Source organism: Streptomyces sp. NEAU-174 (assembly GCF_052665095.1).
The window spans coordinates 171,024-225,959 of record NZ_JBQTCE010000014.1; the positions used below are offsets into that span (position 1 = coordinate 171,024).

General features: G+C 69.9%; 52 protein-coding genes and 8 pseudogenes (2 of these 60 running past the window's edge). 29 read left to right on the forward strand and 31 right to left on the reverse strand.

Annotated elements, in window-relative coordinates; all coding sequences use genetic code 11:
* From ACT2CW_RS34900 to ACT2CW_RS34910, 3 genes are all read left to right on the forward strand, one after another.
* A protein-coding gene (locus tag ACT2CW_RS34900) for a molybdopterin-dependent oxidoreductase (protein ID WP_445519421.1) crosses the window boundary here: on the forward strand, window positions 1–2,525 show its 3' portion. 862 nt of this gene lie to the left of the window's left edge; 2,525 of the gene's 3,387 nt are visible here — the last part of the coding sequence; the start codon falls outside the window, past its left edge; its stop codon occupies window positions 2,523–2,525.
* Window positions 2,526–2,586: 61 nt separating this feature from the next.
* Complete coding sequence (locus tag ACT2CW_RS34905) at window positions 2,587–3,555, forward strand: ornithine cyclodeaminase family protein (protein WP_445519422.1); 969 nt, start codon at window positions 2,587–2,589, stop codon at window positions 3,553–3,555.
* A complete protein-coding gene (locus tag ACT2CW_RS34910; RefSeq protein WP_445519423.1) occupies window positions 3,552–5,009 on the forward strand; it encodes a short-chain fatty acid transporter in 1,458 nt (485 codons plus the stop codon). The genes ACT2CW_RS34905 and ACT2CW_RS34910 overlap by 4 nt, the downstream gene beginning before the upstream one ends.
* Before the next feature lie 25 nt (window positions 5,010–5,034).
* On the opposite strand, the gene ACT2CW_RS34915 is transcribed toward ACT2CW_RS34910, so the two are convergent.
* The 3 genes from ACT2CW_RS34915 to ACT2CW_RS34925 form a co-directional block, all read right to left on the reverse strand.
* Window positions 5,035–5,724, reverse strand: a complete 690-nt coding sequence (locus tag ACT2CW_RS34915; protein WP_445519424.1) for a type 1 glutamine amidotransferase domain-containing protein — start codon at window positions 5,722–5,724, stop codon at window positions 5,035–5,037.
* Window positions 5,725–6,077: 353 nt separating this feature from the next.
* Complete coding sequence (locus ACT2CW_RS34920) at window positions 6,078–6,890, reverse strand: acyl carrier protein (protein ID WP_445519425.1); 813 nt, start codon at window positions 6,888–6,890, stop codon at window positions 6,078–6,080.
* 253 nt (window positions 6,891–7,143) lie between these two features.
* On the reverse strand, window positions 7,144–7,647 hold the full coding sequence (locus ACT2CW_RS34925; RefSeq protein ID WP_445519426.1) for an acyl-CoA thioesterase: 504 nt from the start codon (window positions 7,645–7,647) through the stop codon (window positions 7,144–7,146).
* Window positions 7,648–7,920: 273 nt separating this feature from the next.
* Here ACT2CW_RS34925 and ACT2CW_RS34930 point away from each other — a divergent pair.
* The 3 genes and pseudogenes from ACT2CW_RS34930 to ACT2CW_RS34940 all read left to right on the forward strand — a co-directional run.
* Window positions 7,921–8,727, forward strand: a pseudogene (locus tag ACT2CW_RS34930) (SWIM zinc finger family protein); the annotation flags it as partial.
* A 136-nt stretch (window positions 8,728–8,863) separates the two neighbouring features.
* A complete protein-coding gene (locus tag ACT2CW_RS34935; protein ID WP_445519427.1) occupies window positions 8,864–9,535 on the forward strand; it encodes a HEAT repeat domain-containing protein in 672 nt (223 codons plus the stop codon).
* 3 nt (window positions 9,536–9,538) lie between these two features.
* A complete protein-coding gene (locus tag ACT2CW_RS34940) occupies window positions 9,539–10,546 on the forward strand; it encodes a HEAT repeat domain-containing protein (protein WP_445519428.1) in 1,008 nt (335 codons plus the stop codon).
* A 149-nt stretch (window positions 10,547–10,695) separates the two neighbouring features.
* Here ACT2CW_RS34940 and ACT2CW_RS34945 read toward each other — a convergent pair whose 3' ends face one another.
* Together ACT2CW_RS34945 and ACT2CW_RS34950 are read right to left on the reverse strand one after the other, a co-directional pair.
* Complete coding sequence (locus tag ACT2CW_RS34945) at window positions 10,696–11,121, reverse strand: RidA family protein (protein ID WP_445519429.1); 426 nt, start codon at window positions 11,119–11,121, stop codon at window positions 10,696–10,698.
* A gap of 51 nt (window positions 11,122–11,172) precedes the next feature.
* Entirely contained in the window at window positions 11,173–11,847 is a 675-nt protein-coding gene (locus ACT2CW_RS34950) for an HD domain-containing protein (RefSeq protein WP_445519430.1), read from the reverse strand.
* A gap of 71 nt (window positions 11,848–11,918) precedes the next feature.
* On the opposite strand from ACT2CW_RS34950, the gene ACT2CW_RS34955 reads away from it, so the two are divergent.
* The 3 genes from ACT2CW_RS34955 (at window position 11,919) to ACT2CW_RS34965 (ending at window position 15,108) form a co-directional block, all read left to right on the forward strand.
* Window positions 11,919–12,851, forward strand: a complete 933-nt coding sequence (locus tag ACT2CW_RS34955) for a GlxA family transcriptional regulator (protein WP_445519431.1) — start codon at window positions 11,919–11,921, stop codon at window positions 12,849–12,851.
* 238 nt (window positions 12,852–13,089) lie between these two features.
* Window positions 13,090–13,992, forward strand: coding sequence for a phosphotransferase family protein (locus ACT2CW_RS34960; RefSeq protein ID WP_445519432.1), 903 nt, complete (start codon window positions 13,090–13,092; stop codon window positions 13,990–13,992).
* Window positions 13,993–14,232: 240 nt separating this feature from the next.
* The gene (locus ACT2CW_RS34965) at window positions 14,233–15,108 is read left to right on the forward strand and encodes an aminoglycoside phosphotransferase family protein (protein ID WP_445519552.1); all 876 of its coding nucleotides are present in this window, start codon (window positions 14,233–14,235) and stop codon (window positions 15,106–15,108) included.
* A gap of 337 nt (window positions 15,109–15,445) precedes the next feature.
* Here ACT2CW_RS34965 and ACT2CW_RS34970 read toward each other — a convergent pair whose 3' ends face one another.
* Window positions 15,446–16,273 carry a calcium-binding protein gene (locus ACT2CW_RS34970; RefSeq protein WP_445519433.1) on the reverse strand — a complete coding sequence of 276 codons (828 nt, stop codon included), beginning with the start codon at window positions 16,271–16,273 and terminating at the stop codon, window positions 15,446–15,448.
* 260 nt (window positions 16,274–16,533) lie between these two features.
* Between ACT2CW_RS34970 and ACT2CW_RS34975 the strand changes: the two genes are divergently transcribed.
* On the forward strand, window positions 16,534–17,064 hold the full coding sequence (locus ACT2CW_RS34975; RefSeq protein ID WP_445519434.1) for a hypothetical protein: 531 nt from the start codon (window positions 16,534–16,536) through the stop codon (window positions 17,062–17,064).
* A gap of 147 nt (window positions 17,065–17,211) precedes the next feature.
* Here ACT2CW_RS34975 and ACT2CW_RS34980 read toward each other — a convergent pair whose 3' ends face one another.
* From ACT2CW_RS34980 to ACT2CW_RS35000, 5 genes and pseudogenes are all read right to left on the reverse strand, one after another.
* On the reverse strand, window positions 17,212–17,595 hold the full coding sequence (locus ACT2CW_RS34980; protein WP_445519435.1) for a hypothetical protein: 384 nt from the start codon (window positions 17,593–17,595) through the stop codon (window positions 17,212–17,214).
* Window positions 17,596–17,785: 190 nt separating this feature from the next.
* Window positions 17,786–18,178 (reverse strand): YybH family protein, encoded by a 393-nt coding sequence (locus ACT2CW_RS34985; protein ID WP_445519553.1) that lies wholly within the window; start codon window positions 18,176–18,178, stop codon window positions 17,786–17,788.
* A gap of 36 nt (window positions 18,179–18,214) precedes the next feature.
* Window positions 18,215–18,607, reverse strand: a pseudogene (locus ACT2CW_RS34990) (YybH family protein); the annotation flags it as partial.
* A gap of 814 nt (window positions 18,608–19,421) precedes the next feature.
* Window positions 19,422–20,564: a PP2C family protein-serine/threonine phosphatase gene (locus tag ACT2CW_RS34995; protein WP_445519436.1), complete on the reverse strand. Its 1,143-nt coding sequence runs from the start codon at window positions 20,562–20,564 to the stop codon at window positions 19,422–19,424.
* Window positions 20,565–21,324: 760 nt separating this feature from the next.
* Window positions 21,325–21,903, reverse strand: coding sequence for a TetR/AcrR family transcriptional regulator (locus tag ACT2CW_RS35000; protein WP_445519437.1), 579 nt, complete (start codon window positions 21,901–21,903; stop codon window positions 21,325–21,327).
* A gap of 94 nt (window positions 21,904–21,997) precedes the next feature.
* Between ACT2CW_RS35000 and ACT2CW_RS35005 the strand changes: the two genes are divergently transcribed.
* Complete coding sequence (locus tag ACT2CW_RS35005) at window positions 21,998–22,885, forward strand: aldo/keto reductase (protein ID WP_445519438.1); 888 nt, start codon at window positions 21,998–22,000, stop codon at window positions 22,883–22,885.
* A gap of 132 nt (window positions 22,886–23,017) precedes the next feature.
* Here the strand turns inward: ACT2CW_RS35005 and ACT2CW_RS35010 are convergent, their stop codons facing one another.
* On the reverse strand, window positions 23,018–23,443 hold the full coding sequence (locus ACT2CW_RS35010) for a YjdF family protein (RefSeq protein ID WP_445519439.1): 426 nt from the start codon (window positions 23,441–23,443) through the stop codon (window positions 23,018–23,020).
* Window positions 23,444–24,206: 763 nt separating this feature from the next.
* On the opposite strand from ACT2CW_RS35010, the gene ACT2CW_RS35015 reads away from it, so the two are divergent.
* A complete protein-coding gene (locus ACT2CW_RS35015) occupies window positions 24,207–24,404 on the forward strand; it encodes a hypothetical protein (protein ID WP_445519440.1) in 198 nt (65 codons plus the stop codon).
* Window positions 24,405–25,134: 730 nt separating this feature from the next.
* Here the strand turns inward: ACT2CW_RS35015 and ACT2CW_RS35020 are convergent.
* On the reverse strand, window positions 25,135–25,695 hold the full coding sequence (locus ACT2CW_RS35020; protein WP_445519441.1) for a GNAT family N-acetyltransferase: 561 nt from the start codon (window positions 25,693–25,695) through the stop codon (window positions 25,135–25,137).
* 212 nt (window positions 25,696–25,907) lie between these two features.
* On the opposite strand from ACT2CW_RS35020, the gene ACT2CW_RS35025 reads away from it, so the two are divergent.
* From ACT2CW_RS35025 to ACT2CW_RS35035, 3 genes and pseudogenes are all read left to right on the forward strand, one after another.
* Complete coding sequence (locus ACT2CW_RS35025) at window positions 25,908–26,555, forward strand: 3-hydroxyacyl-CoA dehydrogenase family protein (protein ID WP_445519554.1); 648 nt, start codon at window positions 25,908–25,910, stop codon at window positions 26,553–26,555.
* Between the two features lie 4 nt (window positions 26,556–26,559).
* The gene (locus ACT2CW_RS35030) at window positions 26,560–26,823 is read left to right on the forward strand and encodes an acyl carrier protein (protein ID WP_182468079.1); all 264 of its coding nucleotides are present in this window, start codon (window positions 26,560–26,562) and stop codon (window positions 26,821–26,823) included.
* A gap of 267 nt (window positions 26,824–27,090) precedes the next feature.
* Window positions 27,091–27,360: pseudogene (locus tag ACT2CW_RS35035) on the forward strand (LOG family protein); the annotation flags it as partial.
* Window positions 27,361–27,391: 31 nt separating this feature from the next.
* On the opposite strand, the gene aguA reads toward ACT2CW_RS35035, so the two are convergent.
* Both aguA and ACT2CW_RS35045 read right to left on the reverse strand, forming a co-directional pair.
* Window positions 27,392–28,561, reverse strand: a complete 1,170-nt coding sequence (gene aguA, locus ACT2CW_RS35040) for an agmatine deiminase (protein ID WP_445519442.1) — start codon at window positions 28,559–28,561, stop codon at window positions 27,392–27,394.
* A 5-nt stretch (window positions 28,562–28,566) separates the two neighbouring features.
* Window positions 28,567–29,307: a VC0807 family protein gene (locus tag ACT2CW_RS35045; protein WP_445519443.1), complete on the reverse strand. Its 741-nt coding sequence runs from the start codon at window positions 29,305–29,307 to the stop codon at window positions 28,567–28,569.
* A 118-nt stretch (window positions 29,308–29,425) separates the two neighbouring features.
* On the opposite strand from ACT2CW_RS35045, the gene ACT2CW_RS35050 reads away from it, so the two are divergent.
* Window positions 29,426–30,025, forward strand: a complete 600-nt coding sequence (locus tag ACT2CW_RS35050) for a TetR/AcrR family transcriptional regulator (RefSeq protein ID WP_445519555.1) — start codon at window positions 29,426–29,428, stop codon at window positions 30,023–30,025.
* Window positions 30,026–30,459: 434 nt separating this feature from the next.
* On the opposite strand, the gene ACT2CW_RS35055 is transcribed toward ACT2CW_RS35050, so the two are convergent.
* Window positions 30,460–31,221 (reverse strand): DeoR/GlpR family DNA-binding transcription regulator, encoded by a 762-nt coding sequence (locus ACT2CW_RS35055; protein ID WP_445519444.1) that lies wholly within the window; start codon window positions 31,219–31,221, stop codon window positions 30,460–30,462.
* Window positions 31,222–31,409: 188 nt separating this feature from the next.
* Here ACT2CW_RS35055 and ACT2CW_RS35060 point away from each other — a divergent pair, with 188 nt between their 5' ends.
* The 3 genes from ACT2CW_RS35060 to ACT2CW_RS35070 all read left to right on the forward strand — a co-directional run bounded on the left by ACT2CW_RS35060 (window position 31,410) and on the right by ACT2CW_RS35070 (window position 33,416).
* Window positions 31,410–31,628, forward strand: coding sequence for a hypothetical protein (locus ACT2CW_RS35060; RefSeq protein ID WP_445519445.1), 219 nt, complete (start codon window positions 31,410–31,412; stop codon window positions 31,626–31,628).
* A gap of 115 nt (window positions 31,629–31,743) precedes the next feature.
* Window positions 31,744–32,736, forward strand: coding sequence for an LLM class flavin-dependent oxidoreductase (locus tag ACT2CW_RS35065; protein ID WP_445519446.1), 993 nt, complete (start codon window positions 31,744–31,746; stop codon window positions 32,734–32,736).
* 47 nt (window positions 32,737–32,783) lie between these two features.
* Entirely contained in the window at window positions 32,784–33,416 is a 633-nt protein-coding gene (locus ACT2CW_RS35070) for an HAD-IA family hydrolase (RefSeq protein WP_445519447.1), read from the forward strand.
* Window positions 33,417–33,575: 159 nt separating this feature from the next.
* Here ACT2CW_RS35070 and ACT2CW_RS35075 read toward each other — a convergent pair whose 3' ends face one another.
* The 6 genes and pseudogenes from ACT2CW_RS35075 to ACT2CW_RS35100 form a co-directional block, all read right to left on the reverse strand.
* Window positions 33,576–35,162 carry a GMC family oxidoreductase gene (locus ACT2CW_RS35075; protein WP_445519448.1) on the reverse strand — a complete coding sequence of 529 codons (1,587 nt, stop codon included), beginning with the start codon at window positions 35,160–35,162 and terminating at the stop codon, window positions 33,576–33,578.
* A 291-nt stretch (window positions 35,163–35,453) separates the two neighbouring features.
* Complete coding sequence (locus ACT2CW_RS35080; protein WP_445519449.1) at window positions 35,454–36,029, reverse strand: hypothetical protein; 576 nt, start codon at window positions 36,027–36,029, stop codon at window positions 35,454–35,456.
* A pseudogene (locus ACT2CW_RS35085) lies at window positions 36,026–37,434 on the reverse strand (hypothetical protein). Before ACT2CW_RS35085 ends, ACT2CW_RS35080 begins: the two are co-directional and overlap by 4 nt.
* Window positions 37,431–38,240 (reverse strand): ABC transporter ATP-binding protein, encoded by an 810-nt coding sequence (locus ACT2CW_RS35090; protein WP_445519450.1) that lies wholly within the window; start codon window positions 38,238–38,240, stop codon window positions 37,431–37,433. Before ACT2CW_RS35090 ends, ACT2CW_RS35085 begins: the two are co-directional and overlap by 4 nt.
* A 20-nt stretch (window positions 38,241–38,260) precedes the next feature.
* Window positions 38,261–39,079: a zf-HC2 domain-containing protein gene (locus ACT2CW_RS35095; RefSeq protein WP_445519451.1), complete on the reverse strand. Its 819-nt coding sequence runs from the start codon at window positions 39,077–39,079 to the stop codon at window positions 38,261–38,263.
* Window positions 39,076–39,636, reverse strand: coding sequence for an RNA polymerase sigma factor (locus ACT2CW_RS35100; protein ID WP_445519452.1), 561 nt, complete (start codon window positions 39,634–39,636; stop codon window positions 39,076–39,078). Before ACT2CW_RS35100 ends, ACT2CW_RS35095 begins: the two co-directional genes overlap by 4 nt.
* Window positions 39,637–40,466: 830 nt before the next feature.
* Here ACT2CW_RS35100 and ACT2CW_RS35105 point away from each other — a divergent pair.
* Window positions 40,467–40,709: a hypothetical protein gene (locus ACT2CW_RS35105; RefSeq protein ID WP_445519453.1), complete on the forward strand. Its 243-nt coding sequence runs from the start codon at window positions 40,467–40,469 to the stop codon at window positions 40,707–40,709.
* Between the two features lie 681 nt (window positions 40,710–41,390).
* Here ACT2CW_RS35105 and ACT2CW_RS35110 read toward each other — a convergent pair.
* Entirely contained in the window at window positions 41,391–42,869 is a 1,479-nt protein-coding gene (locus ACT2CW_RS35110; protein WP_445519454.1) for an AAA family ATPase, read from the reverse strand.
* 357 nt (window positions 42,870–43,226) lie between these two features.
* Between ACT2CW_RS35110 and ACT2CW_RS35115 the strand changes: the two are divergent.
* A pseudogene (locus ACT2CW_RS35115) lies at window positions 43,227–43,343 on the forward strand (group II intron reverse transcriptase/maturase); the annotation flags it as partial.
* Between the two features lie 139 nt (window positions 43,344–43,482).
* On the opposite strand, the gene ACT2CW_RS35120 reads toward ACT2CW_RS35115, so the two are convergent.
* Window positions 43,483–43,722, reverse strand: a complete 240-nt coding sequence (locus ACT2CW_RS35120; RefSeq protein WP_445519455.1) for an alpha/beta hydrolase — start codon at window positions 43,720–43,722, stop codon at window positions 43,483–43,485.
* Window positions 43,723–43,915: 193 nt separating this feature from the next.
* On the opposite strand from ACT2CW_RS35120, the pseudogene ACT2CW_RS35125 reads away from it, so the two are divergent.
* Window positions 43,916–44,032: pseudogene (locus ACT2CW_RS35125) on the forward strand (IS630 family transposase); the annotation flags it as partial.
* A gap of 79 nt (window positions 44,033–44,111) precedes the next feature.
* On the forward strand, window positions 44,112–44,837 hold the full coding sequence (locus ACT2CW_RS35130) for a DJ-1/PfpI family protein (RefSeq protein WP_445519456.1): 726 nt from the start codon (window positions 44,112–44,114) through the stop codon (window positions 44,835–44,837).
* A 276-nt stretch (window positions 44,838–45,113) separates the two neighbouring features.
* Here ACT2CW_RS35130 and ACT2CW_RS35135 read toward each other — a convergent pair.
* Window positions 45,114–45,662 (reverse strand): annotated as a pseudogene (locus tag ACT2CW_RS35135) (TetR/AcrR family transcriptional regulator); the annotation flags it as partial.
* 65 nt (window positions 45,663–45,727) lie between these two features.
* Here ACT2CW_RS35135 and ACT2CW_RS35140 point away from each other — a divergent pair.
* A complete protein-coding gene (locus ACT2CW_RS35140) occupies window positions 45,728–46,024 on the forward strand; it encodes a hypothetical protein (protein ID WP_445519457.1) in 297 nt (98 codons plus the stop codon).
* 147 nt (window positions 46,025–46,171) lie between these two features.
* Window positions 46,172–46,585: a DUF5980 family protein gene (locus tag ACT2CW_RS35145; protein WP_445519458.1), complete on the forward strand. Its 414-nt coding sequence runs from the start codon at window positions 46,172–46,174 to the stop codon at window positions 46,583–46,585.
* 577 nt (window positions 46,586–47,162) lie between these two features.
* Here ACT2CW_RS35145 and ACT2CW_RS35150 read toward each other — a convergent pair.
* Window positions 47,163–47,594: a MarR family winged helix-turn-helix transcriptional regulator gene (locus ACT2CW_RS35150; protein WP_445519459.1), complete on the reverse strand. Its 432-nt coding sequence runs from the start codon at window positions 47,592–47,594 to the stop codon at window positions 47,163–47,165.
* A gap of 146 nt (window positions 47,595–47,740) precedes the next feature.
* Here ACT2CW_RS35150 and ACT2CW_RS35155 point away from each other — a divergent pair, with 146 nt between their 5' ends.
* A complete protein-coding gene (locus ACT2CW_RS35155) occupies window positions 47,741–48,979 on the forward strand; it encodes an NADH:flavin oxidoreductase/NADH oxidase family protein (RefSeq protein WP_445519460.1) in 1,239 nt (412 codons plus the stop codon).
* A gap of 186 nt (window positions 48,980–49,165) precedes the next feature.
* Here ACT2CW_RS35155 and ACT2CW_RS35160 read toward each other — a convergent pair whose 3' ends face one another.
* From ACT2CW_RS35160 to ACT2CW_RS35175, 4 genes and pseudogenes are all read right to left on the reverse strand, one after another.
* Entirely contained in the window at window positions 49,166–49,333 is a 168-nt protein-coding gene (locus tag ACT2CW_RS35160) for a hypothetical protein (protein ID WP_445519461.1), read from the reverse strand.
* Window positions 49,326–49,640: an AMP-binding enzyme gene (locus ACT2CW_RS35165; RefSeq protein ID WP_445519556.1), complete on the reverse strand. Its 315-nt coding sequence runs from the start codon at window positions 49,638–49,640 to the stop codon at window positions 49,326–49,328. The genes ACT2CW_RS35160 and ACT2CW_RS35165 overlap by 8 nt, the downstream gene beginning before the upstream one ends.
* Window positions 49,641–49,652: 12 nt before the next feature.
* Window positions 49,653–50,713: pseudogene (locus ACT2CW_RS35170) on the reverse strand (IS701 family transposase); the annotation flags it as partial.
* 124 nt (window positions 50,714–50,837) lie between these two features.
* Window positions 50,838–51,743, reverse strand: a complete 906-nt coding sequence (locus ACT2CW_RS35175) for an oxidoreductase (protein ID WP_445519557.1) — start codon at window positions 51,741–51,743, stop codon at window positions 50,838–50,840.
* Window positions 51,744–51,877: 134 nt separating this feature from the next.
* Here ACT2CW_RS35175 and ACT2CW_RS35180 point away from each other — a divergent pair, with 134 nt between their 5' ends.
* On the forward strand, window positions 51,878–52,753 hold the full coding sequence (locus ACT2CW_RS35180) for a helix-turn-helix transcriptional regulator (RefSeq protein ID WP_037958547.1): 876 nt from the start codon (window positions 51,878–51,880) through the stop codon (window positions 52,751–52,753).
* Window positions 52,754–53,074: 321 nt separating this feature from the next.
* The gene (locus ACT2CW_RS35185; RefSeq protein ID WP_445519462.1) at window positions 53,075–53,554 is read left to right on the forward strand and encodes a hypothetical protein; all 480 of its coding nucleotides are present in this window, start codon (window positions 53,075–53,077) and stop codon (window positions 53,552–53,554) included.
* Window positions 53,555–53,800: 246 nt separating this feature from the next.
* Here the strand turns inward: ACT2CW_RS35185 and ACT2CW_RS35190 are convergent, their stop codons facing one another.
* On the reverse strand, window positions 53,801–54,571 hold the full coding sequence (locus ACT2CW_RS35190; RefSeq protein WP_445519463.1) for an IS5 family transposase: 771 nt from the start codon (window positions 54,569–54,571) through the stop codon (window positions 53,801–53,803).
* A gap of 123 nt (window positions 54,572–54,694) precedes the next feature.
* Here ACT2CW_RS35190 and ACT2CW_RS35195 point away from each other — a divergent pair, with 123 nt between their 5' ends.
* On the forward strand, window positions 54,695–54,936 hold the 5' portion of the coding sequence (locus ACT2CW_RS35195) for a transposase (RefSeq protein WP_445519464.1). 115 nt of this gene lie beyond the right edge of the window; the window shows 242 of its 357 coding nt (coding positions 1–242); its start codon is at window positions 54,695–54,697; its stop codon lies off the right edge, out of view.

The window sequence follows — 54,936 nt, forward strand, 5'->3', positions numbered from 1 at the left end:
CGCTCCGCGCCGCGCGCAACCCCGGCCGCTTCGCCCTGCACGGCACCCGTCGAGTGCGCCTACGCAACGGCACGGTCGACTGCGAGCCCGCCTTCGAACGGTACCGCGACGCCTGCCGGCCATGGACCGTGGAGAAAACCGCCCGCACCACCGGCATCGCACCAGGGGAGCTGACCGCCTTCGCCGACGCACTCATCCGGGCACGGTCCGTGTCCTACCACGCGTGGACCGGCGTCGGGCAACACGCCAATGCCACCCAGACCGAGCGGGCCATCGCCACGCTGTACGCGCTGACCGGCAGCTACGACGCCCCCGGAGGCAACGTCATATGGCCGCGGCACGCCCTGAATCCGGTCACCGACCTGACCCAGCTCCCACCCGGCCAGCGGGCCAAGGCCCTCGGCATGGCGGAACACCCGCTCGGCCCTCCTGCCCAGGGCTGGATCAGCGGCCGGGATCTGTGCCGCGCGATCCTGTCGCAGGATCCCTACCCGGTACGGGCCCTGGTCGGATTCGGCAGCAACCTGGTGCTCTCACAGCCGGACCCGCGACGCACGGCCGCTGCCCTTCGCCACCTCGACTTCTACGTCCACCTCGACCTCTTCCCCAACCCCACCTCCCAGTTCGCCGACATCGTTCTTCCGGTCAACAGCCCCTGGGAACACGAGGCGATCAAGGCGGGATTCGAGATCAGCCGGCGGGCTCAGGAACACGTCCAGCTCCGGCCGCGCATGGTGGAGCCGGTGGGGCAGTCACGCTCCGACACCGAAGTCGTCTTCGACCTCGCCCAGCGTCTGGGCATGGGCGCCGACTTCTTCGACGGCGATGTCGCGGATGGCTGGAATCATCAGCTGAGGCCCCTGGGGCTGACCGTCGATGAGCTCCGCCGCCATCCCGGCGGCCTCCGGATCCCCCTCGAAACCGTCTATCGCAAGTACGCCCAGAGTACGGAAGACGGCCAGGTCACCGGGTTCGCCACCCCCACCCGACGGGTCGAGCTGTACTCGGAACGGCTCGCGCTGCACGGCTACTCCGCCGTCCCCGTCCATTCCGCGCCCGGTACCGGACCCGACTCCTGCTACCCGTTGTCGCTGACATGCGCGAAGAACGGCTACTTCTGCCACAGCCAGCACCACGGGTTGTCCTCTCTGCGCAAGCGCAGCCCGGAACCCACCGTCGACATCAGCCGGGCACTGGCACGGCGGCGCGACATCGGCGATGGCCAGTGGGTGGCGCTGTCCACGCGCAAGGGAACGATCCGCATGCGCGCACGTATCGACCACGATCTGCACGATGACGTCGTGTGCGCCGAATACGGCTGGTGGCAGCAGGCTCCGGACCTGGCACTGCCGAGCTTCGATCCCTATGCCGAGACCGGCAGCAACTACAACCTCCTCATCGGCGACGACGTACGCGACCCGATCAGTGGGTCGGTGCCGATGAGGTCCGGCAGTTGCGACATCCAGCCCATCGCGACGTCTCATTGGGAGGGAACCAAGGAGTTCGTCATCGCCTCCGCCGTACCGGAAGGAGCCGATGTCCTGGCCCTGAGCCTGGAACCTGCCGACGGTTCGGAGCTGCCCGACTTCAGGCCGGGCCAGCACATCACCCTCGGCTTCCCCACCACCGGCCCCGCGGGCGCGGAACGATCAGCGGCACGTTGCTACTCCCTGACCGGCCCCGCGGAGGACAAGGGCCGCACCTCGTACAGCATCGCCGTACGCCGCGTGCCGGGCGGAGAGGTCTCCGGCCGGATCCACGCGACCGCGCGTGAGGGGAAGCGCGTGCGACTGACGGCGCCCGCGGGACTCTTCGCCATCCCGCCCGACATCAGCCGGCCAGTCGTGCTCCTCGCCTCCGGAATCGGGATCACGCCGTTCATCGGCTACCTCGAGACACTGGCCCGCAGCGGCGGCAGCGTCCCCGAGGTCGTACTGCACCACGGCAGCCGGAATTCCACCTCACACGCCTTCCGGAACCGCACGAGCGAACTACGGGACCTCATCCGACAGCTACGCGTCCACACCCACTACAGCCGACCGGAACCCCACGACGTCCTCGGCCGCGATCACCACCACGTCGGACGCGTCAGCGCCGCCGACGTCGATGCCCGACTCATCGAACGCCGCGCCCGGTTCTACCTCTGCGGACCGGAGGACATGCTCTACGACATCACCAACGGCCTGGTCGACCGAGGCGTGCCGCGCTTCGACATCTTCGCCGAGAAGTTCCACGTCGCTCCACAGCGCGTCGACATCCCCGACAGCGCACAGGCCACCGTGCGTTTCACCCGCGCCAACCGCCAGGTCACCTGGCGCAGGGAAGACGGCACTCTGCTGCAACTGGCGGAGCGGGAAGGGATCCGCCTGCCCAGCGGCTGCCGCTTGGGCCAGTGCGAGAGCTGCGCCATCACCGTCCTGGACGGACAGGTCGCGCATCTGGTCACCCGCCCGGAGGACCTGGCCGACGACCAGTGCCTGACCTGCCAGGCCATGCCCATGACCGACGTCACGCTCGACGCGTGACCGCCTGACCGCGTGACGGCTCGACCGCCTGACCGCTCGACCGGCTGATCGAAAGACGACGATGCTGAATATCGACGCCCAACAGACCATCACCGCACTGCCGTTCCACGACCTCATCCCCGCGCTCCGGCAAGGCTTCGTTCACGGCGCCAGCACTCCCGCCCGCCACCACCACACCGTCGACGCCGAAACCGACGCCACCATCCTGCTCATGCCCGCCTGGTCCCAGCGCGAGTTCCTGGGCGTCAAGCTCGTCAACGTCTTTCCCGCCAATGCCCGCCACGGCAGGCCGGCCCTGTCCTCCGCGTTCGTTCTGGCCAGCGCCGCCACCGGGGAGCACCTGGCCATCATCGACGGCAATGAACTGACCCGGCGCCGCACCGTGGCGACCTCCGCCCTGGCCGCCACCTACCTCGCACGACCCGGGAGCACCACCCACCTGGTGGTCGGAGCGGGGCATGTGGGCAGTCTCGTCGCCGAGGCCTACCGCAGCGTCCTCGACATCCGGACAGTGCTCGTCTACGACCGGACCGCCGGCCGCGCCCACCGCCTGGCCGACACCCTGAGGCAACAGGGGCTCGACGCCCGTCCCGTCGCCGACCTGGCCCCCGCGGCCGGCGAAGCTGACATCATCAGCTGCGCCACCCTCGCCACCGAGCCCGTCATCAAGGGCGACTGGCTGCAACCCGGCACCCACCTCGACCTCATCGGCAGCTTCCGCCCCACCATGCGAGAGGCCGACGACCAGTGCGTACGCCGCGGCACCATCTTCATCGACACACCACAGGCCCTGCGCGAATCCGGTGATCTGACTCAGCCCGTCGATGCCGGCCTCCTCACCCCGGACGACATCGCCGGCACCCTGCCCGACCTGTGCGCCGGCACCATCCCCGGCCGCCGTACCCAGGAAGAGATCACCGTCTTCAAATCGGTCGGCAGCGCACTCGCCGACCTCACCGCCGCCTCGGTGGTCTACCGCTCACACGGTCCGTCCCCCCGGGCCCACACCACCTGCCAGGAGCCATCATGATCGAGCAGAGGACCGAAGGGGGCGACGACTCCGCACCTCGGCAACCACCGCGCGATGGGTTCCTCGCTCGTGCCGCCACCCGCAGTGCGGCCGTGGCCGAACGGTGGTTTCCCAACACCCTCGTCTTCGCGCTCCTGACCGTGGCCGTCGTGGCCATCGCGGCGGTGAGCATCGGATCGGGCCCGGCAAAGGTCGCCTCCGTCTTCGGCGACGGCTTCTGGGACCTGATCCCCTTCACCATGCAGATGGCCATGGTCGCCATCGGCGGTTACGTCGTGGCCACCGCCCGCCCCGTCCAGCGAGTCATCACCCGCCTGGCCCAGGTCCCCGCCACGGAGCGGGGTGCCGTCGCCATGGTCGCCGCCATCAGCCTCACCTCCGCCCTGCTGAACTGGGGCTTCAGCCTCATCTTCAGCGCCCTGCTGGTCAGGCGCCTGGCCGAGCGCGGCGATCTGCGCATCGACTACCGGGCCGCCTCGGCAGCCGCATACCTCGGCCTGGGCGGTAGCTGGGCCCTCGGCCTCAGCTCCTCAGCCGCTCAACTCCAGGCCAACGCGGAGAGCCTGCCGCCGTCCCTGCTGCCGATCACCGGCGTCATCCCCTTCCGGGAAACCATCTTCACCTGGCAGTCCCTCACCCTCGCGGCCGTCGTGATCGTCGTCTGCGTGTCCATCGCCTATCTCACCGCTCCACGTGGCGACAGCGCCCGCACCGCGGCCGACCTCGGCATCGACCCCAGCGACCCCGTCGAAGACGACCAGCCCCGCACCCGGCCGGGGGAGTGGCTGGAGTACAGCCCTCTGCTCACCTTCGTCGTCGTCGCCCTCGTCGCCGGATGGGCCGTGCAGGAGTTCGCCGACAAGGACCCCATCGTCGCGATCTCCGCACTCAACACCTACAACCTGCTCTTCCTGACGCTCGGCATGCTGCTGCACTGGCGCCCGCGCCGATTCCTCGCGGCGGTGACCAAGGCGGTTCCGGCCACGGCCGGCGTGCTCATTCAGTTCCCCTTCTACGCCGGTATCGCCGCCATCATGACCAAGGCCACCAACGGCTCGGGCGACAGCCTGTCCCACTACCTGGCCTCAGCCTTCACCGGCGTCGGATCCCCGGCCCTCTTCCCGCTGATGATGGGCGGCTACTCCATCATCCTGGGTTTCCTCATCCCCTCCGGCGGCGGGAAGTGGATCATCGAGGCGCCCTACGTCATGCAGGCCGCCAATGACCTCAACGTCAACCTCGGCTGGACCGTCCAGGTCTACAACGCGGCTGAGGCACTTCCCAACCTCATCAACCCGTTCTGGATGCTCCCGCTGCTGGGCGTCCTCGGCCTCAAGGCCCGCGATATCGTCGGCTACACCTTCCTCTACCTCGTCGCCCTGCTGCCGATCGTGCTCGGCCTGCTCACCCTGCTGTCCACCACGCTGCCCTACCATCCGCCCGTCCAGCCCTAGACGGAGTCTGCACGCGCGCGTACGTTCAGATGACCTTGAGCAGGCGTTCCGCCAGGGGGGATGCCGACGCGGGGTTCTGTCCGGTGTACAGGTTGCGGTCGACCACCGTGTAGGGCTTCCACTTCTCGCCCTTGGTGAAGTCGACGCCGAGTGCGATGAGCTCGGTCTCCAGTGTCCAGCGGGCCCTCTTGGCGAGGCCGACCTCCTCCTCTTCCTCGTTGGTGAAGCCGGTGACCCGGTAGCCGACGAAGGGGGATTTCCCGTGGATCCTGGTCGCCAGCATCGCTGCCGGGGCGTGGCAGACGATGGCGAGGGGTTTACCGGAGGGCAGGGCCTCCGTCAGCAGGCGGCCGGCGTCGGCGTCGACGCTCAAGTCCTCCATGGGACCGTGGCCGCCGGGGAGGTAGACGGCGTCGTAGTCGTCCAGCCGGGCGTTCGCGAGGTGGATCGGGCGCCGCATCACCTCCGCGGAGCGGATGATCGCCTCCAGATCGAGTGCGATCTGCGCGCTGCCCGCCATAGCGGGTCGCAGGCTCATCATGTCCACCACCGGAACGACCCCGCCGGGGGTGGCGACGGTGATCTCGTGGCCCGCCTCGGTGAGGGCCTTGTAGGGGGCGGCGAACTCTTCGGCCCAGTAGCCGGTCGCGTACCTGGTGCCGTCCTTGAGCGTCCAGTACGGCGTACCGGTCATCACGAAAAGTACCTTGGCCATTGCGCAACCGCCTTCTTGTCGGCATTCGATACGGTTAGCGCAGATACCTCCCTTAAAACATGGTATAGGCGGGCGGCGGTCCGCCACACCTGTGGTGGCTATGAGCACGCAAAGCGGGGTTGACCTGCACCTACGACCCCTACCGCGCGCTTCCTCCGGTACCGGGGTTCACGCTTCGCGGCACCGACATCGCCGACGGTGAGACCCTGGCCGTCGCCCAGCGCAGCACCCTGTTCGGCCGGCCGGGCCAGGACCGCTACCCGCCCGGCTCGGCTTCCGGTTCGTGGCCCACGCCCTGGCGCGGGCCACGCGGCCCACTCGCGCCCGGAGTCCGGTCGTCCGGAGGGCTACGGCTATGTGCGGGGGAGCGAGGTGTTGGTGATGGGGAGCGGCTGGTCCGCGCCCGCCACGTAGAGGTCCGTCGGAGCCGTGCGCAGCTCGAAGGCGTTGTCGTCGCGCGAGACGCGCACGGACAGCACGAAGAAGCCGTCGTCCTCCACGGTGGTCTTCACGTGGTACTCGCTCTCCCAGTAGGTCTGAAGGAAGACCTCGGTGCCCTGCGGCTCGACCCCTCGGGGGAGGCTGACCTTGCCCTGGACGGTGAGGATGTCGCCCGCCTTCACCTTCTTCTTGTTGACCTGGTAACTGACCGAGCTGGGCTTGGCCTTGGCGGCCACGGTGGTGTCCGCGTAGTAGCCGTCCTGCGGGGTGTTGGGGTCGCCGTCCTCGTCGTAGAGGGCCGTGATCTGCACCCGGTGCTGGACATTGAGCAGGCTGCTGCCGCCCACGTGGTCGATGTCGACGTCGGGGATGGTGAACTTCCCGTTGGCGTCGGTGACCGGCGTGCCCAGGTCGCGCGGCTCGTAGTAGTTGGGGTCGATCGGATCGCCCCACGGATTCCAGGTGGTGAAGAGGACGACCTCCTGGACGGTGACGGGGATGTTGGGCGCCGGGGTGCCGTCGGCCTTGGTGACGGTTCCGGTGACGTCGACGCGGCGGTTGTCGTAGTCGGTGCTGGTCGGGTTGGTGCTCACGTTCAGCACGTAGGCGTCGCCGGGGGAGGCGTCCGTGGGCTTGGCCGAGGCGGCGGGCGCGGACAGGGCGCCTGCGGCGAGCAGGAGCGCGGCGGTGGCGGCAAGCCGCGTCGGCAGGGACTTCCTGGGCACGGGTCAACTCCAACTTCTGTCGGGACTGCGGGACTGGAGGAGTCGCGCCGGGCGGCACCGGTTCCGCCGCAGCGCAGATGTGCGACGCACCAGGTTCGACCGGCGGGGTCGGGCGGGAGTTGTCCCCGTGCGGCCGCTGTTACGCGGCTGTGGCAGGAGGCCGGGTTTGTCCGGGTTGCGTATTCACCTGGACGTCATCCGCCGGCCGCCCCGCATTGTCCTCGGCGGGCCGGTGGATGGGTTGCTGCTGGTGTCAGTCGGCTCCGAGCAGTGCGGGGACGGTGGCCAGCCGGCGCCAGTGGGAGGCCGGGTCGGGTACGAGGCGGCGTGTCTCGAGGTCGAGCAGGCCGATGACGCTCTCCACCGTGGCGGCCAAGGTGCCGTCGGCGAGCAGGAACTCCTGGGTGGCGCGACCCGTCTTCTTGTCGGTGCCGTCGTAGGCGAACACGCAGGTCACATCGAACTCATCGCCGGCGCGCAGCTCCCGGTGGTAGCGAATGGTGGTCTCCAGGTTGACGGGCCCCAGCCCGGACCGTGTCATCTCCAACGGATCCACGCCGGCCTTCTGTACGCAGGCCCAACGGGCATGGTCGGCGAAGTCCACGTAGGCGGAGCCTCGTACGTGGCCGTTGGTGTCCAGGTCGCTGTGGCGTACGGCGAGTCGTACGCGGAACGGCCCCTCAGTAGCGGAGTCGGGTTCGGGCGCGGAGCCGGCGTCGGCCGTGGCCTGGGTTGTCAGGGCGTCTTTCGGAGTCATGGCGCACATGATTCCCTGCCAAGGCCAGGTACGTCTCGGGTGGCGTGCCGCAGGGCACCGACTTCGAGATGGAGGGCACCGGCCGCCCGGCCGCCCGTCTGTTCCCTGGTCCGGCCCGGACCGGAGGCGGTCCGGGCACGCGCGGGCGGCGACGGCGGACGCCGTGGCCGACCCCGCTCGCCCCGGGCCGGGGGCAGGCTGTCGAACAGGGCAGACCCGGGCGGTGCCCCCGGTGTCAGTGGGTGATCGTAGCGTGTGCGCGTGACCCAACTCATGCAGGGCTACTCCTACTTACGCCCCTCCGCCGTGCGCGATTCCACGGCCGGGCGGGCTCTCGCGCTGGATACCTCCGGCGGCGCCACCCCGGCCGGTGAGGCGGCCAACCCCCATTTCTTCAGCGGGTTCCTGACCGCGCCGGCCGCCGCCTCGACGGCGCTGCTCGCGGTCGCCGACGTGGCGGCCGCTCGCTACTACCGGCCGAACCACTGGCCGAGCGCCAGAGCCTCGCTGGACCCGGTGGTGACGGCCGACGGCGACCGGCTGCGGTGTGAGTCCTTCTCCGGCTGCTGCGGTGTGTACGCCCGGCTCGATGTCCTCGCGCCCGGCCTCGACGGCGACGATGTCGGGCACGGCACCACGAACGTGGACGTCAACCCGCCGCTGCGGCGGGCGCTGGCCGGGCTCGGCGGGCTCGACCCGCTCCATCTGACCGTCGGACCGGAGGAGTTGCCGGTCCGCACCTTCGACGGTGAGTTCGTGGAAGCAGGTCCCGCCGCCGGAGCGCTGGCTGCGCGGCTTCGCCGAGGCCCAGGTGCTCGCGGCGGGCTTCGCCCTTCGGGCCGAGGTGCCCGCCGCGGAGGCGGCCGCCATGCTGAGGGCGCTGCCCCCGCCACCCGCCGCTCCGAGGCCCGCACGACACGCTGGGTGGTCCCCGCGGGCCACACCCTGCGTCCCACGTCCAGGCCGGCACCGGATGCCGTGTGCCTGCCCGGGCCGGAGCGGCTGCTGACCGTGCGGACGGTACTGCGGCACGCGAAGATCCCCGCGGTCACGGCCGTCGCGGCGGGCTCCGCATCGGGCCAGGTGGTGAAGAACGCGAGACTGCTGCGCGACGTCCTGGGCTGAGCGGCCCAAGCCCTCGTCGCGGCCCTCCGCCTTGCCCGGCTTGACCTTGACACCGTGACAAGGACTTCACTGCCTCGAGGAGGTGGTCCCCATGACGGCGCCGAGCGAGGACACGAACACGATACGAGTTCTCCGGGGGCTGGAGAACAGCAGCTCATCGGTCCGGCTGCAAGCAGCGCTGGCGGTCGGCACGACCCCGGATCCGGCGTTCATCGGCAAGCTCATGGAGCGATGCGCGATCGAACCGGAGTTCCACGTACGCGAAATGCTGACGTGGGCACTCACCCGCCACGCGGCATCAATGACCCTCCCGGCGCTGCTCGACGAAGTCCGCTCGGAGGGTGCGCAGGCACGGAGCCAGGCGTTGCACACGCTGTCCAAGATCGGGGATCGGCGGGCGTGGCCCGCGATCACACCGGCGCTGTTGGCCGACGCCGACGACGAGGTGGCCCGGAGCGCCTGGCGGGCAGCGGTCGTGCTCGTGCCCGAGGGCGGGGAGCACGAGTTGGCCGTAGTGTTGGCGACACAGCTCGGGCGCGACGGACATGAGACGCAGCTGAGCCTCAGCCGGGCGCTGATCGCGCTCGGGGAGGCGATGTTGCCGGCACTGGGCGCCGCGACGAAGGATCCCGATCCTCGTGTGCGCACGCACGCACTCGCCACGGAACGGCTGTGGCGCGACCCGGATGCCGGATTCGAGTTCGCGATCGAGGAGGCGAAGCGCGTCGTAGCCCTCGGCGGGAGCGGCCGGGAGGGGCGGTAGGCAGTGTTGATCGGTGATGTCGCGCGACGGTCCGGGGTCAGCGCCCGCATGCTCAGGCATTACGAATCGCTCGGCCTGGTGCGGCCGACGGGCCGTACCGACTCGGGCTATCGGGAGTACTCCAGCGAGGACATCCGGCGAATCTTCCACATCGAGAGCCTGCGGACATTGGGGCTGTCGCTGCGCGACGTCAGGCGCGCGCTCGATGACCCCGGCTTCGCGCCCGCGGAACTCGTCGACGACCTCATCCGCCAGACGCGAGACCGCGTCGCGGCGGAGACGGAGCTGCTCACGCGACTCCGTCGGATCGGTGCCGCGCAACCCGCGGGCTGGGAGGAGGTCCTCCAGACCGTCGCGCTCCTCCAGGCGTTGGGGTCGAAGAGCGCGGGAACGCGGCAGCGCGCGGCCCTGTCCGCGGTGGAGGAGATTCCCGTGCCGGTGGAAGCCCTGGCCGAAGCCGTACTGAGCGAGTCCGACCCGAACGTCGCCGGGGCCCTTCGCTGGGCTCTGGCACGATCGGGCGAGGACGCGCTGGCACTGCTGGGGGAGGGCCTCGGCTCATCTGCGGCCGAGGTGCGGAAACGTGCCGTCCAGTCCATCGCCGAGATTCCGCATGATGAGGCGACCGCACTGCTGCGGGACGCCCTCACGCACTCCGACATCGCTGTCCGCAGGTACGCGGCTCTGGCGCTCGGGGCACGTGGCGTGGCCGAAGCGGTCCCGACGCTCATCGACATGATCGTCGAGGAGCGGAACGACGCCGACGCGGCCGACGCACTGAGCGCGCTGGCGAGCGATCCCGAGTTGGCGGACCAGATCGCCACCGGGCTCCTCGACCGCCTCTCCCGAGGCACCATGGGAGCCCCCGCACGTCGACGGCTGGCACAGGCGCTCGCGGACATCCCGGGGATCCGGACGTCACGTGCCCTCGCGGAGCTGTCACATGATGAAGACCGTGCCGTTGCGCTCACCGCGACATACATTCTCAAGCTGCGCGGCGCACGAGAGTGAATCTCTCCTGGGCCCCCGGGCCCCCGGGCCGCCCGGCTGGCACGGAGCCTGGCGTCGAGCAACAGGAGCGTGCCGGCCGGCGGCCTTGCCCAGCAGTGTGACGCATGGCGGCATCCTGCCGTGGACGAGGCGAGGCCGGGAGAAGCGGTCTATCGGGATGCGCCGTCGGGGTAGGCGGCGGTCGCGCGGATTTCGACGAGGAGTCCCGGGCTGGCGAGGCCGCTGACCCCGATGATCGTCCAGGTCGGGTAGGGGGCTTTGACGAGGCGCCGTTTGGCCTCGACGAAGCCGGGCAGGTGCTGGCGGATGTCGACGTGGTAGCTGGTGACGTCGACGAGGGCGGACAGGTCGAGGTTCTCCAGTCGAAGGATCTCTTCGATCTTCCGGATGGCGATCTCGGTCTGTTCCTCGATGGTGTCCGGGATGGTTCCGTCGGCGCGGCGGCCGATGGTTCCGGCGATGAACAGGAGGCCGTGGGCGCGGACCGCGGCGGAGTAGCCGAAGCTTGCGAAGGCGCTGGTGGTTTGCCCGAAGACGGCGTTGTCCTCGGGGACCTCGATGGGGTGGACGGTCATTGCGGTGCTTCCTTTTCCTTGTCGAGGGGGTGGTTGAGCCCGTGGGGTCAGTCAGTTGCCCCAGCGGGACGAACGGCAGGCGTGCTCCAGCCGGGTCCGGCCGAAGGTCTCGCGTTCGCGGAGGAATTCGCCGGGGATGGCGTACCGGGGTGCGTTCGTCGGATTCTTCGCGGCCTGTGCGACGATCGCGTCGGTGAGCGAGCGGACCATGTCCAGCCGTGGATAGGCGGTGTGTACGGCGTCGGCCTGCTCAGCGGTGACGGCGTCGACGTGGTCGGCGCCCAGTGGGCCGCCGAAGTCGAGGGCGACCCCTGCGCGGACGAGCACACACAGCGTGCCGCGGCGTTCCGCGATCCCCGGCGAGGTGTGCAGGGCGATGGCCTGCCAGACCTGGTCGGCGTCGGCCGCGGACACTCCGCGGTCGATGAGGAATGCCGCGGCCCGGTCGGCGCCTTCGACCTCGAACCGCTGGCTGTGCGGGCCGTCCGATGCCACGCCGAGGTCGTGCATCGCGCACGCGGCGAACAACAGGTCGTCGTGGTAGTCGTGGCCGACGGCGAGGCCGAGGCGGCCGGCCGCCAGCCGGGCGAACAGGTAGCTGCGGATGCTGTGGTTGAACACGGACGGCGTTTCCACCGGCCGGATGAGATCCATGACGGCGTCGGCAAGCGGTGTGCCGGGCAGCGTGATCAGGTCGGCGGTCGCCTCGCGGGTAGGTCCGGTCATGTCCTCAGCCTGGCCGCGACCGCCCTGACCTGGCGAGAGGCAAAATTTCCTCGCTTCGATAGAATCTTGCCATGGCAGTGCATCGAGTCGCGGTCCTGGCGCTGGACGGGGTCACCCCGCTCGACCTGGCGATCCCGACGCAGATCTTCACCACCCGGCCGGAAACCCCCTACGAGATGACCCTGTGCGCGCTGGACGCGAAGGTGGCCACCACGGCGGGCTTCGCCCTGGTCGCCGACGGGGACCTGGAACAGGTGCGCGCCGCCGACACCGTGATCGTGCCGGGGTACGAACCGCTTCTGCGGCCGCCGGAGACCGTGCTCGGCGTGCTGGCCGAGGCCCGCGACCGAGACCGGCGGGTGGTGTCGATCTGCACGGGCGCCTTCGCACTGGCCGCGGCGGGTGTGCTGGACGGGCTGCACGCCACGACCCACTGGAAGCACATCGACGAGCTCGAGCGGGACTTCCCGGCCGTCACGGTCGACCGCGACGTGCTCTACGTCGACGAGGGCGATGTGCTCACCTCGGCCGGGGCGTGCTGCGGCATCGACCTGTGTCTGCACCTCGTGCGCCGCGACCTGGGGGCGGTGGTGGCCAACGAGCTCGCCCGCGGTCTGGTGGCCGCCCCACACCGGGACGGTGGGCAGGCCCAGTACGTGCCGGCTCCCGTCGCGGTGGCGGGTGAGGCGTCGCTGTCCGGTACCCGGGAATGGGCCCTGCACCGGCTCGGCGAGCCGCTCACACTCCGCGTGCTTGCCCGGCACGCGGGGCTCTCGCAGCGCACCTTCATGCGCCGGTTCACCGAGGAGACGGGCACGACCCCGTTGCAGTGGTTGCTCAACGCCCGCCTCGGCAAGGCGCGGGAACTGCTGGAAACCACGGACCACTCGGTGGAACGGGTGGCGCGGGACTGCGGACTGGGCACGCCGGCCAACCTGCGGCTGCACTTCCGGCGCGCACTGGGCACCACCCCCACCGCCTACCGCCGCACCTTCACGCACTGACCTTCTGGTGAAGGTGAAGGGGTGACCTATCCGCCAGGAGCCGCCCTACGCCGTAGCGGCTCCGGCGGCATCTCCCGCCGTGCCCTGCCAACTGGCCGCGCTACGGCGGGTCGCAAGGGCCGCCAGGAAGGATCGCCTCCAATGAAAGCCTTTGTGCGCGCTGCCGTCCGGATGATGAGGTGGCACGGTGATCAACCACGATGGGGCAGCGGCTGTCCGACCGTTGACACTGGCTTGGGTGAGTCGGCACCTGGGGGTCGGCGAACAGGTCGTCGGCGCCGAGGCGTTGCACGGCGGCATCACCGCCGAAATGCGGAGGCTTTCCATCGGCACGCGGGACGGAGGCATCCGCCACCTGGTGCTGCGGACCTTCGTCGATGAGGAGCATGCCGAGGACTGGCTGAACCGCGAGGCCGGCGCCTTGACCCTGCTCGCGGGGACCGGCGTGGCGGCTCCTGGGCTGGTCGCGGTTGATGCGACCGCCGCGCATTGTGAGTATCCCTCGCTCCTGATGACACATCTGGCGGGCCGGACGGTCCTCGACAATGAGGGATTGGAGACGCGCGTTCCGCTGCTGGCCCGCCAACTCGTGGCGATCCACGCGTTGCGACCCGCCGTGCGGCCCCGGGAGTATGTGGCGTGGACGACCGCCGACACCGTCGTCGTTCCGAAGGGCGCCGACGCGGCGGTATGGGCCGCGGCGATCGACGTGATCCGCAGGCCCGCGCCGCCCTACGAGGGGCGGTTCCTGCACCGGGACTTCCAACCCGGCAATGTGCTGTTCGACGTCCTGCCCTCAAGGTCAGCCGGTGCCCGGATCACCGGCGTCGTCGACTGGGCGGCTGCCTCCTGGGGCCCGGCGGATCTCGATGTGGCGCACTGCTCCGCCAATCTCGCTCTGCTGCACGGCCCGGCGTGGGGTCTGCGGTTCGCCGAGGCGTATGCGGAGGTCGGCGGGGTGCTGGCCGCAGCCGCGAGCGAGCGGCTGTACTGGCGGGTGCGGGACGGGCTGGCGATCTCAGAAGACGTGGAGTTGCTGTCGCAGTCATGGCGGGAGGCGGGGAGGACAGAGCTGACGACGCGAGCCGTGGAGGAGCGGCTGGATGCCTATGTCACCGCCCTGATGGACGAGCTGGGCTGAACCAAGGCGTCCGGGACGCGGCCCCGGACTCATCGTTCACCCTCGCCCAAGTGGGGACCGCGCAGTTCACGGTCGACACTTGGGTGGTCGGGGCACCGCGTACGCAGGGAGCACACGGTCCCGTCCCACCGATTCCCCGGGGCGGGACCGCAATGGCCGGTAAGGGCTGGGCAGCGGCGGAGCCGTAGGAGGGGCAATAGGAGGGGCAGACTGGCCCGTGTGAAACGACTATTGGTGGATGTGGACAGCGTAACCACGCGACTGGTTCGTCGATTCGGTCCGCAGGTTGCCGAATGGTGCGCTGACACGCCGAACCTGATTGCGCGGTTGACGTCCCGCTGGGACCTTTCCCTCGGTGAATCCCTCCCGGATGGTGCCTCGTCGGTCGCGCTGCGGTGCCAATGGCCCGATGGCACGCCCGCGGTGCTGAAGCTCAGTCCGGATCGGGCCCTTTTGGCCGAGCAGGCCGGAATGTTGGGGTGGTTCGCTGCCTCGGGTCGGGTGCCCGCTGTGCTGGCCGTCGACGAGGACGCTGGCGCAATGGTGTTGGAAGAGGTCGTGCCCGGAACGCCGGCGGACGACATGCCCGCTGCTTCGCTTCCCGGGCAGTGGTCGGATCTGCTCGCCGCGTTGCACGGGGTCGCTCCGCCTCCGCGGCCGCCGCGTGTGCTGCGTGGCCGGTGCGAGGAGGCCTTCGCTCGTGTCGGCAGGCGGCTGTCCGAGCCCGCGATCGGTGCACGTATCGATGTCACTACGTGGAGCAGGGCCATGCAGCGGTGTGAGCGGCTGCTGGACACGGAAGCGGCAACCGTGTTGCTCCACGGTGACCTGCATCTGGGCAATGTGCTCGACGGTGGCGCGGAGCGCGGTCTGATGGCCATCGATCCGAAGGCATGCGTGGGTGATCCGTGCTTCGACGCGGTGGACTACGTCGTGGCAGGCGCCGGGCTGGAGGGCGTCGAGACCCGCTGCGCGCGCGTGGCGGCGGCGTGCGGGCTCGATGGCGACCGGCTCCACGCCTGGAGCCAGGTGATCGCCCCGTTCGCGGCCATCGCCCACCTCGGTAACGGTGGTGAGGAGCCGGTGATCGATGAACTGCTCGCGTTGAGCCGGTGAGAACACCTGACAGCAGGCCGGCACGGCCCCGTGATCACGCCCCCCAACATTGCGAATGATCGCTCCGTAGCGAGTCGATAGCGCGTCGGTCCGTCAGGAGGCACCAGCAGGGCACCGTACGGAGGCACAACTCGGCCGCGATCTGGGCCCGCATCGACGCGGGCAAGACCCACCAGGGGGTGACGCCTTTCCGGGCCGGACGTCTGGCGGCGGCCGCGGTGTCGGCGCGGCTGATGCGGGCGGCCTCGGCGGCGGAACGGCCCGGGTCGTCGACCCGGGCCGTCTTGTTGTTCAGGTTCCTGAGGTCTCATCCCTCGCGGGTCTCCTGAGGTTCCCCTCAGAACCCCTCAGGGACGGATCCGTCCTGGTCGATAACGTTGTCGCCGGGGCCGCCGTCGATGTCGTCCTGGCCGGGGCCGCCGAAGAGGTAGTCGTTGCCCGGTCCGCCCTTGATGGTGTCGTCGCCCTCTTGGCCGTCGATCGTGTCATCGTTGCCGGCGCCGTCGAGGTGGTCGTCGCCGGGGCCGCCGTAGATCTCGTTGGCCACGTCATCGCCGGTGACGATGTCGTCGCCGTCCCCGGCCCACACCGCGAACGAGTCGGTGATGGTGTCGTTGCCGGCGTTGCCGTTCGCGTTGGTGGCGTGGCTGATGGTGTCGTCGCCGTCGCCGCCCACCGCGATGGAGGCGCCGGTGATGTGGTCATTGCCGGTCCCGCCGTCGACGTTCACATCGCCGCCGGAGACCTTGGCGCTGTCGTTGCCGTCGCCGAGTTCGACGTTGCCCTGGTCGCCACCGTGGTCCGGGTCGGGGACGGGCACGGTGCAGGTCACATACGTCAGGTCGGTTGCGGTGGGGTGGGCGCAGTCGGTGCCGGCGGTGATCTCGACAACGTCGTCGACGCCGTAGGTCAGCGTGGTGTCGGTCTCGCTGACCCGCTTGATGGTGAGCTTGTTGGTCTGGCCGTCGGCCGCCGTGTAGGCCATCGCTCCGCCGGTGACGGTCACGCTGGCCGGCGATGCGGCCGACGACACCGGCGACGACGCCGCGGGCGAGGTGGCGGCCTGGGCGTTCCAGGCGAAGAGTCCGGTGCTGGCCGCGGCGGCCAGTAAGGCGGCGACGCCGACCGGGCGGACGCGGCGGGAACGCGGGCCAAGGGTGGACACGAAAGACCTCCGTGGGGGAGTGGAACTGATTGCCGATCACCCGTTTCGACGAGGAAGATCCGCGCGGGGTTGTGCCACTCCCATGCCCTGTCACCGATCTTTTCGAAGTCCCATTTCGCGTTCAGCTCTACGACACCGGGAATCTTCTCCGCGTTGTCGGAACGTGCGTTCTACGAGCGGCGGGAACTCCGGTGAGTCCCGGCAACGGGCGGCGAAGGCCGGGCATAGTTTGAGGTGTCCACGACCTGGGAGGGGGCCCGATGAGGCGTACGGAAGCGGCCAAGCAGTTGGGGAGGTTCGTGCGGGAGCACCGTACGGACGGCGCGCGACGCCTGCGGCAGGCTGGTGTCTGGCTGCTGGTGGGCGCTGTTGGCACGGCCTTCGGGGTGCCGGTGGCGATCGCGTCGGTGGGCACCACTGACGGGGCACCGGGGCTGGCGGGATTGCTGCTGGGGGTCGGCCTGGTGGGGTGGGGTCTGGGGATCTGGCGCCTGGTGCAGGCGTTCCGTACCCGGGAGCAGTGCTTCGACATTCATGAACGGGGGTTCACCCACCGGGTGGCCGGCACCGCGACCGTGATCCCCTGGGGGGACGTCGCACAGGTGAGTACCTCTGGCGGTGACGGCCGACCGCTCGCCGACGCCCGGGGCATGGGCTCTACGTGCGAGATCCGGCTGCACAGCGGACGCCGGATCCGCGTCGACGCCTTCACCGAGGACATCCGGGGCCTGGCGGTGGTCGTCCATCGTGCGGTTCACCTCGGGCAGTTCCCCCAGGGCCGGGGACGCTGACCGGCCTTGCTTGATCGACGGGGTGCGGGTCGTCCCCTTTCAGGACATGACGCCGGGCACCTTCCATCGCCTCGCTGTGACCAAGGTCCGCCCGGGGCTGGGGGAGAGCGGGCGCTTCGGCTGGGGAGCGCCCGCTGTGCGGTCGTATCAGCACGTGTTGTCGGCGCGCCACGTGACCTTGTGCACGGTCGTCGGGTTGTAGAAGAACTGCCTGCTGAACTTGTCCCTCGTGACACACACCGTGCCGTCCACCGGGACGGTCCCGTTGTTCATGTAAGTGGTGTATTCCACGTCGATGGCGCGGGACCCGGTGTTCTGGAACACGAGCCCGTCGATGTGTCCTGACCAGTCATCACTGGTCACCAGGACCGGGGTTTCGACGGGTGTGGGGTAGGAGGCGAAGGTGGGCCACAGGCAGAAGTTGCCGTCCGGACAGGCACTGCTGCCGGCCGCCGACGCGCTGGGCGCGGTGGCGGCGATGCCTGCGAAGGCGGCGGATAAGACCGCGAGAGCGAGCGAGCGCTTGCGCATGATGCTTGCCTTTCGTCGCTGTATCAGGTCGTTGCTGGAGTCACGGAGAGGGGCTGACCGTCCTTGACGATCGCGCCGGCGAGTAGCACGGGGTCGCGCGGCGGGTGTCGTGGGGAAGGCCATGAACCCAGAAACGACGGTGACCCTATAGAGGCGCTCAGCCGCTGGTCCAGGGACATTTACGCCATGATCAGCCAGCAGGCGATGGCCGTGGCGGCAGCGGAAAGGAGAGGTGCTGGTGGATCATTTGCCAGTGGCCGCCGCGCCGCTGGAACACCCGAGTGCCCCGCGACCAGGTGTCCTCGGTGGTCCCGTCGCCCGTCTCGCTGGTCATGTGGTTCAGGCCCCAGACAACCGCCAGGTCGTCGCGGATCAGCACCTCCATCTCGGGAACGTCCCAGGTCACCTCGCCGGGCGCGGAGTCCAGGCCCGCGCGGCACACCTCGCGCACCTGGTCCCGGCCGAGGTACTGCAACGGCGTGTCGTGCTCGTAGGAGACGACGTCCTCGGCGATGTGGGCCATCAGCCCGTCCAGATCCTTTGCGGCGGTACGGTCGAACCAGTGCTGGTGCACCGCACGCACCTCGCGTTCGGCCTGAGCCTGTTCGTCCGGCCCATGGAGGTCGGGGAAGGAGTGGTGCTCGTGTGCCACCACCCAGACTCCCTCCTCCTTGCGCAGACCCAACGTGAGCCGCAGCCGGACCTCGGGCCGCTCGGCAAGCTCCTCCTCGGTGCCGCAGCGCAGCAGCGCGAAGGCGAAGGCGACGTCCTCGCCCGCCGTGACCTCGAGCTCCTCGATCTCGAAGCAGGCGCCCTGCGCCTGCCAGACGAAGAACGGCTGCCAGACCTCCCGATACGCGGCCAGGCCCCGCACGCCCTCGTACGGTGGTGGCACATCGAACATCACGATGTCGTCGGCGTGGCCGGCCGTGACCTCGGTGAGGTCGCCTCGGTGCACCGCCGCCGCCCATCCCTCGATCAGGGCACGGATCTGCTCAGAGTCGTCGGACATACCGATCCCGGTTCCTTTCCCTGCGACTGCCGCGCCGGAACGCGAGGGGCCGAGCCCGCGCTCGCCTCCGTACCTGTCGACCGGGGCCGGAGAGGAAACTCATCGCGAGCGCCCCGTCTCAGGAGGCGAAGAGATCGGTGACGGATGCTCGACCCGACCGAGGCTGTGCCGGGATGGGCCGCCTCGCGCATCTGCGGTCAACCAGGGACCGGCCGCGCGAGTTCGCCGCCGGCCTCTCTCGATGACGACACGGCCCGGGCGATGATCGCATGACCACGGAGCTGTGCGGTGTCGACCGCGCGCGTCAGGCCCTGGTCGCCGCCGCCCGCGAGCAGGCGAAGGAGGGCGCCACCGCAGGGAGAGGCCGAAGCGGCGTACCGGTCAGGTCGTACCGTGGGACGGCCGCGAGCCGCTCGGACTTGGCACCTCGATCGGCCCCGATGAGGACCGAGCGCGGCATGGTCGCCCCGGCAACCGGCGGCGGGCGTCCTCGCGCAGTGGACGACATCCCCGCCGGCGTGGAGAGTACAGCGCCGCGCCGCCGACCAGGTACATGAACCAGCCGCCGTAGCCGATCCGGTCGAGTGACTCGGCGGCGGCCGACGTCCCGGCCGGCTTCGGGGCGCCGCTGGCGACAGCGAAGAACAAACAGAGCGAGGGCGATCTGGGTGACCGCGGGGCGGAGCAGCGCCGCCGCGCCCACCGGCACGCTCGACACCTGTGCCTGATGCGACTCGGCTCCGAGCGCGCCGGCGTGTCCGGCGCGCCGGGAGCCGGGGGAGCTGACGCCGGGCGCCAGACGATGGCCTCCCCCTCAGCGAACCGTCGTGAGGGCCAGGATCGCCATGTCGTCATGTCGCCGGCCACCGGCCCAGTCGGTGACATCGGCAACGAGCGTGTTCACCACCTCCGACGCTGTGCGGAAGTCCCGGTCGGCCAGTCTTGTACGGGGTTCGTAGAAGGCCCCGTGCCGGTCGCGTGCCTCGGTGACACCGTCGGTCACCAGCAGCAGGTAGTCCCCCTGGTGGAAGGGGAAGGTGTCACAGCCGGACATGCCGACGCCTTCCGGCATCCCCAGGCCCAGGGGAAGCCCCGGAGCCGATGGCTCCAGCGACGTCACCCGGCCCCCGCGGATCAGATACGGCGGCGGATGACCGCGGTGGTGCAACCGCACCCGCCCCTCCGCTTCGCTGACCTCGACCAGTACGGCGGTGGCGAACTGCTCCAGTGCGTCCGGCTGGTCGCCGACGTCCGCCGAGAACCGGGCCAGGGCCCGCTCCAAGTACTCGGCGAGCTCCGGCAACGTCGCCGCCTGCTCCGCCGCCTCACGGAAGGCGCTGGTCGCCACGGCCATGGTGGACACGGCGGGCAGCCCCTTGCCCCGTACGTCCCCGATCAGCGCCCGCACCCCGGACGGCGAACTGCGCACCGCGTAGAAGTCCCCGCCGATCAGCGCTTCCGCGTGCGCACACTCGTAGCGGGTGGCCACCGACACCGCCCCCACCCGCGCGGGCGGCGGTGGCAGGACCGCCCGCTGCGCCACCTCGGCCACGGCTCGCACCGCCGCGAAGCGCTGCCCCTGACGCTGGACCACCCACTTCAGCCACAGCGCGATCGCGCTGATCACCGCCACGTCCAGCAGGTTCACCACGAGCGCCGTCAGCGGGCGGTTCACCAGCACATCCACACACACCGCCAGCACACACGCGGCGGCCGCCGTGAGGACCGCACCCCGGAACGTCAGCACCATGCAGGCCGCGAGCGGACCGGCGGACAGCAGCGGCAACCCGGCGTACGGCACCGGCCCGAAGACGTCCAACACCACACCGCCGATCAGCAGCAGCACCGGGACCATGACCAGCAGCCCGGCCCAGCCGCCACGCACCTCCACCGACCCGCCCACCACGCCCCGGCGCGCACCGGCTCCTCGGCCACCGGCCCTCACCTCGTCCGCCATCCGCTCTCTCCCGCTCCGTGTCCGGCCTGCGGCGGTGAGAGAGTGCTCTCCCGCCCATACCGCCATACCCGACGGCACGGACGGAGTGCGGCCCCACGCCGCATCACCCCCGATCGGTGGCGGGCGGAGGCGATCGACCTGCTGAAGCAGTGACCTGGACCATCATGTAGCTCGCTCGGGACCGGGGGAAACCGGGGACCGGGGGACTGGGGGAAACCGGGGGACCGGCGGGGCCGGGGGCGACCTCGGCGGTACGGAAGGGGCCGGCCGTCGCATTGGCCGCACGATGACCTGCCTTGCCGCGCAGGGGCGGGGGAGAAGCGTTACGCGTCCGGCGAAGCGGCCGATCAGGACACGGGCGACGGCGGGGGCCAGGAGAGACTCGCCCCGGGCCCGGGCGACGGTGCGCACCGCGCTGATCAGATCGGGCGGGTGGGGCGTCCTTCAGTTCATCCGCGCTCAGGATCGCCGCCCGGCCGCCCACAGCCGCCCACGGCCGCCCCCGGCATTCCCGCGCAGCGCGCACTACGCGCACCACCTGGCGAGCCGCCGCACGGACACCCGGACGCGCGCGCCTGCCCGATCCCGATCGGAGCAGCGCTCCTGGTCCTGGGGCCAGGAGCCGGAGGGCTGGCCCCGCGAGCTGCCCGAAGAAGTCGACGCGCTGTCGGCCGACTTATCCCTGCCTGGCGAGGTCTCGGGGTATTCATCGCGGCGATCGACGGCCCTCCTGCAACTAGGGAGACGCGCCCGGCCCCCGTCAGCCGCGCTTCGCCGACGTCCCGGCCCGCAAGCCGTCGACGAGCAGGTCGAGCATCCGCCCGGCCTGCTCGCGGTCGTCGGTCGCGAGGAAGATTCCCACCAGGGTGCTGACGACGTCGTCGGGGCGTACATCTGCCCGGAGCGTGCCCTCCCGCGCCCCGGCGGCGATCAGCGCGCCGACCGCGCCGTTGATGTTCGCTCGCGCGCGGGCGGAGGCAACCGTGCCCTCGGCGGTGATCGCCTTGAGCGTTTCGGCCATGCCGCGCTTGGTGGCGATGAAGTCGGCGTAGTGGTCCATCCACGTGCGCAGTGCGGTGATGGGCTCGTGCTCGGCGAGCAGCGGCTCCACACGGGCGCACAGCTGCGTGCGCTCGGCGCGGTAGACCGCCTCGATCAGCGCCTCGCGGGTCGGGAAGTGCCGGTAGAGCGTGCCGATTCCGACGCCGGCCTCGCGGGCGACGGCCTCCAGGGTCGGCGTCCGTCCGGCGGTGAAGGCGGCGCGGGCCACTTCGAGGAGGCGGTCCCGATTGCGCCGGGCGTCGGCCCGCAGGCGTGGTTCACGATCGACAGCGGCCATGAAGCGGAGGCACCTCCGATTGTGCTACGTTGCGGCTACGTTGCGGAGGACCCTCCGCTTAGCTGTGAGCCTACCGTTCCACGGGAGTCCCACCATGACCACCACCCGCACCACTTCGGGCGCACGCCCACACCCCGGCGGGCTCACGTCCCTCGCCGGGCGTCCCGTCGCCCGCATCGGCTACGGCGCGATGCAGCTCGAGCACGGTGACGACGAGCCCGCCCTCGCCCTGCTGCGCCGGGCCGTCGAGCTGGGCGTCGACCACATCGACACCGCCGAGTTCTACGGCGCGGGCCGCGTCAACGCGCGCATCCGAGCCGCCCTGCATCCCTACCCCGAGCACCTGGTGCTGGCCGGCAAGGTCGGTGCCACCAGCGACCCGGGCGGCCAGTACGGGCTGCGTCCGGCGCAAAAGCCCGCCGAACTGCGCTCCGAACTGGAGGCCAACCTGCGCACGCTGGGCGCCGAGCGCCTCGACGTGGTCAACATCTACCCGATGTACCGGACGCAGGGCATCCCCGCCGACCAGCGGGTCGACTTCGACGACCAGCTCGCCGAGCTGCTCGCCCTGCGCGACGCCGGGCTGCTCGGCGGAATCGGCCTCAGCCACGTCGACGCCGACCAGCTACGGCACGCCCTGCCGGCCGGCGTCGTCTGCGTGCAGAACGCCTACAGCCTCGTGGACCGTTCGTCCGAGCCCGTACTCGACCTCTGCCGCGAACACGGCATCGCCTGGGTGCCGTACTTCCCGCTCGGGTCGGGGTTCCCGGAGCTGCCGAAGGTCGCCGACCGGCCTGCCGTACGGGAGGCGGCGACCCGGCTGGGCGCAACCCCGTCCCAGGTCGGGCTGGCATGGGTGCTCACCCGGGGGCCGCGGACGCTTCTCATCCCCGGCACCCGCAGCATCGACCACCTCGAGGAGAACCTCGCGGCCGGCGACGTCGTGCTCGACGAGGAGGCGCTGGCCACGCTGGAGGGATAGCCCGCGCCTCCAGCGCTCCTCGACGGCATCGGCCGCGGCGGCACCCCGGTCAGAAGTCGGTTCGTGGCCCCGCGAACGCGCGTGATCAAGAACGCCGCCGATCAGGTCCGACCCAGCCCGCGACGTTCGGGATCAACGGCCGCGTTTGCGTTCTTTGCGCTTCGCGCGGGCGATGGCGTACTTGCGCTCGGACTCGGCTTGCTTTCGCTGCCTGGTCTCCTCGGCGCTATGTGATTTGCGCTGTTCCAGTTCCCGTCGGAGCGCTTCCTGCGAGGCGGTGCTGCGTGACCCCTGGGCGATCCGGGCCGCCTCCTTGGCGGCGAGCCTCATGGCACGTTTGGGGTTCGGGCGTGCCGCACGCCGGGTTTCCGCCGGGACCGGCGGATTGGCGTGCGCGCGCTCCAGCAGCGCCGTGCCGTGACGCAGGAGGAACTGGTACAGCTCAGCGTCGGTCGGTTCGCTGCCGAACACATGCCGGGTCGCACGCACCTGATCCGCCTCGGCGATTTCGAGGATGCCGACCCAGAACGGAGCATCAAAACATACGGTGAACGTCACGGAAGTACACATGACCTCTCCAGGACATACCAGCCGCCGGCCTGACGAGGCCGGATTCCGGCGCACCGGACATCCCTGGAGAGGGCGGATACAGACTGCTGTCGCTACAGCAGCGCCCGGGCTACCAACCGGGCCGCGATTCTGTGCGCCCGATCACGCTACTACAGCATGTGGATACCTGTCCCTCGCCTGCGCCTCGGACGAGCCTGCTCAGCATGAGGCGCACCCAACTGTCGGCTCGTCAGGCACGCTGCGCGAGCGGAGGCGGACGAAGCGGAATGCGGCAGCTGCGGTTCCTCGCGATGGGCACTGTGAGCTGTACGGCTGCATGGTGGCGGTCGCCCACATGGACGCCGCCGACCACGGCATCAACGCACCGTATGGCGGGTTGACCGACCTCGTGAGGGAGCTCACCGGTGGCAAGGCCACTGAGTTCGGCGCGACAGACCGCTTCCGCTCCTGGCACATCCGAGATTTCCCCGCCAATCCGGAGATCGTGTACGAACGAACTCGAGGTCCGGCAAACGCGGCAGGGTGTCCGTCATACCCAGCGGCTAGGGTCCCGGTCATGGACCCCGGTGTCCTGTGGACGCCTGGGTCCGCACCGGCCCCGGTCCGCTGTTGACGAGCAGGGCCGCGCCGGCCTCCGCCGGGCGGTGGAGGCTGGCGAGCCGGTCGACGAGATCTTCGACGCCTTCATCCTCCCGCTGGTCGAAAGGGCCTTCCGCGACGGACTCGTCGTGCACTCTCCGGCGGAGCCGGTGTGCAGCACGTCATCGGTGATGACCGGCGGCCGGCCGCCATGCTTGCCACTGCGGGCCGCGGTGTCGAGGCCTTCGAGCTTCGCCTGGGGGATGTTTCCCGGCATGGCCTGCGACCAGATGGTGTCGGCCGGGTCGTCCTTGCCGACGGCCACTTCGGCATCGTCACCCGCTTGGAGAGAACCCCCGTGATGATCTAACGGTTGGTCAACTTCACCCTCTCCTGGTCGTGGGAGCACGCCGCAGACGTCCTGGCGGGCTGGCAGGGCTGGGCCACCGAAGGGACCGCTCCCTCGACGGCCTCGTGGCCCGACGCCGCCCGACGTGCGGGCCACGGTCGGTCCGTACGGCGAGTTCGGCTGGACGGCGCCCGACGAGGAGGTCTTCCGCTACCGCGTGGCGGCGTAGCCGGGTCGCTCTGACAGAGCCGCCCGTCGAGACAGGCCCTCGCCCGGACACTGGGGCTCAGTGAGACCGTTTTCATCGACGATGCACATCGCGGGGCCGTTGACATCTACACACCTGGGACGCGGCTCCATGGGGCGGGCACTCGGCGCGCCGATCAGTGTGTCCGCCGGCTTCTGCACCAGAGCGGCGGCATCCGCCAGGCCCCCGCATCATCCGCCAGGCCCCGCACCAGCGGTCGAAGCGGCATCTGACTGGCGGCGACCGCGAGGAGATATATATCCCGCGGTATCGCGGGTCGACGGTCATGGAATTGGCGGCGCCCCCCCCCACCCAAGAGAGGGGGGGGGAAGGGAGGTCCCAGGGGGGAGAGGGGGGAAGGGAAGGGAATTCCCCCCCCCCCCCCCCCCGCCAAGTGGGTTCGGCATCAGGGAATTCCCCACTCTCGCGGTCACGTTTCCCCATGGGGATGACGGTCGCGCCGGGCGACGTACCAGCTCCCCCGTCACCCATCTGCTGGCGGCTTCAGGGACAGGGCATGCTCATGTAGAGAGCGTGTTCGCCCGATGAGGGCGTGCCGTCGTAGAGCGACGTGTCCAGTCCGCAGAAGGTGAATCCCATCCGCTGGTAGGCGTGGATCGCCGGGGCGTTGACGTTGGTGACTTCCAGCCAAATGTGCCCGGCACCGCGCTCACGGGCGAACTCGACAGCGTGTCCCACTAGGGCACGGCCAATGCCCTGACCACGATGGGCCGGGGCGACCTCGATGTCCTCGATGACCAGCCGCCGGTTCCACGGAACGTAGGAGACAGCAGCGAAGCCCGCCAGACGGTCAGGGCCGACGGCGACGAAAGTACGGCTGTTCGGATCCTCTTCGGGTGCAGGGTCGCCGTCGGCGTCTTTTGCTGGGAACACTTTGTGGATGGGCGGGTCCGCCGGGATCTCCTGGAAGGCGAACCCGTCATCGGTGATGGCTACGCGGAAGATGCTGCGGGTAGTGAAGGATCCGTCGAGCGCCTCGATGGCCTGGGTATCCTCAGGCCGGGCAGTGCGGAACTCGAAGTCCATGTCGTCAACGGTCGTCATGGCATGAATCTACGATCAGTTTGACCGGCATGGATCGGGTTTCGGGGCGGCCTGGCAACTGGGACAGGCCGCGGAGACCGCCTGGCGTCGGGTGACCGCCCGACCGACCGATCTGGGCGGGATCAGAGTCCTGGCCAACGCCCAACTGCTGCTGATGCTCACGGGCGCCGGATCCGACCCTGCTGGGCGGCCGGGGACCGCGGCCGCTGGACATCCGCCTCAGCACCGATCTGGCCGACGTGGCCGACGCCGGGTTCGTGGTGGAGAACACCACCGAATCGGAACCGGGCAAGCTCGAGCTGTACACGTTGCTGGACAAGGCGCTGGCGCCCGGTATGACCATCGCCGCCAACACCTCCGCCATCCCCATCGCCCGGCTGGCGGAGTGCCTTGCCGACCCCGGCCGCGTGGTCGCCGCGCACTTCATGAACCCGGTCGACCGCATCGACATGGTCGAGGTCGTCCGCGCCCCGTCCACTTCGGACACCGCGCCGGCCGCGGCCCGGGACCTGCTGGGCCGCATGGGCAAGCGCCCCGTCGTGGTCCACGACGCCCCCGGCTTCGTCATCAACCGCGTGCTGATGCCGGTGGCCAACCTCGCGGCCGCCGTCGTCGCGGACGGTGTCGCCACCCCGAACCAGGTCGACGAGCTGTTCAAGGGCTGCCTCGGCCACACCTCCGGGCCGCTGCGCACCGCCGACCTGATCGGCCTCGACACGGTCGTGCGCACGCTCGAGGTCCTGCACGAGCACTACGGGACCACCGAGTTCGCCACCCACCCGCACCTGCGCCGGATGGTCGACGAGGGCCGGACCGGGGCCGAGAGCGGCCGCGGTTTCTGCTCCTACGACGGGAGCTGACACGATGACTGCTCAGAACGCGCCCACGAACGAGGAAATCGTCGCCGTGGTGCGGGAATTCATCACCCGGCTCAGCGGCCACCCGGACATCGAGGACGACTGGCCGCTGATCTCCGGGGGCGTCCTGGACTCGATCGCCGCGGTCCAGATGGTCGACTTCGTCGAGCGCACCTTCCACGTCGAGGTGACCGACGAGGACCTGGAACTGCTCAACTTCGACTCCGTGCGGGGACTGGCCGCCCTGGTCACCCGCCGGGTGGCGGCGTGAGCACCACTGCGCCGGAAGCGGTCCTCGACGTGCTGAGGGGCGAGCAGTTCGCCGACCGGGCCACTGCCTGGGAACGGGCGGGCGCCGTCCCGCGCGAGGACGTCGAGCGCTTGGCCGGGCACGGACTGCTCGGCATGACCGTCGGCACCGCGCACCACGGCAGCGATCTCCCGCTGGTGGACGTGACCGAGGCGCACCGGCTGGTGGGCGCCGCCTCGCCCAGCCTGCTGCGCGCGGTGCCGCCGAGGGCGGTGCGCCGATCCGGGCGGCTACGGCACGCTCGACGAGGTGCTCGAAGTGGTGTCCATGGCCGCACTGGGGCAGGACGTCGGTCCCCTCGTGCTCTTGGACGTGGACGACGACTGGCTGCCCTTGCTCAACTACGTCGAGCGGCTGGAGAGAAGGGGTTTCGTACGCGGCGCCGGCATCCTGCGCGTGGCCCGGACACCGGAGCAGGCGCTCGACATGGTGGCACCGGCCTCAGCCGGTGCGCTTGCGCTCGCGGGCGCTCCGCAGGGCGAGCAGGCGGCTTCATGATTTCCGCGGTGTCCTGGTCACGACTGGCTGGTCACCGGACAGAGTGTTCGACGGGATTCCTGGCGTACGAATGGTTCGATCGTGGGTGCCGCCCGGCTCCACTGCCAGGCCCCGTCGCCACCGCACCGCTGCTCGGTATCTGCTGGGTGGCGCAGTGGATGTTGCCGCCGCCGAGGAGGAGTTCGCGGGTGGGGAGGCCGACGACTGTGTGGTGCGGGTGGATCCTGGCGAGGCGGGCGAGGGCTTCGTCGTCGTGTTCGGGGTCGAGCAGGGGGACGAAGAGGTGGTCCTGCGTTGCGTAGAAGTTGGTGTAAGAGGCGGCGAGACGGGGGCGTGGCACGGTGCCGGCGGTCGGGACGCCGTGACGGTCGATGCCTCGAAGCTCGGCCTCGGTGGCGTACAGCGGGCCGGGCAGCGGCAGTTTCTCCACCCGGAGGGTGCGGCCTCTGGCGTCCTGGACGTTTCTCAGGTCTTCCAGGGCACGTGCGCTGCGCTCGTACTGGGCGTCGCTCGTGTCGTCAGTCCAGGCCAGACAGACCACCCCGGGGGCGGCGAAGCACGCGATGTTGTCCACATGGCCGCGCGTGCCGTCGTCGGCGAGGCCCCACTCGATCCACACGGTGCGGGTCACTCCGAGGTAGGCGGCCATGAGGTGATGCATGGCGGTGCGTGAGGGGACGTCGTTGCGGGCGGGGTCGAGCAGGGTCTCGGCCGTGACGAGGGCGGTTCCCTGCCCGTCGACGTGGAAGGAGCCGCCCTCCAGCACGAGCGGGGCGCGGTAGCGGTCGGTGGCGGTGAGGTCGAGCACCCTTTGGGCGTACTGGTCGTCGGTGGCCCAGTACGGGTAGCGGTTGCCGTAGCCGTTGAAGGCGAAGTCCACGCCGCGGCGCCGCCCGGTGCCGTCGACCACGAAGGTGGGGGCGATGTCCCGGGCCCAGCCCAGCCAACTGGTCGTCTCCACCACGCGGACGCGGGAGTCGAGGCGGGAGCGGGCGTGTGCATACTGGTCGCCGGTGACCGTGACGGTGACTGCCTCCCCGGTGTCCGCGACGGCGTTGGCGAGGTCGGCGAGGGCGCGCTGCGCGGGGCGGGCTCCGTCGCGCCAGACGTAACCGTTCTGCGGCCACGCCATCCAGCATCCGTCGTGCGGCTCCCATTCCGCCGGCATGCGGAAGCCGTCCGCGGTGGGCGTGCTGTCCACGGTCCTCATCGCGCGCCCTCGCGGTGGCGTTCGAGGACGACGGCGACCGACGGCGGCGCGGGCTCGGGGTCCCGCGTCCGCGCAGGCACTCGGGCGGTGATACGGGTGCGCGCGTTCCTGCGGTGGTGGATCATCCACACGACGAGCGGGATGAGGACGGCGAATTCCAGCGGTGGCGTGAGCGAGGCGGCCGTGGACACCGGCAGGGTCAGCACGAGCAGCACACGTGCCACGGCCTCTGCCACGAGTCCGGCACCGCACACCAGCGTCTCGGTGCGGTGCGCGCGGAGCAGGATCGGCTCGTGCGGCGGTTGACCGTGCAGCCTGCCGGCCAGATAGGCGGTGGCGGGCGTGGCGGTGAGGCAGCTTGTGAGGAACACGAATCCGGCGAGGGCGCTGATCAGTGGGTCACGCAGGAGCAGCGGCTGGGGCTGGGAGGTCACGGCGGCGAAGGCGGCCGACAATCCGTACATGAGGAGCATGGCAAGGGCCAGGCCGTCGGCACGCCGGTCGTGCAGGACGGTGGCGGCGAGCCAGAGGGCCGCCACTCCGGTCGCGGTCAGGAGCGCGGGGAGTGTGGCCACACCCGCGACGAGGCAGCCGTAGTACGCGAGGGGCGAGATGCCCAGGTCGAGGGCCAAGCGGGCCAGGCGGGCCAGGCGGCCGAGGCGGCGCCGGCGCGCGGGCGCCGACGGCCGGGTCGGTTGCGGTACTGACGGCGAGGAGGTCGGCTCCGAGGGGTCCATGGCTTCTCCTTGATCCTGGTCACCGGGACGGCGGGCTGCGGCGTCCGCCCAATTTTTTTAGCACCTGCGTGCTAAATAAACCGTAGCACGGTCGTGCTATAAAAGCCGGGTGCCAAAGATGGTGGATCCCGAGGAGCGCCGCCGCGAGGTCGTGGACGCCGTCTTCCAGGTCGTGGCCCGCGGCGGCATCCAGCAGGCCACTCTCCGGAACGTCGCCGCCGAGGCCGGCCTCGCCGTCGGGTCCGTACGGCACTACTTCGCCAGCCACCGCGAGCTCCTGATGGCCGCGGCCCGCGAGATGGTGCGCCGGGTGGACGTCCGAGTGGCGGCCCAGCGGGAGCGGCGGCACCCCGGGGACGACCCGTGCCTGGTGGCGCAGGAGGTGGTGGGCCAGTTCCTGCCGCTCGACGCGGCGCGCGCCGAGGAGACCGCGGTCTGGCTGGACTTCATCGCGGCTGCCCGCACCGACCCCGCCCTGGGCGAGATCGCCGCCGAACTCCACGACGGGCTGCGGGACGTCGCCGGGCGCCTGCTGCACCGTCTGGGCGTGGACGATCCGGTGGCGGCGGAGCATCTCGCCGCAGTACTCGACGGACTCGCCCTCGGCGCGACACTCCACCCCGACCGCCTGAGTCCCGACACCATCCGGGCCGTCCTGCACCGGCACCTGACCCAACTGCCCGGCGCGGCTGACGAGTCCGAGCACCCGGACACATAGGTGTAGGCGCGGCAGGCTCCGGGGGCCTTCCACGCGGCCCAAGCGCGACGGCGCTCCCCTCCGCGCGCGGACAACGGCTATCGGCCCCACGGTGACTGAACGCGGGAGGGGACAGTGGGACCGGCGTGGTCCCGGTCAATTCGCATAGCTGCCGCTTGCGCGGCGCGGTCTTGATCGTGACCGCTTTCGCGTCGCGGTTGTGCCGTCGGGTGCGGGCAGGGCGGGTGCGGGCCAGGACGGCGGCTCATCCCATTCCGGTGAAAGAGCACATGCCGAGCCAGCCCACGCGCTCGGCACTTCCATCGACCATCTCCTGGGCACCCTCTGCGTCGGCCACGTACCCCCGGCCCCACCTGACCCGTCCGTTCGAACGCCGTCCCGCCCCGGGGCGCAGGCGGGGGAGGTCAGCGGCTGTAGCCCGCGTTGTGGACTTGTCAGGCGGTCTTGACGACGGTGCCGCCGCTTTCGAGCGCGGTCACCTCGTCGGCAGGTGCCGTGGTGTCGGTGACGAGGGTGTTGAGGAGCGTGGAGGGGCCGACGTGGGCGTAGGCGGTGCGGCCTAGTTTGCCGCCGTCCGCGGCGACGATGATACGGCGCGCGGAGGCGATGCCGGCCTTCTTCACCGCCGCGTCGTCGAGGTCGTAGGCGGTCAGGCCCTCGGCCGCGCTCAGGCCGCAGCAGCCGACGACCGCGGTGTCGAAGCGCAGTGCCGCGAGGGAGGCGAGTGTGAGGGGGCCGGTGAGGGCTCCCTCGGCGGCGCGGGGCCGTCCGCCCGGCACCATCAGGGTGGTCGGACCCTGGGCGTCGCTGAGTACGTGGATTGCCTGCAACGACAGGGGCATCACGGTGACCTGTCGGCCACGCAGCAGACGGGCGACCTCCAGGCAGGTGGTGCCGCTGTCGAGGAGGACGGTCTCGCCGTCGGCGATGAGCGAGGACACCTCGGCCGCGATCCGGCGCTTGGCGTCGATGGCTTCGTGGGCGCGCAGCGCGAAGGGCGGCTCCTCGCCCCTGAGCAGCAGGGTGCGTGCCCCGCCGCGGACGCGTTCGAGGACGCCGTGGGCGGCCAGTGTGTCGAGGTCGCGCCGGATGGTCATCTCCGAGGTGCCGGTCAGCGCGGCGAGTTCCTGGACCGTGGCACTGCCGGACTCTCCGACGGCCTGGGCGATCAGCCTGTGTCGGCCTGCGTTGCTCATACCGCGATTGAACATCACCTCGAAACGAACAAGCAAGCTGTTCGATTATGGGCTTTCCAATCACAAAGCACGTTCGTTATGGTGAGCGGCATGGAACGCTCGCTTCGGTCCGCCCGTGTGGCGGACTTCGTCTACTTCGTCCTGTGCGGCACGGCGGTGGACTGTCCGGCCTGCCCCGGGATCCCTGGATGCCGGCGGATACCCTGCTGGTCTTCGGCTTCGGCAACGGCTGTCCCGACGTGAGCGTGAACGCCCACTCCGTGTACGTGGAGAAGGCATGGGCCGTCGCCGGCCGCGCCGACCCCTCCGCTGCCGGGGCCGACGTCTCCCGCGTCGCGGGGCTCGGCTCCCCGGGCATGCTCTCCGGACCCGCCGTCATCGGCCGGCTGACCCTCTCGTGGCGTTGAACCACGTCTTTGCACGGCCCCTGACGCCGTGTGCCGCACACCGGCCCCCACGCTCGCCCCGGCCGGCCGACAGACCGGTGGGGGAGAACCCCACCGCCACCAGAAGGAGCCCTTGATGCCCGAGACCGATACCATCCCCGCTCGCGGCCGTGTCGGGGTCATGCTTCCCCGCGACCTGCCCGTCCGGGACGTGCTGCCGTACGCCCGGCGAGCCGAAGAGCTGGGATTCGACCAGGTGTGGGTGGTGGAGGACCTCGGTTGGCGCGGCGGACTCGCGCAGGCCGGCCCCGTCCTCGCCAGCACCTCCAGCATCACCGTCGGTATCGGCATCATGCCCGCCGGCGCCCGCAACGTGTGCTTCGCCGCGATGGAACTGGCCACCCTCGCCCAGCTCTACCCCGGTCGCCTGATCGCCGGTATCGGCCACGGCATGCCCGACTGGATGCGTCAGGCGGGAGCCTGGCCCACCAGCCCCCTGACGCTGATCAAGGAGTACACGACCGCGCTGCGCCTGCTCATGCGCGGCGAGCCCGGCCCGGCAGGCGGCCGCTATGTGCGCTGCGAAGGCGTCGTCATCACCGAGACCCCCGACATCGTCCCCCCGGTCGTCCTCGGCGTACGCGGTCCCAAATCGCAGGCGGCCGCGGGCGAGGTGGCCGACGGGCTCCTCCTGGCCGAGCCCGCGGCTCCCGCCTACATCGCCTCCTCACTCCGGCACCTGGGCAGCATCTCCGATGCGAGCGCGCGCGAAGTCGTCACCTACGACGCTGCCGCCGTCGATGACGACGAGGACGCCGCTCTCGCCCGCGTCCGCGACGGACTGACCGCCATTGGCGAGCCGGCCTGGGCCGCCCACATCGACCCCCTGCCGTTCGCCGCGCAGCTGCGCGAACACCGCGCCGACTGCGCCGACGCCCGGCAATTCGCCCAGACCATGCCCGCCGCCTGGGTCCGCCAACTGAGCATCGCCGGCACCCCCGACCAGGCACGCGAAGCGATCACGGCCCGCCACGCAGCGGGCGCGACCAGCGTCGTCCTCACTCCCACCGGCCCTGACGCCCTGGCGTCCCTCGACTCACTCGCGCGCGTGCTGGATCCCCGCCCCTGAGCCGAAGAGCCGAAGAGCCGAAAACCGCTGCCCCCGGAGGAGTCGCCATGTCCACCGACCGACGGATCGTGCTGTTCGACCTCTTCGGGGTCATCGCCCTCCACCAACGCCCGGGTGCCTTGGCGGAGATGGCCGCCCGGTGCGCCGCACCCGCGGACGCCTTCGCCGAGGCCTATTGGGACTGCCGCCCGCCCTACGACGCCGCGCAGTGGTCCGCGCCCGAGTACTGGACGGCCGTGCTGCGGTGGCTGTCACTCCCCGTCGACGCCGACACGATCGAGGAACTGCGGCTCGCCGACATCGACAGCTGGTCACGCGTCGACCACCGCATGGTCGCCTACGTGCAGTCCCTGCGGGACGTCGCCGAGGTCGCCCTGCTGTCTAACATTCCCGCAGACCACGCGGACGCCTTCCTGGCCGCACAACCCTGGCTGGGGAACTTTGACCACGTCGCCTTCTCCGGAAAGATCAATGCGGCGAAACCAGACCCGGCGACGTTCCATCACTGCGTCGTCTCCATGCGGGCCGCGCCCGCCGACTTCCTCTTCGTCGACGACCGCGAAGAGAACGTACGGGCGGCACGGGCCACCGGTATGGACGGACACGTCTTCACCAGACTCGACGAACTGGCCCCGGCCATCGCCACCTGGCTCCCGGCCCGAGGAAACGCCGCCCGGTGATGATCAGGGCCGCGACCCGTGCAATGTACTTTCCGCGAGAGACGGCGCTTCGTCAGTGACACGGACACCGGGCCGTGCCCGAACCGGCACGGCCCCGCAGCGCGTGGCGCAATGCGGCGCCAACACCTCGTCGGCCCGCCGAGGATCCTGCCTATTTCGTCACCGCGCTGCGGATCGGATGAACGAAGCTGCCCGCTCGCCGATCATGATGGCCGGCGCATTGGTGTTTCCGGTCACCAGGGACGGCATGATCGATGTGTCCGCCACACGGACGTTGTCCAGCCCGCGCACGCGGAGTTCGGAATCGACGACCTTGCCCATCATGCACGTACCCGACGGGTGGTAGAACGAGAACGACTGGGTGTGGATGAAGTCGTCGATGTCCTGGTCGCGGTCCGATACGGGAGCCAGCCCCGCGGCCGCGGCCCCGTGGAGGTCGGACTCCAGGACCTCGGTGAGCCGCGACTCGCGGGCGATGCGCATGCAGATGCGCAGGCCTTCCCGCAGCCGCCTGCGGTCATCCTCGTCACCGAGGTAGTTGTGCACGATGCGCGGCTTGGCGTAGGGGTGTGAGTGCCGCAGGCGCACGGAACCGCGGCTGCTCGGGCGCGCGACGTACGGCCCGAAGGACATATCCGGCTCAAGCGGAGCGGCAAGTCCCTCGTCACGGACGATGCCCAGCGCGGCGTGCACCTGAATGTCGGGAGCCGGCAGGTCATCGCTGGTGCTGAAAAAACCGCCGACTTCGTTCCAGGCCATGGGCCCGTCACCCTGCTCACGCAGCCGCTGCTCCTCGCGCGAGGTGTCCGGGCCGAGTAGAGGCTCGGTGTGGCTGAAGAAGCTGATGAAGCACCCGGCGTGGTCCTGCATGTTCCGTCCCACGTCCGGCAGGTCATGCAGAGGCGTGATGCCCCCTTGGGCGAGCTCGTCCGCGGGGCCGACGCCGGACTGAAGCAGCAGGTGGGGGGAGTTGTAGGCGCCCAGGGACAGCACGACCTCACGGTTGATCCGGATCAGTCGAACGGTGCCCAGGTGGTCGACCTCCAGTCCCTGGGCGCGGGTGCCGTCGAAGCTGAGGCGGAGGGCGGTCGTCGAAGGGAGGACGGTGAGGTTCGGGCGGTCTGCCGCCGGCTCGAGGAACGCCACCGCACTGCTGCATCGCAGCCCGCTGCGCTGGGTGACCTGGTGGCAGCCGACACCGTCCTGCTCGGCTCCGTTGAAGTCGGGGTTGGACTTGTGGCCGGCGTCCTGGGCCGCCTCCACCCAGGCCGTCAGCAGCGGATGGACGGAGACCGGGTCGCTGACGGTCAGCGGGCCCCCGGTGCCGTGGAAGTCGTCGGCTCCGCGCTGGTTGTCCTCGGACTTCTTGAAGAACGGCAGGACGTCGTCGTAGCCCCAGCCGGGGTTCCCCATCCGCTCCCATGTGTCGTAGTCGTAGCGGTGGCCGCGGACGTAGAGCATGGTGTTCATCGAGCTGGTTCCGCCGATCGCCCGCCCACGCGGCAGGTAGATCCTGCGTCCGCCCAGCTGCGCCTCGGGCTCCGTGGCGAAGTCCCAGTCGTACGCCGTCTTGAGCTGCTGCGAGAACAGCGCCGGAATCTCGAACAGACGCCCTGTGGCGGGTGGCCCGGCTTCGATCAGAGCCACTGTCACGTCCGGATCTTCGGAGAGCCTGGCAGCAAGCGCACAGCCCGCTGAGCCCGCTCCCACGACAACGTAGTCGTACGTTTCCGCGGACCCCGTCATATCGCCTCCATAGGCTCGGGCCTCATGGCCCGGTGTGCTCGATATATGTTCACCAGACCCATATCCGGTGATGCTGAGGAGCTGAAATAAGCTGTCCTCACCGTGGCGGCTTCTGGAGACACTAAGCAGTCACGCGATCGCAGCACATACGCAACGTGAGCAGTACTGGCCAGAAGTAACACACACAATGTGCACCGGCCCGCGATCCACCGCCGACTCCTCGACCTCGGCCAGCCCCTCGACGGCACCCTCGGGAGCACGGCGGTTCCGCGGTCCGGTAGCCCGGACCGACTACCGCCTCGGTCCCGTGACGGCGTAGGCCGTGGTGCCGACGATCGTGAGCACCAGGGCTGTCCACGTGCCCGCCGCCGTGCCAGGGGGCAGCAGCATCCAGGACGCCACCTGCGTCGGCACACTCGTCGGAGGCGGGACGGAGAACGAGCACGAGAGCCAGGCGAACGGCAGCGTCCACGCATACGTCCCCCCGCACACCGCCGCCCCGACGGCGACGAGCCCCATCAAGCCCGCGCTGTCCCGCACCACGAACGCGGCGGTGGCCAGGTCCTTCCCCGTCGCCTGCATTGCCAGCGGCACCATGGCGACGACCGCGCCGGCGAGCAGCACGTGTGCCGTCCTGCGGGGCGCCCAGCGGATCGCGGCCGTCCGGTCCAGCGCGAGGTCCTGCCCGCCGAGCCCGGTCGAGACCGCCATCGCTCCCACGGCGAGGACGAGCGCGGGCAGCCGCTGATCACCCGGCCCCCCGCTGCCGTCCTGGGCGAGTGCCCACACCGTCACCGTGCTGATCACCACCGCGGCCAGTGACGCGGGTACCTGACGCGAGCGCGCGTACAGCATCAGCCATCTCATCGGTACGCACCGCCGGTCAGCGCGTCGAGCGCGTCTCCCTCGCAGGAGAGCGCGGCGGCGCGCATCGCGTTGATCCGCTGGAGCTGCTTGGCCCGTGGCAGCACTTTGAAGTCCTTCCACACCGCGCGGGCCCGGGTGTCCATCTCGCGCCGCGTGTTCGGTGACCCCTGGCCGGGCATCGACTTGAGGTCGCCGAGGACCCAGCCCACCGCGACGGTCCGCGCGATGTCCTCTCCCCCCATGCCGCTCCAGCCGACGGGGGAGCACCCCGGCACCATGCCTTTGGCGATCAGGGCCCAGGTCAGCTCCTCGCCCTTCGCGGCGGCGATGATGTCGTCGTCGAAGTCGATGAGCACGGTCTTGTGGGACCACCGCGGTGTGGAACCCTCCGGCAGTATGGCGGTGTTCTCCCGGACCGAGACCGGCGCCTGGCTCCCCAGGGCCCCGTGCAGCAGGCGCAGCGCCTTTTTGCCGTGACTCGCGAGGTCGGTGAGTCGTGCCTGGTGGATCCTGGTCACGCATACCGGGCCATCGCACACCAACTCCGCGGCGGCCTTGTCGAGGACATACAGAGGACCTACATACGGCGCGGGTCGGAGGGGAGGACGAGCAGGGCGACGGCCGCGCCCGCCAGGACGGGCGTCAGGGCGAGCAGCCGGGTGCGCGGGTTCGCGGCGACCAGCAGCGCGAAGCCTGTCGCGGCCAGGCCGAGCAGCCAGATGGTCTGCCCGACGTGCACGGAGGCGGAGAGCGTGACGAGCGCGTCGCGCACCTCTTCCACCGCCGGTGACAGCAGCGAGACCCGGTTCGGCTCCGTGCTCGGGATCCCTGTCGCTGTGTCCGTCTGCGTCCGGCCCAGCGACATTTGCATGAGGGCCGTGAACGCGAAGGCGCCTATGGCCAGCAGCGGCGGGGTGAGCACGGACGGCAGGGCGCGCCCGGCCCCCATGCCCAGCACGGCTCCCGCGACCAGTGAGAGTGCCCCCACCAGCGAGATGGGCAGCCATCCGAGGTGGGTGTACTCGGCGTTGGCGAGCACCTGGACCCCGCCCACGAGGACGAGCAGCGCGAAGGCCGAGGCCAGGGTGATCGCCATCGTGCCCGCCAGCGTGGCGGCGCGGTGCCAGGCGGGACGCGAGGTGGTCGTCAGCAGCTCGGACATCTTCGAGCGGTGGTCACGCAGGCCCTGCAACGCGCCGAGCCCCACGGCCAGCGGCCACAGGTAGAACAGCAGGGTGCGGGTCCACAGGGCCAGGGACGTCCACTGAGCCGTCCACGCCGTAGTGCCCCTCCACCATTCAGCGTCCAGCAGGTACAGGAACGCCAGCGCGCTCGTCAGGACCACGGCGCCGGCCCAGGGGGCGACGGAGCGCTTCAGCTCGGTTCGCAGGACACGCGTATTCACCAGGCGCCCCTTCCCCGGCCGGGGCCCAGCAGCAGTGCCGAGTAGCCGCGCTCCAGCGGGCTGTCGCCCACGTGCTCGGGGCCGCCCGCCGCAGCCAGGTCCTCCGGGGTCCCCTGGAAGACCAGCCGGCCCTCGGCGAAGAGCACCACGTCGGTGCAGGCGGCGGCCACGTCTTCCACGAGGTGGGTCGAGACGACCACACAGGTGTCCTTGCCCAGTTCCTGGAGCAGTTCGCGAAAGCGCAGCCGTTGTGCCGGGTCCAGGCCGGCCGTGGGCTCGTCCAGCAGCAGGATCGACGGGTCGTTGACGATGGCCTGGGCGATGCCCACGCGCCGCACCATGCCGCCGGACAGGGTCTTCATCCGCTTGTCGGCACGGTCGGCCAGGCCCACCCGCTCCACGGCGTGCTGCACCGCCGCGGGGATCTCCGCCTTGGGCACCTCCTTCAGCCACGCCATGTACTCGACGAACTCGCGGACCGTGAAGCGCTTGTAGTAGCCGAACTCCTGCGGCAGGTAGCCGATCCGTCGGCGCAGCGCACGGTGCTCGCCTCTGCCGCCCGCGGACTCGCCGAGCAGTTCCAGGGTGCCCTCGGCGGGGCGAAGTACGGTGGCCAGAGCCCGGATGAGGGTGCTCTTGCCCGCCCCGTTGGGGCCGAGGAGGCCGTGGACGCCGGTCCCCAGTGACAGGTCGAGCCCGTCGACGGCCATGTGGTTTCTGCCAACCCTGACCTTCAGCCCGGTGGCCCGGATCTCCCAGGCGTAGGGCGTCGGTGCGATGTCGGCCGCGCTCACCGCGGTCATCATGTGGTGTTCCTTTCTCATGGTCAACGATGGGCTCCCAGCACCGAGTACGCGCCCCTGCGGGCGACCACGACACCGATGCCGAGCGCGAGGATCAGCCCCCACACAGGCAGACCGTCCGTCGCCAGGGCGAAGGTCGTACGGCCGGCGGCCAGGGTCGGTGCCACGATCACAGCGCCCCATCCGGCCACCAGCCAGGCGGCGGCGCGGGTCACACCGACGACACCGCCGAGCGCCAGGGTCGTCGAGGTGAAGGCCAGGCAGGGCAGCAGCCATTGCCCGGCCGTCACCCCCGTCACCCATCCGCCCAGCAGCAACGCGGGGACGACCACGGCGAGCACGGACGCGGTACGCCGCAGCACCAGGTACAGCCCCGCCCTCGGCGCGGAGGCCGTCAGCTCGTACGCCGGGTCCAGACCGCGCGACCACGACGCCGCGACGCCGAGCACGGGCAGGACCGGGGAGAGCAGCAGCACCAGCGACACCTCGCCGGAACCGCTGTCGGCCAGGTCGAGCAGCAACGCGAGCAGCGTCACACCCACGACCATGGCCAGCCAGGGCACCATCACGGGCGTCATCCACTTCGACAGCCGCGCCGACCAGCGCCGTCGACGCGGTACCGGGGCGGTGCCGGCGAGCTCGGGTTCGAGGTTGGACCACACCGTGCCGACCAGCGCAGCGACGGCGGGCGCCTGTGCCGTGACGGAGGCCGACAGCCGGTCACGGCACACCCGGCACGTCTCCAGATGGGTCTCCAGGGCCCACACCTCGTCGGCGGCGAGGTCCGTGTCGCCGCGCGCGTAACCGTCGATGATCCGAATCGACGCGTGTTCCACACTCATGCCAGTGCCTTCCGCAGCTCGATCCGGGCCCGGCGGGCACGGGTCTTGACCGTGCCCTCGGGCAATCCCAGCAAGACAGAGGTCTCCCGGACGGACAGCCCGTCAAGCACCATGGCCTGGAGTACCTGTCTGAGCTCCGGCGCGAGGCGCCGCAGCGCGTCCCCGACCTCACCACCGATGGTCGCCGCGAGCGCCTCCTCCTCGGCGGCGGGCGCCATGGACTGCGGGGCGGCCGTGGGCGGCGGCTCCGCGTGGTGGGCCCGGCGCCGGAACGCGTCGACGAGTCGGCGCGCCGCGATCGTCCACAGCCAGCCGACGGCGGTTCCCCCAGCCGCGGCCCCGCTGAACGCGCCCGCCGCGCGCCACACCGCCAGATACGTCTCCTGCATGACCTCGGCGACGATCTGCTCGTCCGCGCAGCGGCGGCGCAGCCGCACCGCCATCCACGGCGACGTACGCCGGTACAGCTCCTCGAACGCGGCACGGTCGCCTCTGGCCACCAGCCGGACGAGATGCTCCTCGTCCAGTTCGCCCGATGTCTTCCTGACTGATCTCACACCCGCAAGACGTGAGCCACGAACGCCAGGTTTTCCCCCGGGCGTGATCCCCGTCACATATGGGGTCTCCGGAAGCCCGCCCTGACGGCAGAGGCCGGGCCCTCACCGCGCACCGCACGCCGGGGGCCACCGCGGTGCGCCCGTGGTCGGCCCGCATCATCCGCTCATACGCGTCGGTCATGGGCTCACCCGCAGGAGACGGAGAAGCCGCAGAGATGCCGCACACCACGCTCGTACGCGTCCCCGACGCGGCCCATCCGCATGGAACGCGCCTGCGTACCTCGCGCCCGGTCTCGGCGAAGGAACGGGTGAGCTTGGTCGCGGTCGCTCCGAGCGGGAAAGGGATGTCGCGGTAGATCGCGAACGGCGGCTGGAAGAGCGAGCCGTTCATGGGGCGAGCCCGGCTTGCGGAGCCGGACAAGGCGTATCTCGCGGCGGTCCACGTCTGCCGGGGCGCCCGGCGGCGTACGGAGGGGTCCGCGTCCGCTGGCGGGAGTTGAACGACACCGTGGGCGCGGCGTACGACGACGCGTGGTGGCGCCGCGCCCACACCGAGGGGGCGGTGGTCGCGCTGCCAGCGCCTTGAGGGTGTCGAAGAACGCCTGGTCGCCGACCGTGCGACGCAGGGCGTGCAGCATCATGGGCCCCTTGCTGTACAGGGCGTGGTGCAGTTCGCGGGCCCTTGCCGGGGTCGTACAGTCTGGTCGCCCAGAAGCCGGGGTCCGCCTCGCTCTCCTCCAGCATGGCGCGGTAGAAGCCGGTGTCCCGGTCGGCCCCGCCCTTTCTGGGAACGCTCGGTCACGCCCGCCTGGGCCTGTTCGGCGGCGGGGATGGCGTCCCACCGAGAAGTGGTGCTCGATCCCGGCGGTACCGACGAGCGCAGCCTGCTGAAGGCGAACGCGCCGCCGGTGCGGGCAGGCGACGTCCTGCGCTGTGAGACCGGCGGTGGTGGTGGGTTCGGTCCCGCCGTCGAGTGGACTCCCGACGCCATTGCCCGGAACCTGGCGCAGGGCCTGATCACCGACCGGGGCGCGACGTCCTATGGCCGGACCCCCGCCACGGACGCGCGCTAAACCCGGTGACGCGGGGTCTCCCGATCCGCCCGCCGGATCCCCCTTGGGCCCAGTGGACGGTCGGCGCTCGCGCTGCGGTTTTCTCACATCTGCTCGGAATCCGACAGCACACGGCACGCGAGGTGCAGTGCGAGCCGTGTAGGCCGCCCGGGACGCGGCCCGCAAACGGGGCGTCGCCTCCGAGGCATGTACGTCGCAGCGCCGTGCCCGGGTGCGGCGGGATCCGCGGGGTTTCGCGGCCGTGCTATAGCAGTTGATGGCCGACCAGGCATGGGAGGTCCTGGCCGCCAGCGGTTCGCTGCTGGACCGGTGGCCCGAGATCGCGGCCACCGGTGCGGGGCGCCTGGCCGAGTACGTCCAGGCGGTCGCCTTCGACCAGTGCTGGAGGCGCCGGTCCGTACGCGGGAGACCGCGTCGCCGGGCTACCAGCAGGCGCTGGCCGTCCACCAAGCCAGCTGGCCGACCCAGGGCCGGCGAGCGCCACGATCCAGGTGGATAGCTCGTCGGGGTGCGCGAACCGCCGGGCATGAAGCCCGCAGAATCTTCTGGGGGAGTTGGGGCCGCTCATCCGGTACCCCAACGCGTCCCGGCCGCACCCGCCGGGCGTGCAGGTCTTGAGCGTTCCTCGTTGCCTTCCGCGGCACCACTGGCACCACTGGCACCACGGCCCGTCGCCGGACGTCAGTCTCCGCTGTAGAGCCGCTCCAGGTCGATAAGCTGGACAGTGGGATCGCTTTGTGCGAGGTCGCGCAGGTCGCCGGTGAAGCCGGCACCGCTGAAGCACAGCAGCCGGGTCCGCTCGGCGTGCACACCTTCCCGGGCACGCAGCAGAGTACGGATGCGGTCGAGGCGTCGCAGGTGGCCCAGGCCCATTGTCTCGTTCCACTTGGCTTCGCCGATGGCGAGCAGAACATCGCGGCCGTCCTCGTTACGGCCGAAAGCGGCGAGGTCGACCTCGTGGCTGGTCTTGGCACTCGGGTCCGGGACGGTGCCGGATTCCACACGAGTGCGCTGCCCACCAAGCGTGTCCGCACTGGCATACCAGCGCGTCCATGTGCGGCAGAGCTGTTCGAAATGGGGGCCGATGACCTTGCTGCGGAACGTGGGCTGTGAGCGCTCCCACACCGAGGGTGCCTGTCCGGGCCGCTCCAGGTCGCTCCACTCGGGACGCATCAGCGCGTGATAGAAGGTCAGGATCGGTTCGGCGATGCGGTAGGCGGAGCGTTTGCCGTGGAAGGCGTCCGGCTCGCGGACGATCATGCCGGTGTCCTCCAGCACCGTCAGCGCATGGCCGAGGTCGGTGGACTTGCGTTCCAGGAAACCGGCGATGCCGCCGCGGGTGTGGTTGCCCTGAGCGATGGCCGCGAGCACCCCGTGGTAGAGGGCGGTGTCTCGCAGGTCGAGTTCCTCAGCCAGCAGAAAGCGGGCTTCACGGAACAGCGGGCGTCCCGGGTTGAGTACGTTGCGCATCACCCACGGGCCGAAGTCGTCCAGGCCGGCGGGAGTGTCACCGAGGACGAACTCGCGGCGGTAGGCCGGAGTTCCGCCGACCACCGAGTTCACCAGCAGCGCCAGCTGAGGATCGTCGGTCAGCTCCCAGAAGCGGGCGGCCAGGCGGAAATCCAGCGTCGGCACGACCAGTTCCAGGCTGGCCCGGCCGCGCAAGGGGGCCGTACCGGCGAGCAGGCTCCCCATGAACGACAGCGCGGAGCCACACAGCAGCAGGCGCACCGGCCCGCTCTCGTGCCGGGCCTGCGGCCCCAAGGCGCGCTGCAACAGCGAGGGCAGCTCCGGTGAAGCCTTCGCCAAGAACGGAAACTCATCCAGCACCACCACCAAGGGCGCGCCACCGGGCCCCGTCAGGCCCATCAGCTCGGAGACCGCCTCCTCCCAGTGCGCGAACCGGTGAGGTGCCCGGCGTCCCTCGAACCGTGCCAGCGCCGCCCCGAACTGGCGAAGCGACTCCGCCTCGGTCGCCTCGCTCGCCGCGAAGAAGAAGCCTCCTCCCGCCCGGCAGAGTCCATCCAGCAAGAACGTCTTGCCCTGACGCCGCCGCCCCGAGACCACTCCGAGCGTCGCCTCCGCCCCCGGGTAGGAGGCGAACCGGACCAGTTCCTCCCACTCGAAGTCGCGGTCGAACATCCCTGCTGGCTTGTCCATCACGCACCTCCGTCAATGATGTGCCAGTTTATTATATACGCGCTCATCATTCGCATGGTCGGCTTCCGTGGTCGCCCGGAGCACCTCGGAGATCACCACCGCCCGATACAACCACCTCGTCGAGCGCCCGCGCGCCGTGGGGCGCGAGCGGCGACCTCGGCCTCACCGGCCTGGGGCGACGGCCCGGACAACCTGGTGGCCGTCATGGCCGGCACCATCGGCCTCTCGTGTCGGACCCACGCGCAGGACAGCCCGTATCCGGGAAGGTCGACTCGCGGCCCACCTCCGGTCTCAGCCGAGACCGGTCGTGATGCCTGGAACGTGTGGCGCATCAGCGGGGCGAGTTCAGCGGCGCGTATTCTCGCCCAGGACGTTTCACGCCTGGGCCCGTTGCGCTGGGTCATGGAGACCTCGATGCTCAAGACCCTGGCCGGCAAGCACAAGTCGACCGTCATGAAGATGGCCCGTAGATACGGGCTACCCAACCGCACGGCGGGTTCGGCGTGAGGTCCGGGGAAACGGACTGGGAGCAATCCCGGCACCGCTGGTTGCCGAGGGCGGCCCGGACGTCGAGAGTCAGGCCGCCTACCTCTATGCGGTCACCTCGCGGAGGTCATCGGCTCACTGGCTGAATCGCCGCGGTGAGCCCCTCGTAGGTCACGAGCACGGCCGCTCGGCCCTGCTGGCGCTGCACGGCGCTCGCGCTCTCATGCGAGGTCGCGGGGTCGTGCCTGCTGTTGATGAGCAGAGTGGGCACCTGCGTTCGCACGGCGCCCGGCCGTTGTGGAGTACGGGCTTCGGGCCCTCGGGAGTGGACGTCCAGTTGATCTCGGTGAACCCGATGCAGTACCACTCCTGGGTGCCCCCGGCCCTGGCCCGCGAGGTGGTCGAGGCCCCCATGAGGGGGTCGCGGAGCACCGCGCCCAGTGCCCGGAGCGGTTCACCGGGCTCGGTGTGCTCCCACTCCAGCACCCTGACCTCGCGGTGTGGGCGCTGGAGGACGCCGTCCTGAAACACGGTTTCGCGGGTGTCGAACTCCCCAGGTCACGTCTGCCAGCTCCTCCTGGCTCAACCAGGTCGAGCGCTGGTTCGCACTGCTGACGGACAAACAGATACGGCGAGGCGTCCACAGGAACGTCCATTCCCTGGAGAAGGACATCCGGACCCATCAGCGCGGGAACTCAATCATCGTCCGGAACGACTCCTATTTCGTAGGCAGTTACCGACGTAGGAGGCACACCGATGGATCGTAGAGGGTTTCTTGGCCGGGCGGCAGTGGTGGGTGCGACGGCTATCGGGGCAGAGACACTCACGGCAACGGCTTCGGGCACCGGGGCAACGGCTGCTGCGACAGGACCGCTGCGCGTTGACATCGTGATGTTCGACGGAGTCGAGGAGCTGGACTGCATCGCTCCTTACGAGGTCTTCTCCATTGCTGCCGCGCACAGCCAGGGCGGGGTCAAGGTCCGGTATGTGACTACAGGGCGGCCCAGGTCTGTACGCGCCTCTTTCGGCACCCGGATCGAGGTGAAACACCGCTGGGCTCCGGCGGAAGCGGATCTGATCGTGGTGCCCGGCGGCGGCGCGTACACCCTCGGTGAGGGCCCTGGTATCTGGGACGAAATCCACAGTGGCGTCCTCCCACGAGCGCTCGCCGCTGCCCCACGTAACGGGCTGACGATCAGCTCACTCTGCACCGGGACCATGCTGCTGTCCGCCGCCGGCCTGACCAAGGGACGGCCTTGTACCACCCACCATGTCGCGAAGGCGGACCTCGAAGAGCAGGGCGGTGTCGTCAAGAACGCCCGCGTGGTTGACGACGGGGACCTGGTCACCGCCGGGGGCGTCACATCGGGGCTCGAGTTGAGCCTGTGGCTGGTCAAGCGCGAGCTCGGTGCGGAAGTCGCGACAAGCGTGGAAAGCATGCTGGAATACGAAGCGCGCGGAATCGTCTGGCAGGCGGCCTGATCCTGGCTCCACACTTCTGTACGAGCGGCATCGCTTTGTCGACGCCGCAACCGTTCCGGTAGCTCGCGGCGTTGGAGCACTTGCTGCGCCGCCTGTAGACCGACTCCATCGGCCCAAGTCCACCGCCCTGACCCGCTGACCGACATCGAGGAGACCCTGTCGGCGCTGAGCGGTCTGGTCCAGGCAGGCAATGAGGTGCTCATCGGTGGCCGAGGAGATGGGGATGTCATTGACGCACATGGCGAGGGCGTTCGCTGTCACGCACCCGGTGTACGGTCAGGACGGCTTGTCGTGCAGGCAATAGTCGAAGCTGCTCAGTGTCGTCCGGATGGTGTTGAGTGCCTCGCGCGCAAGTTCGTCGAACCTGCGTTCGGGAGTGGCGTCGATCCAGTGAGTGTACGCCACCCTCAAGGCGAAATGGCAGATTTCGGCGGCGAGGCCGGCAGCCGGCTCCGGCACCTCTCGCCGCCGCAGCGCGGCAGTCATGGCGCCGACCAGCGCTTCGCTTTTCAGCAGGTCACGTTCACGAAGTTCCCGGTTTTCCCTGATGACGGCATGTCTCCGACTGATCCATTCGCGCCGCTCCAGTGGGAATAGCGGCGCGATCGCCTGTAGCGCGGCATCGAGCAGGTCGAGCGTGGTGGATTCGGCGGGAGCGCCGGCGATCGCGTCTGCGACCCGGTCGTCGAACGTTTCCTGCTTCTCGAAGAGGACTTCGCGCTTGTCGCTGAAGTGCCGGAAGAAGGTGCTCTTCGCCATCCCGGCCTGCTGGGCGATCTCTTCCGCGGTTGTGTTGTCGTACCCACGTTCGCCGAACAGGTCGAGGGCGGCGTCACGTAGCCGCTCACGGGCGTTCGGGCGGTCTCATCGCAGTTCCAAGGGAGGAACGGATGGGCTTCACCGGCAAGGCAGCGCTGATCACCGGTCGCGATCGGGACCGCGGTGCCGAGGTCGTCGCCGACATCGGCGGCACGGTCCGCTTCCCGCAGGTCGACCTCGCCGACCAGCGGAACATGGAGCGGCTCGCCGAGGAAGTCGGGACCGTCGACAGCTTGGTGAACAACGCGGCGGGCGTCGCGATGGGCGCGACCGCCGACCAGGAACTCGATGGGGCCCCGGCGATCGGCATTCCCGGAATGGCCGCATACGGTGCGACCGAAGACGACCCGAAGCGGGCCTCAAACTGAGGTGGTTCAGGAGATCAGGTGACACCTGAATCCGTGCCCTGTCCGGTCCGCTGAATCGGCCGGATAGCCCATTCCGATGACAAGTCGGGCACTGAAGTACTTTCCGTAAGCGAGGTCAGCACTCAATCGTGTAGGGAAAGGAATCCCATGCGAGCGTTCAGGTGCTTAGCGACAGCCGCAGTTGGTCTGGCATTGGCCGTGGCGGGTGCTCCTCCGGCGAGCGCCGCCACGTGGAAACTGGAGCCGATCGAGCAGCGGATCTGTGTGGATCCCGACCACGGCAATCCAGGTGCATACTTCGTCGGGTCGGTGTCCGGCCATTGGTCCAGGACGATCACGACTGGTTTGCGGAGCCTGCCCCCAGGCTCGGTCGCCCTGGGATCAACCACCCTTCCTCCGGGCTCCCACGAGAACCCTCCGGGCAGCAAGGTCATCAATGTCTTCTCAGGTGTGCGGATCGGACCTGCCCCGAAGGGTGAGTACGTCTCGGAACTCTGGGCGACCGACGGCGAGGAGACCCAGGCCATGCCGGTGCGGATTGGCTTCCAAGACGGGTGCTGAGCCCGTCGGGGGCAACACGGCCCGGCTCGGCGTACAGCCGTGTGGGGGCCTGCTGGTCGATCGCGTCGTCCTGGCCCGATTCCTTCGCGGAGTCTCCCGCGTTGAGTCGGAAGCGGGCAGAGGCGCGCCGAGCGTAGGAGCCGACCAGGACGCCTGCGCACACCAGCACGGCCTTCCGCCGGCCGACCATGGCCGCGGTCATCGATTCGTTCGCCTGACGGGAGGTGCCCCCGGCAAGCGTCCATCTCGTGGAACACGGAGCAGGATCAGGGAGTCGCGTCCTTTCAGCCACCCCGGCGAGACCATGACCGTCGAGTAGTGGAAGAGGACTGGACTCCTGGATGCGAGGCTGCCCGCGACCGACATCGCGATCGCCGCGGGCCGGCCGTTGCTCCGTGCTCGAGACCGCTCTCGCCCGTCGGCGTGTTCATCGGGGCGAACGACGCCTTGCGGGCGCCGAGATGGCGGCACCAGACCCGTGACCAGCGACGTCACGATGCACGCCACTCATACGGGCTCGCGGGGGCCGGTGCCGAGGTCGCCGACGATGGCCGCAGTGTTCTTTGAGTCATCTGACTCACGCTGGGTCAGCCGCCGGTTCAAGGGCCTTCCTCAAAAGGCTCACCAGGTGAAGCAGGTCGTCCGTGTCCAGTCGGGCGAAGGGGCTCAGGGCCAGGGTCGCCTCAAGCACCACAGACCGCACTCGTCGGCCGTCGTCCGTAAGCGCCACGAGGCGGGAACGGCGGTCGGCGGGGTCGGCGGAGCGTTCGACGAGACCGCGACTGGTGAGCTGGTTCATGACGAAACTGAGGTTGGGCGCGTTGCAGTGCAGTCGGTCGGCGAGTTCCTTCATAGAGGGCGGCGGCTCGGCCGGATCGATCACCCAGAGCGCCTGAGCGGTGGCGTGCGTCAGACCCTGTTCGGCCAGGATGGCTGTGATCCGGTCGTTCGTCCGCAGGAAGATCTCGTGGTTCGCCGCCACTGCCGCCTCGAGGATGCTCCGTGTCATGACGTCATCCTACTCTTTTACTTCGAGACTCGAAGGTGTTAGTTTTATTCGAGGCTCGAACTATCGGCTCGATGCGCTCGGCACCCAAAAGCGCGGCGAGGTCGAGGCGGCCTGCGCCTGCCCGGGCCGATGACAAGGGAGAAGAAATGACCGCGCTCGATGAGCCGCTGCACCTGAGCCATGGCGCTCCACTGCTCAACAGGATTGCGAAGGCGGCAATGGAAGAGTTGCTCGCCGCGCCGGGGCAGCTGCCCGGTGATGAACTCTTCACGCTCTATCGGCGTTGGGCCGCCGGAGGAGCGGGACTCCTGATCACCGGGCATGTGATGATTGACGGCAGAGCGGTCGCCCAACCCGGTGATGTAGTCCTGGAACAGGACACTCCGCTGGAGACGTTCCAGCGCTGGGCGGCGGCCGGCAAGTCGGCGGGTGGACGAATCTGGATGCAGATCAACCACCCCGGGCGCGTCGTCCCCAGAGACTTGGCCGACACCACCTGGGCCCCGTCCGCGGTGTCCATCGGCGCCGGTCGCTTCTCCAACATGTACCCGACGCCCCAGCCGATGAGCGACCAGGAGATCGCCGAGACGGTGGAACGCTTCGCCGTGACCGCGCGGCGAGCCCAGCAGGCCGGCTTCGACGGAGTCGAGATCCACGCCGCTCACGGCTACCTTCTCTCCCAGTTCCTCTCCCCCCTCGTGAACCAGCGCGATGACCACTGGGGCGGCAGCCTGCGCAACCGTGCCCGCCTGCTACTCGACGTCGTGAGCGCAGTACGGGAACGGGTCGGCACGGACTTCGCCGTGGGAGTGAAACTGAACTCGGCGGACTTTCAGCGCGGTGGATTCGACACCGGTGACGCGCGAGATGTGATCAAGATGCTCGCCGACGAGGGAGCTGACCTGGTAGAGCTGTCCGGCGGCAGTATCGAAAGCCTGGCCACCTCGGGCCCAGGATTCACGGCGGACGGTCGCACCCTTGCCCGCGAGGCGTACTTCCTCGAACTCGCCAAGGAGCTTGTCGTCACCTCACCGCTGCCACTGCTGCTGACCGGAGGAATCCGCCGACGCGCCGTCGCCCAAGAGGTGATCGACTCCGGATTCGCCGTGGCCGGTGTAGCCAGCGCGCTGGCCGTCGATCCCACACTGCCCGAGCAGTGGCTCGCCGGGAGTGATGATGCACAGGGCCACCCGGCCCGCAGCCGTCTGCGCAACAAGATGCTGGCAGCCGCAGCCGTCCAAGCCGTCACGACGCGGCGACTTGCCCGCCTCGCCGCGGGCAAGTCATCGAAGACACCCTACTCTCCAGCCGTCGCCCTACTCCTTGAAAGACTCCTCCGCGCCCGGCGCCGACGCGGCTATCGGAAATGGCTTACGGCCGCCTGAAGCCGGACCGGTTCGTACCGGCCCGTCCGACACATGCCGTCGTACGAGTGGCGTGCATCGTGATGTCGCCGGAGGCCAGGCCGGCGGTAGACCGGTCTTGCCCCTGGGGTTTGAAGTCGGCTCCGCTCGCGGAGCTCGTCAGGTCGTGCCCGGAGGAGACGTGCGGGCCGTCGGCCACCAGGACGGTCAGGCGGATGTCGTCTCGTCCGGCGTCGCCTGCTGGAAGGCGTGGTCGATCTCGTGGAGCATCCGGCAGTCCTGCGCGTTGCGCTTCTCCGGACGCGTGAGCGTGATGCGGGTGACCCGATCGACGTGGACGTCATAGCGAGTGTGCTCGAAGGTGGTCTCAGGCACGGGTTTTCACCCTTTCGATCGCGGCGCCGCGCAGTCGGCTGCGGCGCACCTTGCCGGAGTCGTCGCGCAGTGGCTGGTCGGTGAACTCGACCGACCGGGGGATCTTGTAGCGGACCAGTCGGTCGACGAGGAAGTCGAGGAGTTCCCGCGCGGTGGTGCCGGGCTCGGCCTGCACGATGGCATGGGCCCGCTGCCCCAGGTCGTCGTCGGGCAGGCCGACCACGACGGAGGAGAGCACCTTGGGGTGCTGGTCGATCGCGTTCTCGACCTCGGCGGGGTAGATGTTGGCACCGCCGCTGACGATCATGTCGACGCGGCGGTCGCTGATGTAGAGGTAGCCTTCCTCGTCCTTCCAGCCCAGGTCACGGACGATCTCGGCGAGGCCGGTCGGCGGGTGCGGGCCGGTGGCGGCGTGGGGTGCGTCGGGGTGAGGCAGGTTGGTGGCCAGGTACCAGGTGGCCTTCTCCGGCAGGCCGGCCGGGTCGGTGGTGGCCACGACCAGTCGGCAGGGTGAGTCGGGTCCGTAGCCGCCCAGGCGGGCATCGGCGGCCCACCAGGTCTCGGTGTGCCCGTCAAGGAAGTGACGCTCCACGGGCGTCCAGTCGCCTGGACGCCTGGCATCGCGCCAGGTCAGGGCGTGGGCTGCTTGGATGGGAGTGTGCGGCTGGTCGGCCGGAGCCCAGGTGCCGCGGTGCGGCTTGAGCGCGACCACGTAGGCCAGGCCGGCTTCGCGCAGTGCGAGGTACCAGGTGTCGCTGACTTAAGTAGGCGCAGTCGGCGACCACCGCCCGGCAGCCGAAGCCCGCCTCCTTCCCGCGGGCCGCGAGGGCGGCGGCCAGCTGCGGTTTGGTGCGGAAAGCCGGGGCGGAGCGGCAGCGGGCGAAGTGGTGGGCGGGGGTGTAGGGAGTGGTGTGCAGCGGGTAGTACACGCGGCCGTCGGTCCACACAGTGGTCACCGTGACGACACCGTTGTCCGTCTTGCCCAGCCGGCCCAGCCACTGCCTGCCCACGTGTGCGGTGGCGGTGCCGTCCTTGCGGTCCTCGGACTCGTCGATCACGATGCCCCCCGCCGTTGTGCGGAGCTGTCGCCGGCTGCTCGCGCAGCAGTTCAAGCCGCCGGTCGTTGATCTGCTCGGCCTCCCAGGGCGATTCGGACAGGAAGAGCTACAGCCGCTGCACCTCCGGCATCCCCGCACCGGCCACCGGTTCCGCCCCTGCCAGGCAGGTGATCGTCTTGTTCCGTTCCCGTGGCGCCAGCAGTCCGGTCAGGTACTCGCGAAAGCCCCGCCGCTGGGCGAGACTGAAGAAGAGGTCGTCGAACCGGGCCGCGTAGTCCTCCAACGGCCCCGGCGCAGGCGGACACGGACGGCGAGCGGTCATCTTCAGCCCTCAGCAAGGCAGTTGACTCCTGCCACCGGCCTACGACCAACCCGACCGGCCGTCAACCCACACCACCGCCGGATTTAACGAACTACCGGTAACGTCGAAGGCAGATGCCGTCGGTTCAGAGATAACTGATGCCGGTCAGTTCTTCGGCCGCTGCCCAGAGCTGTTTGCCAACAGCGGGGTCGGCCGCCTCCCGACTGAGCCGGGCGTCGGTGACCGGGCCCCTCGTCTCCCAAAGCACGGACGGTCCGAAGAACTGGCCGCCCCGCAGGCCGGGTTCGGTCGCGGCGCGCAACTGCGGCAGCGCGCCCTGCTCCACGGACTGGGTGGCCAGGAGGCTGACCCGCGCGATCAGCTGCCCGAACCGGCCACGGTGCTCCCAGGCGCGTGGGGTCAGGTTGGTGTGGGTGAGGCCGGGGTGGGCCAGCGTGCTGACGATCGGCGATCCGGCGGCGCGCAGGCGGCGGTCCAGTTCAACGCCGAAGATCGTCGTGGCGAGCTTGGACCGGCCGTAGGCGGCAGCGGCCCGGTAGTCACGCTCGAACATCAGGTCGTCGAAGTCGAGGTGCGCGTTCTTGTGGGTGATCGAGCTGAGGCTGACCACCCGGGGTTCCCGAGCCGCGGCCAGCTTGTCGAGCAGCAGGCCGGTCAGCGCGAAGTGGCCCAGCATGTTGGTGCCGAGCTGCAACTCGAAGCCGTCGACGGAGGTGCGGCGCGGGCCGAGCAACACCACACCGGCATTGTTGACCAGCAGGTCGATCGCCGGGTGGTCGGCGGCCAGCCCCGCGGCGAATGCCCGTACCGAACCGAGGGAGGCCAGGTCCAGCTCCCGTACCTCGACGTCGCCGCCGATCCGGCGGGCGGCCTCCTCACCGGCGTCGGTGTTGCGGACGGCGAGCACGACGTGGGCGCCGTGGCGGGCCAGTTCGGTGGCGGTGACCAGGCCGAGGCCCGAGTTCGCGCCGGTTACGACGGCGATCCGGCCGTGCTGGTCGGGAATGCGGTCGGCGGTCCATCCGGTCATCATCCGCTGCTCCTGAGGGTGTCGGTGCGGTCCACCGACGACGCTAGGAGCGGTGCGCGCCGGATCGGTCGTTCTCGGTTGCCTAGGTCTGCGGGACCTACCTTGCCTGCCCGGCGACGCGGCACACTTGGGGCATGAGCCACCCCTACGCTCGTGAGCTGGGAGATTTCCTGCGCGCCCGGCGCGGCAGACTGCGTCCGCACGACGTCGGTCTGGAACCCGGCGGCCGGCGCAAGGTCACCGGGCTACGGCGCGAGGAGCTGGCACTTCTGGCCGGGCTGAGCACCGACTACTACCAGCGGATGGAGCAGGGCCGGGAGGTACGCCCGTCCGACGACGTCCTGGACGCGCTCGCCCACGCGCTCGGACTCGACGACGAGGAGCGCCGGCACCTGTTCACCCTGGCCCACGCCGCCCGCCGGCCCATGCCCGCCCGGGCGGACCACGGTCCGGAAAAGGTGCCGGACAGCACCCGGCGACTGCTGCGGGTGATGGACACCCCGGCGCTCGTACTCGGCCGGCACCTCGATCTGCTCGCCTGGAACCCGATGGCGGAGGCGCTGCTCGGCAGCCCGGACGCCCACCCGTCCGACCGGCTCAACATGCTCCTGCTGATGTTCGACGACACGCTGACCGGCGAGCGGAGCTGCCCGGACTGGGAGCGGCAGGCCCTGGACTACATCGGCATGATGCGCGCCGCCGTCGCCGCTGACCCCACCCATCCGCGCGCCACCGCGATCGTGGGTGAGCTGAGCATCCGCAGCGCCGAGTTCCGGCGGCTGTGGGCCCGGCACGACGTACGCGCGTCGGTCAGCGGCTCCAAGACCTTCCGGGTCCCCGAGGTCGGCGACATCGTCCTGGACTGGGACACCTATCCGCTGCCCGGCAGACCCGGCCCGGTCATGCTGGCCTTCACCGTCGAACCGGGCAGCCCCGACGCGGACCGGCTCCAGCTTCTGGCGTCTTTGCACGCGACCCGCTCGGCACGCGCCGACAAGCGCTCCTTCTAGAAGACGAGCGTTCGCCGTTATGCAGCGCCGTGCCCGCCCGGCCGGGCGACGAACCCGATGAGCCTGGCGGCATCTGCCTTCGACGTTAAACTCTGACCCACGGTGCAAAGCGTCCAGACCCGGCACGCGTCTAAACTGCCGTTTCCCAGAGCAGAGAGGACGACCTGTCAGATGACAGCGCCGGACGATACGACATCCCACTCTCCTGGTGGTGATCCTCAGCCTTCCGACCCACCGCCAGAAGGTAGCCATGAGGGAAGGCCCCTGCGTCGGCGCATCACTGACAGATGGAAGGGTCTCGGACCCGCTGGCAAAGTGGGTGTGATCGTCATCGGCGGCGTGGCCGTTGTAGTGGTGAGAGGTATCTTCATCGCCTTTTCCAACACCCACGCGACTGCGGCCGCCGTGGTCGACGAGGAGGACACGGACCCACCCACCCGCTCGTGGACCAACCGTGCGGGTGGCTACTACGTATGCAGTCACACGGGGTGCAGCAAGAAGGTAGACCCGACCATCTTCGGTCACGACTGCTGTGGCCGGTGCAGGCGCTCGCGCTGGCAGGACTGCCCGGGAGCCGAGCGACGCGCTTACGACGGCCCCGGCGGCTTCGCGCACAACTACTTCGAGAGCCTCCTGCGCCCCGGCGTCTGCACCGTCTGCGGCGAACCGCCGGAAGAGCACCCGTGGGTGTTCGACTTCCTCGCCGGAGAGCGCGAGTCCGGAGCCGAACCAGGGGCCAGGCCGAAACCCCGAAGGAGTGACAGACGGCTGGGTGCCGTTCCGCAAGGGCCCGCGCCCTGAATAGGGTCCGCTCATGCCACAGCATCAGGAGCTCATACACGGGACGCTCGTCGTCACCCAGGAGATCGCCTACATCACCCCCCGCTCAGCGCCGTGAGATAGGTATGACCACGCGTGACGTGGTCGAGAACGCGCTGTACCTCATCGACCCTTCGCGAATGGTTCCTCCAGGCTGTGACATCCAAAGCTGTACCTACCGGCGGCCGGAGACGGCCGGTTTCAACACACCCGAAGTAAGGAGTGCTTTCAGAAAGCTGGGAGTCTGCGGGCGGGGACCATGCAGTGAGCGAGTTGGAGAAACGCGTCGTGCATGTCGTCCCGCGACTCCCAGCGCATACGTAAGCGTCGCGGGCCATGAAGATGGGTGATAGCGGCTTCGGCGACCCACCGGACGCGACCCAACCCCGTACGCCGACCGCGGGTACGACCACGACATCTACCGCCGACGGCTCCGCGAAACACCCCGGGCTTGCGGCGTGGCCGGCCCCGTTTACCCCGCACCGGTGTCAGTCCATCGACCAGCGGAAGGAGTTGGGTGACGTCATCGCGGTGGGCGCCGGTCAGTGATACCCGCAGCGGGATGCCGTTCCCGTTGGTCAGCACATGGTGTTTCGAGCCCGGCCGCGCGCGGTCAACCGGACTCGGACCGACTTTTGGGCGGCTTCGCCCCCGCTTGGCCTGCACATGCGACGCATCGACCGTGGCACGGGAGAAGTCCAGCCGGTCCGCTGCCCGCAACCGGTCCAGCAGCACCTGCTGAAGATCAGCCCACACGCCGGCCGCCTGCCACTCGGCCAGCCGCCGCCAGCACGTCGGTCCCGAACCGAACCCCAGCTCCTGCGGCAGGAACTCCCACTGGATCCCGGTGTAGAGCACGAACAAGATGCCCTGCAACGTCTTGCGGTCGTCGATTCGCTTGCGCCCCGGATACCGGTAGCGGCGTTCGTGCCTGGGCAGGAGCGGCTCGATCACCGCCCACAGCTCGTCACTGATCTCCCACGGCTTCGGCCGGGTCATCCTCACCCCCGAGAAACGAGGTCACCTGTACCTCCACCGTGCCACACGAAGATCATTCTGCAACTCGTAAGAGCACGTCTCACGTGGTGAGTTGATGCGCTGCGGCATGATTGCTCTGTGTGGGTGCCGATCTGTCGCAGCGGCCCCGTTCCTGACGGCCTGTGGGTTCTGGTCGCGCCGTTGTTGCCGTCGTTCACACCGCGCCGCCAGGGCGGCGGTACTGCTCCGGTGGACGAGCGGGCAGTGTTCACGGCCGTGGTGTACGTACTGACCAGCGGGTGTGCGTGGCGGCACCTGCCGCGGACGTTCGGGGTCTCGCCGGCGACCGCGCACCGCCGATTCACGGCGTGGACGAAAGCGGGCGT

Coding starts and splice junctions, on each gene's coding strand:
- ACT2CW_RS34905 (WP_445519422.1), top strand. CDS start 2,587: ATGCTGAATATCGACGCCCAACAGACCATCACCGCACTGCCGTTCCAC.
- ACT2CW_RS34910 (WP_445519423.1), top strand. CDS start 3,552: ATGATCGAGCAGAGGACCGAAGGGGGCGACGACTCCGCACCTCGGCAA.
- ACT2CW_RS34915 (WP_445519424.1), bottom strand. CDS start 5,724: ATGGCCAAGGTACTTTTCGTGATGACCGGTACGCCGTACTGGACGCTC.
- ACT2CW_RS34925 (WP_445519426.1), bottom strand. CDS start 7,647: ATGACTCCGAAAGACGCCCTGACAACCCAGGCCACGGCCGACGCCGGC.
- ACT2CW_RS34935 (WP_445519427.1), top strand. CDS start 8,864: ATGACGGCGCCGAGCGAGGACACGAACACGATACGAGTTCTCCGGGGG.
- ACT2CW_RS34945 (WP_445519429.1), bottom strand. CDS start 11,121: ATGACCGTCCACCCCATCGAGGTCCCCGAGGACAACGCCGTCTTCGGG.
- ACT2CW_RS34950 (WP_445519430.1), bottom strand. CDS start 11,847: ATGACCGGACCTACCCGCGAGGCGACCGCCGACCTGATCACGCTGCCC.
- ACT2CW_RS34955 (WP_445519431.1), top strand. CDS start 11,919: ATGGCAGTGCATCGAGTCGCGGTCCTGGCGCTGGACGGGGTCACCCCG.
- ACT2CW_RS34975 (WP_445519434.1), top strand. CDS start 16,534: ATGAGGCGTACGGAAGCGGCCAAGCAGTTGGGGAGGTTCGTGCGGGAG.
- ACT2CW_RS34980 (WP_445519435.1), bottom strand. CDS start 17,595: ATGCGCAAGCGCTCGCTCGCTCTCGCGGTCTTATCCGCCGCCTTCGCA.
- ACT2CW_RS34995 (WP_445519436.1), bottom strand. CDS start 20,564: ATGGCGGACGAGGTGAGGGCCGGTGGCCGAGGAGCCGGTGCGCGCCGG.
- ACT2CW_RS35000 (WP_445519437.1), bottom strand. CDS start 21,903: ATGGCCGCTGTCGATCGTGAACCACGCCTGCGGGCCGACGCCCGGCGC.
- ACT2CW_RS35005 (WP_445519438.1), top strand. CDS start 21,998: ATGACCACCACCCGCACCACTTCGGGCGCACGCCCACACCCCGGCGGG.
- ACT2CW_RS35020 (WP_445519441.1), bottom strand. CDS start 25,695: ATGACGACCGTTGACGACATGGACTTCGAGTTCCGCACTGCCCGGCCT.
- ACT2CW_RS35030 (WP_182468079.1), top strand. CDS start 26,560: ATGACTGCTCAGAACGCGCCCACGAACGAGGAAATCGTCGCCGTGGTG.
- ACT2CW_RS35045 (WP_445519443.1), bottom strand. CDS start 29,307: ATGGACCCCTCGGAGCCGACCTCCTCGCCGTCAGTACCGCAACCGACC.
- ACT2CW_RS35050 (WP_445519555.1), top strand. CDS start 29,426: ATGGTGGATCCCGAGGAGCGCCGCCGCGAGGTCGTGGACGCCGTCTTC.
- ACT2CW_RS35055 (WP_445519444.1), bottom strand. CDS start 31,221: ATGAGCAACGCAGGCCGACACAGGCTGATCGCCCAGGCCGTCGGAGAG.
- ACT2CW_RS35060 (WP_445519445.1), top strand. CDS start 31,410: ATGCCGGCGGATACCCTGCTGGTCTTCGGCTTCGGCAACGGCTGTCCC.
- ACT2CW_RS35065 (WP_445519446.1), top strand. CDS start 31,744: ATGCCCGAGACCGATACCATCCCCGCTCGCGGCCGTGTCGGGGTCATG.
- ACT2CW_RS35070 (WP_445519447.1), top strand. CDS start 32,784: ATGTCCACCGACCGACGGATCGTGCTGTTCGACCTCTTCGGGGTCATC.
- ACT2CW_RS35075 (WP_445519448.1), bottom strand. CDS start 35,162: ATGACGGGGTCCGCGGAAACGTACGACTACGTTGTCGTGGGAGCGGGC.
- ACT2CW_RS35080 (WP_445519449.1), bottom strand. CDS start 36,029: ATGAGATGGCTGATGCTGTACGCGCGCTCGCGTCAGGTACCCGCGTCA.
- ACT2CW_RS35090 (WP_445519450.1), bottom strand. CDS start 38,240: ATGATGACCGCGGTGAGCGCGGCCGACATCGCACCGACGCCCTACGCC.
- ACT2CW_RS35095 (WP_445519451.1), bottom strand. CDS start 39,079: ATGAGTGTGGAACACGCGTCGATTCGGATCATCGACGGTTACGCGCGC.
- ACT2CW_RS35105 (WP_445519453.1), top strand. CDS start 40,467: ATGGCGTCCCACCGAGAAGTGGTGCTCGATCCCGGCGGTACCGACGAG.
- ACT2CW_RS35110 (WP_445519454.1), bottom strand. CDS start 42,869: ATGGACAAGCCAGCAGGGATGTTCGACCGCGACTTCGAGTGGGAGGAA.
- ACT2CW_RS35130 (WP_445519456.1), top strand. CDS start 44,112: ATGGATCGTAGAGGGTTTCTTGGCCGGGCGGCAGTGGTGGGTGCGACG.
- ACT2CW_RS35140 (WP_445519457.1), top strand. CDS start 45,728: ATGGGCTTCACCGGCAAGGCAGCGCTGATCACCGGTCGCGATCGGGAC.
- ACT2CW_RS35145 (WP_445519458.1), top strand. CDS start 46,172: ATGCGAGCGTTCAGGTGCTTAGCGACAGCCGCAGTTGGTCTGGCATTG.
- ACT2CW_RS35150 (WP_445519459.1), bottom strand. CDS start 47,594: ATGACACGGAGCATCCTCGAGGCGGCAGTGGCGGCGAACCACGAGATC.
- ACT2CW_RS35155 (WP_445519460.1), top strand. CDS start 47,741: ATGACCGCGCTCGATGAGCCGCTGCACCTGAGCCATGGCGCTCCACTG.
- ACT2CW_RS35165 (WP_445519556.1), bottom strand. CDS start 49,640: ATGATCGTCAGCGGCGGTGCCAACATCTACCCCGCCGAGGTCGAGAAC.
- ACT2CW_RS35175 (WP_445519557.1), bottom strand. CDS start 51,743: ATGACCGGATGGACCGCCGACCGCATTCCCGACCAGCACGGCCGGATC.
- ACT2CW_RS35180 (WP_037958547.1), top strand. CDS start 51,878: ATGAGCCACCCCTACGCTCGTGAGCTGGGAGATTTCCTGCGCGCCCGG.
- ACT2CW_RS35190 (WP_445519463.1), bottom strand. CDS start 54,571: ATGACCCGGCCGAAGCCGTGGGAGATCAGTGACGAGCTGTGGGCGGTG.